The sequence below is a fragment of the Sungkyunkwania multivorans genome (genome assembly GCF_042675645.1).
Taxonomy (GTDB): domain Bacteria; phylum Bacteroidota; class Bacteroidia; order Flavobacteriales; family Flavobacteriaceae; genus Sungkyunkwania; species Sungkyunkwania multivorans.
Window position 1 is genome coordinate 680,013 of record NZ_JBHTJH010000004.1, and the last position, 57,671, is coordinate 737,683.

Sequence of the window (57,671 nt, forward strand, 5' to 3'; positions counted from 1 at the left end):
AATAAAAAAGGAGGTGAAGTTTCAGAGAATTTTATCTTTCCAGCCGTCCTATTCCCAGTAAACAAAGAAATGCGTGTCTATCATGAAGAGCAATTTGGTCCCGTTGTGCCGGTTTTATCCTTCAGCGATATCGAGGAGCCTATCAATGATATTGCCGATAGCAGTTACGGACAGCAGGTAAGCCTATTCGGGAAGGATGTTTACTCATTGGCACCTCTGATAGATAATCTTGTAAACTTGGTGTGCCGAGTTAATCTCAATAGTTCCTGCCAACGAGGCCCAGATGTCTATCCATTCACCGGAAGGAAGGATTCTGCTGTGAGTACCTTAAGCGTTCATGATGCGCTAAGATCCTTTTCTATCAGAACATTCGTGGCCTCCAAAGACAATGAGCATAATAACGAAATTTTAGCGAAGTTGTTAGCAACTAAGGTTTCCAACTTTGTTAGTACAGATTATATACTTTAGACAGTATATATGTTTAGTTAGTTTTAGTTAGCAGAAAGCCTCCTTAGTGGAGGCTTTCTCTATTTATGCACTTCATCTCAATGCTTGTTTTCAATATCTCTTTCTTCGAAATCGTTTTTTAATTTCTTATACTTCTTTATCAAGGTTATTTGTCGTACTAAAACAATGACAAGTAGGAAAAGAAAAACTACTATGGCAATAGAGATCCAAGGATTTATACTGCCTATATCTACCACACTTTCTGATTCCATTATCTGGTCGTTTTTATTTCGTTTGCGAAGGATACCAGTCCAATTGCACTACCTCGATATCCTGCTCATTTTCGCCCTTTTGAACGAGCGCTTTGAATTTTTGCACATCACTAAAATCGGGTTTACCGCGGTAATGATAGGGATATACTTTTTTGGGTTTGAATTCCAACACGGCATCAGCGGCGCGCTCTACAGTCATGGTATAGGGGAGATTCATGCAAACAAAGGCTTTGTCGATGTCCTTTAAATTGCGCATCTCTGGAATATCTTCTGTGTCGCCCGAAAAATAAAGACGTTGCCCTCCCATGTTCAGCACATAGCCATTGCCACGTCCCTTCTCATGGAATTTTAGAGCCTCTTCTCTTAAATTATACATCGGGATGGCCTCGATCAGGATCCCAAGACGCTCTTTGCTTTCGCCATTGTTCAGTACATCGATCTGAGCAGCAAAGGTCTGAGGCATTTTGTCGGCCACTGCTTGAGGGACAATAATTTTCGATTTTGAGGTATTCAAAGCTTGTAAGGTTTCCAGATTATAATGGTCCCCGTGGATATCGGTGATCAGAATGAGGTCTGGAGCATTACATCCTTGAAAGGCCTCGGCACCACCGGTTGGATCGATGTAGATCGAATAGCCGTTCCACTCTAGAACGGCGGTGGCATGTTGGATTGGTCGTATTTTGATCTCTGAAGTGTCTTTTTTGACTACCTCCTTGACTGCTGTCTCGGTCGCCGAACTATCTTCTTGTGATTCTTTCTTTTCTGTCTTGCAGCATACAAGCAAGATCATGCTAAAGACCCATGTCAATGTACTCGTTTTCATAGCGTTGATGGTTTTGTATAAAGATACTAACTTTTTAAAGCTTATGTCGCTAACTTACTAAGAAAAGCGTTGCATCAGGTCATCCACCACGGCGGCTGTTCTTTGGTGCGCTTCTTTTCGTATAAGATGTTTCGGTGCGGCCTTTCGTTCTTTACAATCTGCAACCGAACATCGTTCGCAAGTAACGCCAACAAGTCTTTTTTTGATGGTCTTGTCCTCCGTAAACAATACTTTTCTTTTAAGATGGGCCGAGATCAGAAAGCCTATACTGATGCTACGATAATAATGTTCCCTAAACGGATCTGCTGTTGCAGACGATAGTACTAGGTATTCGTTGTTGCTATCATCATATTGAGAGATCTGAATGTCAAAGACATGTGCATCTTTGGTCTTGGTGATTTCCTCCAACGTCTTTATCGATATCCACCTGCGGCAATAGTGCTCGTTCGTCTCATTGGCTTGGGGTGATTGCTGATGGGTGATATGCAGTTCTTTTTTTAGATGGAACTTTTCGTCTCCTGCACGATGCGTAAATCGCAAGAAGAACAAGTCCTGTAATTTGAAGTCCTTTGGTAAGATGTTAGTAAGCCTTTGATAGAAAGATTCAGGAGAGGCATTGTATTCCGACATCATTTTTATAAATGCCTTTGGTCTAAAGCTTTTATTCTTGAAGAAGGTTTCCAGCTGGGGGACCAAGGTCTTTCTTGGAATGATCAGGGCTCCGGCGAAATAGGATGCATAAAAGTTGTTCAAGACCTGGTCGAAGCTTTTAAATTTTATCCAGGAAAAAGTATATAATCGTTCGTCATAGGCCAAAAAATTGTAAGCGATCTCCTTAGCGTAGATAAAGGTGCGTTGTGGTTCATCCATAGAGCTGTCTAGAAGCAAGGTCTTTGTTTTGGGAACAAAGACCGAACGAAGGCTGTTCAATTCTTTATGTTTATCCAATTCATCATTGTTGATCACATAGCCATATTCTTCGATCAAGATCTCTTCGAGTTCTTTGCTAGATATAGGCTTGCTAAGGTCTATATGATAGGCCTCTGCAAAATCTTCTACCCGTTTCTCGATGTCTCCAAAAAAGTTGTTGTTCGCCTCTTGATAAGACCGCAGCGATGCCAGAAAGAAACTTTCTCGACTTAGATTGTAGTTCTGCGCGATTTCAATAATGGTACTGATAAACGCGTTGACCTTTGCTGGGGCCTCGGCAATGATATCGATGAGGTCACTTTCCTGAATGCCAAATAGGTCCAATGGGATCTCCTTTAGGATCTTGGACTGAAGGATCTCTCCAATAGGCGCCAAATTCTTATCCAATTTGATCGACACCAATTGGTCATAAGGGACGTCTAGTGCTTCCGAAAGGATCACGATCTTGTCGGTCTTTGGGTATTTTTTCCCTTTTTCTATTTCGTTGAGATATGATTTTGAAAGCCCACAAAGTTTAGAGAGCCCAAAAAGTGAAAGGTTTCTATCTGTGCGTATCTGCTTGAGTTTGAGCCCAAAAATAAGGCGTACATATTCTTCTTCTATCATGATAGAAACAAATATAACAACTTTGCGGAAATTAAAAAATTAAAGAATTTTAAATATTTAGCGAACGTTCGCTTGTTTTTTAAAATCCTTTGTTTTAATATTGTCCAATGAAAGGAAATAAATGCAGAACATGTTTAGTGGAAACACCTGCATTCTACATCTGAAAAACACAGACAATAAAACAATTTAACAGCAATAGATCAAAACCTTACAGTTATGGAGAACATCACAATGACCACACACAAGATCCAGTTCGCAAAGGGAGTACAGCAATACTTCCCTGAGGTTCTTACAGACGAGGCACTCGATTTTTTAGCGACGCTTCACGAGAGGTTCAATACACGTCGTCTGTCATTGCTTAGGCAACGCGAGTTACAGCAGTTCGAATTCGATAAAGGGAAATTGCCAACCTTTCCAGCGGAAACGGCGGATATACGAAATTCCGAGTGGACTGCTGGGAGCATTCCAACAGACCTTATTGACCGAAGAGTGGAGATCACCGGGCCGGTCGACCGTAAGATGGTGATCAATGCATTGAACTCTGGAGCCAAAACATTCATGGCCGATTTCGAAGACAGCAATGCACCTAGCTGGATAAACAATATCAAGGGGCAGCAGAACCTTTCAGATGCGATAGATGGAACTATTTATTATTACGACCCGGTCAAGGACAAACCATACAAACTTAAGGAGGAGACCGCTACATTGATAGTTCGTCCGAGAGGCTTGCATCTCCAAGAACGCCATCTGCTCATTGGAAATGAAGAGGCCGCTGGGAGTTTGGTGGACTTTGGATTATATGTATTTCACAATGCAAGAAAGTTGATTGCGCAAGGAAGTGGCCCTTACTTTTACCTCCCAAAGCTAGAGCATTATCTCGAGGCAAGATGGTGGAACGATGTGTTCATCTTTGCACAAGAATATCTTGGTGTTCCCAAGGGCACCATCAAAGCTACCGTGTTGATCGAGACGATCACGGCTAGTTTTCAATTGGACGAGATCATCTTTGAGTTAAAGGACCATATCGTCGGACTCAATTGTGGGAGATGGGATTATATATTTTCTTACATAAAGAAATTAAAGGGGCAGCCAAACTTTGTGGTCCCCATTCGAGACCAGGTGACCATGGAAACACCTTTTATGTCGGCTTATTCCAAGTTGGTGATACAACGCTGTCACAAACGTGGTATTCATGCTATGGGCGGAATGGCGGCACAAATTCCAATAAAGGGAAATCCTGAGGCTAATGAGGCTGCCATGGATAAGGTGAGAAAAGATAAGGAGCGGGAGGTGAAAAATGGCCACGATGGTACTTGGGTGGCACATCCGGGATTGGTGGCGCTAGCAAAAAAGGTCTTTGACGAGAACATGCCTACGGCCAATCAAATCCATGTGAAGCGTGCCGATCTTAAAATTACCGAGGCAGACCTGTTAGAGCGTCCATCCGGGACGATCACCGAGGAAGGTATCCGAAAGAATATCAATGTGGCCATACTTTATATCGAGGCTTGGCTGCGCGGAAATGGGGCAGTCGCACTTTACCATCTTATGGAGGATGCCGCAACGGCCGAGATATCTAGGACACAGGTTTGGCAATGGTTGCATTCACGTGCCTATTTGGCCGATGGCAGACAACTTGATATGGAGCTTTATGTTCAACTGTTTGAAGACGAAGTGAGAAAATTGAAGGTACAGGTGGGTAAGGAGCGTTTTGAGAATGGTCAGTTTGAAAACGCCATCGCACTTTTCGAAAAACTGGTCGTCCAAGAAGAATTCGAAGAATTTCTGACCTTACCAGCCTACAAGCTGCTTTAGAAATTCAACAAAGACAATAGTTATTCATTAATAAGAATCCCCATTTTTTAATGGGACAGGGATACTACATCCCAATCGAGAACAATAGTAGTACTAATTAACACTTTTAAAAATGACAACACAAGAGCGAATTCAGCAATTAGTAACCGATTGGACAACCGATCCACGTTGGAAAGGAATCGAACGCCCTTATACCGCCGAGGAGGTGGTTAAGCTACAAGGGTCTTATCGCATTGAACATAGCATAGCGAAAAGAGGTTCACAGATTCTTTGGAAGAAACTGAATACTCAAGATTGGGTGGCCGGACTCGGCGCCTTAACAGGAAACCAGGCTGTACAAGAAGTAGAGGCAGGCCTCGAAGCAATATATCTCAGTGGGTGGCAAGTGGCGGCCGATGCTAATTTGGCCGGTGAGATGTACCCCGATCAATCGCTTTATCCTGCCAATAGCGTACCGATGGTCGTAAAGCGCATCAACAACGCCTTATTGCGAGCAGATCAGATCCAGTCTGTAAATGGGGCCGAAGTGAAAAAAGACTATTTGGTGCCCATTGTTGCTGATGCTGAAGCTGGTTTTGGAGGTAATTTGAACGCTTTCGAATTGATGAAGGCAATGATCCAGGCCGGTGCTTCTGGGGTGCATTTTGAAGATCAATTGTCCTCGGCTAAAAAATGTGGGCATCTCGGAGGCAAAGTGCTTGTGCCTACGCAAGAGGCCATCAATAAATTGGTAGCTGCTCGTTTGGCTGCAGATGTGATGGATACACCTACGTTGATCATTGCCCGTACCGATGCTGAAGCGGCCAATCTTTTGACGAGCGATGTCGATGATAGAGACAAGAAATTTTGTACAGGCGAACGTTCTAATGAAGGTTTTTTCTACGTGAAGAATGGATTGGAGCAAGGGATCGATCGCGGTCTAAGCTATGCGCCATTTGCAGACCTCATTTGGTTGGAGACGTCCACCCCAGATCTACAGCAGGCTCGGAAATTTGCCGAAGCCATCCATGCCCAGTTTCCTGGTAAGATGTTGGCGTATAACTGTTCGCCTTCCTTCAATTGGGCGGCAAAATTGAGCGTCGAAGAGATGGAGACGTTTAGAGAAGAACTTGCCAAAATGGGATATAAATTTCAGTTCATCACCCTGGCTGGTTTCCACGCTCTAAATACAAGTATGTTCGAATTGTCCAAAGCATACAAGGAACGTGGTATGGCTGGATATTCAGAACTTCAGCAGCGCGAATTTGCCTTGCAAGAACAAGGTTTTAGAGCTGTAAAGCATCAGTCCTTTGTAGGGACCACCTATTTCGATGCAGTACAAAACACAGTTACCGCGGGCACTGCCTCTACGGTTGCGATGAAAGGTTCTACCGAGGTAGCACAATTTTAGTGATATAAAAGTAGTATCTGCTTTTATTTTTTGATGTGATTTTCTTTAAAAAGGCGCCTCGATTCATTGTGGCGCCTTATTTATTTTAAGGGCTTAATATATTTTGATTATGTATCTGTATTTCAGCCTTGTCCGATCGAGATATTTTGCTATTTTTGCATGCCCTCAAACTTAAAAGAATTGAAAAGTTACAAAAGCAGTTGTCCCGTTAACTTACTTACGTTTGTCTCTATATGTTTTCTCAATTTTCTTTCATTTGGTCAAGTTGCCAATGAAAGAGAAATGTTGGATTCATTGCTTCATAAGGCCAGCGACGAGTACTATGCCTACAACTACAAGGAATCCTTAAAATATAGCGCCAGACTGGTCCAATTGGCCAGGGAGTTAAACTATCCAGGCTATCAGGCAGAGGGCTATAATTTTATTGGCATCATTTACGAGAGCATCGACGATATAGAAAAGGCACAAAGAAATTATGAACGATGCCTTCTCTACGCCATGAAGTCCAAGAACGACACCCTCATTTGTTGGAGTTACAATAACTTGGGGAATATTTTTGGTCAGCATGAGGAGACCATGGACCAATCCATAGAATACTATAAGAAAGCATACGATATTGGCAAGCGTTTAAATATTCCTGCCGAAATGATGGGAGCCAAATTGAATATTGGTTGGAGTTATATCGACAGCGGTAAATTTGAGGAAGCATATCCTTATCTGAAAGATGCGGAGCGATATCTAAAAATGGATAGCAATACGGAGTCGTCTTCGCAATTAAATTTCCTATTCGGGAAGTATTATACATCAAAAGAACAATATTCTTTGGCCACCTCATATTTTCAATCTGCAATCTCCGATGCAGAGGCTGGCGGTCACGTCATTGAAGCTTCTAGCGCGTATCTGGGTTATTCAGAGCTCTTGAAGGCGCAAGGGAAAAAGGCTGAAGCGTATGACGCTTTGCTAAAGCACATGGAAAATGAAGATAGGATCTATGACAGCAAAAAAATAAAACATCTAGAAGCTGCGAATATAAAATTTGAGCTAGAGGAATATCAGAGTCAGTTGGATGCTTCCAAGAAAGAAAGAGACAGTCAACAACTTACATTGGAAAAATCAAAACATACCATATATGCGGTCTCTATAGGTGCGATCATTATGCTACTTTTCCTTTTGACGCTTTTTAAGACCAACAGATTTAAAAGGGTAGTGATCAAAGAGCTAAGTGTCAAAAATAAAGAGCTACGCGAGGCAAAGGAAAAGGCAGAGGCACTTTCTAGGTCCAAGACGGATTTCTTTTCTACCATAAGCCATGAATTGAGAACCCCACTGTATGGAGTCATAGGATTGACGACGCTTCTAATGGAAAGTAAAGATGTGGAAAAGAACAAGGAGTATTTGACATCCTTAAAGTTTTCGGGAGATTATTTGCTTTCGCTTATCAACGATGTTTTACAATTGAACAAGATCGATTCTAACGGGGTGGTGTTATCGCCACGCGAGTTTAACATATTTAAACTGGTAGAGAAGGTCATTGCCTCCTTTGAATATGCTGCGCAGGAGAACAAAAACGTGTTGCATGTTGCCTTGGATAAGAATATCCCAAAGAAATTACTTGGAGACTCTGTTAGAATCTCTCAAATATTGGTGAACTTAATTGGCAATGCGTTGAAGTTCACGCACAACGGGAATATTTGGCTTTCAATAACACATCAGTTAGATAAAGGAAAGCATCGCCTTCACTTTAGTATAAAGGATGATGGCGAGGGCATCCCAAAAGACAAGCAAGAGGATATCTTCAACGATTATCTTCAAGTGAATAGGAAAGAAAACGACATTTCAGGTTCTGGCCTGGGGCTGGCCATAGTAAAACGTCTCTTGCAACTTTTTGGAAGTGAAATAAAGTTGGAGAGCGATATAGGTGAAGGGGCCACATTTACGTTCGACCTCTTGTTGGACACACCCGCTAATTGTGTTTCAAAAGAAGAGCTCGAATATATAACAGGACGGCTCAAGAACAGGAAGGTACTGATCGTGGATGACAACAAGATCAATCAAGTAGTGACCAGGAAGGTGTTAGAACTTCAAGGCATGCATTGCGATGTTTGTGATAATGGATATGATGCTATAAGCAAGGTAGAGGAGAACGTTTATGATCTTGTTCTGATGGATATTAACATGCCCGACATCAATGGTATCGAGACCACACGCAGCATACGTAGGTTTGATACAAAAACACCGGTCATCGCCTTGACTGCCGTTGGAATTGAAGAATTGGGTCAGGATCTATTCGAGGCCGGCATGAACGATTTTGTGCTTAAGCCCTACGAAAAATCGTTATTGTTCAAGGTGGTCTATAAGAACATCACTATCGCGGATTACGAGAGTCACCGTCTTGTAACGTCAACTGCATCTTGATGTTACTTCTCATATAGGGAGCATTGTCTTCTAGTTCAATTTCCTCGAATCCAAACTTTCTATAGATATAAATGGCGTTTTCCAGCTTTGTATTCGAATAGAGCATAAGTGTTTCCCAGCCTTGTTGCTTGGAAAATTCGATACAGTGTTGCATAAGCTTTTGGCCAATTTTCTTTCCTTGAAATTCCGGGGATACGGCCATTTTTCCAAGTTCATACGCACGATGGCCTACCTTGATCAAAGAATAGCAACCGGCTATTGCTTGCCCTATCTTCGCAAAGAAGATATATCCCCCTTTTTTAACGATGGTCTCCTCACACTGTTCTAGCAAGACGACATCGTGGGGTTCTACGACAAAATATTTTTCCAGCCAAGCAACGTTCAAATCTCGAAAGTCTGCGGCATATTTTGGCTCGAAAGGAATGATATGTACCTTTTCTAATTGTGTCATATGGTGCATTTGAATAATCTGTTCGCTAAGCGTTTTTTTTTGAATAACCTGCTCAAAGTGTTCTAGATGTTCGATCAAATGATCTGAAGGGTGAGAGGTGCATTGTTTCACCACTATCTCGATACTGGCCCAGAGAGGACGCATCTCTGATACCAAAGCGGTTCCTTTTGGACTCAATGAAACCAATTTTTTTCGTTTGTCCAACTTATCTTCATGGATGTTCAGCAGTCCTTTTTTGTTCAATTTGTTGATGGCTTGGGTCGTCGCAGGTTGTGTCACGGCTAATTTTTTGGTGATTTCTGCCGTGGTCACGACCTCATGATCCAAGATGATCTTCATCACTGGAAACAAGAATGGGTCGAAATCAATATTGAAGTGGTCATAAACTTTCTGAATTTCTTTCATGACCCTATCGCTCAGCCTTCTCAATCTCGACCCTAAGACAAGCTCCCGACAGCTCTGTAAATAATCCATAAGTTATTTATATAAGTGCTTATGTAAATATATAAATAAAGGTTGAACATTTCGAACTGAAGGGTCAAATAAAGTCCGTGATCAAATAACTCAGCAGCTTGCCTATCAAGTGCTGTTCTTCAGGGGAATTGACATCTGGAGCCGCCTCACAAATATGTAAATAGGCAGCATTCTTTTGCTTTCCGAAGAACCGGACGTACTTTCTTGCCTGGGTTGAGGAGAAACCGCTAGGCGTTCTGGCACTGCTTGGAATATTTTCTATGGCATCCACATCCAGTTCTATACCAAAAGGAGATTTTTTTATAAAGTCCAACGCTTTATGTAGCTGGTGGTCAAAACTTTTCACTCCATCCACTTCCAATTCTTCAAAGGTATTGTATTGAATTTGATGGGCGGATGCTTCTAATTTTTCAAATAGCTTTTTAGAGGTATAATTCTCATGAATGCCAAAGACGAAATAGTTCTTAAGGAATCCCTCTGCCATGGCATAACTAAAACCATTGCCGCTATGCCTTCCGCTGGTGGCCCTCAAATCGGTATGGGCGTCAAAATTTATGACGTTTATCCTCTTATTATGGGCCAATGCCGCTCCCTTGATGATTCCGTAGGCATTATTATGACCACCTCCGACAAAGACGGGTGTTTTTTTGGCAGAAATGATCTCAAAACTGAGTTGAGTGACTTCCTTGTCGATGACAGCTACCGATTCATAAAGCCGCTCTAGCGATTCGGGTATGGAGGGACTGAGATCTTTAGCCTCTTTCTGTAATTCTGAAAAGTCCAAGCAACCCAACAAAAGCAAAGCACTTCCCTTGTTGTATTTGTTGTGCTGTGTATTCAAGAGTGCTGCTAACGTTGGTTCCCAAGCATTGGCTGCCCCAATGCGGCCAAGATTCGCTTTGACACCAATATCTTCCTTGATACCGACAAGTACGTATTTGGCGTCGCTTCGTATCAATTGCTCATGTAGGTTTTGATGACTTTCTAAAGTTAGCACGCGCTCACCAAATTTGGTTTCGCCTTTACGCTTCTTTACCACAGCATCTACCTGCGCCTTATTGTAAACCTTTAAGTATGGCATCAATTTTTGGGTTTGCTCAATGCTAAGATACATTTTTCCCTAATCTGCCAGAGTTGTTCTAACGAAAATCCCAGATTTTTTTCAGCGCTCCAATTATCCAAGAACTTCCTGTGTAAGTTCCTTTTATAATGGTTGATCTGATCAGCTGATATTTCCTCCTCATAATATAGGCTATCGAGAAACTTTGGCACTTTATTTTCTTTGAATGTTAGATCCACCAATGTTCCATCGATCTTCAAATACGTATGTGCCTCAGGTAACTCCGCTATACCTGCTTGTAGCAAAATGTCTCCTATCCTTGGAGTATTCGAACTATTCATTAGGTAGATACCTAGAAAGAGTTGCACGGCTTTCCAGTCATTTTCAATGGCCAATTGTTTTATTAATCCATGCTTGGAGCTGCAACTACCTTTCTTTTCGCTTAACACTAGACGTAGGTCGTTTCTTGAACTGGTCCTGCCATAAGGCAAATTCTTAATATAATCCAAAGCTGATTCAAGTTCGTATATATTAACCCTTGCAAAGGCTTGGGAGATAGATTTGTCCGAAATTATTTCGAATTTTGTTAACAAAATATTACTGTTAGATATAATAGTTTTCTAATTTAGGAGTTCTTAACCAGTTATAGAACCCATTTTTTAACAACCTTAAAAATTATTAATTTTAAATAACCTTACTTATGGAAAGTTCAAAGAGTAACAAAGGTTTTAAAGTAGCTTTAGGTGTCTTGGCCGCACTATTATTGGGTAGTGTTGTATTTGGTACCAAGTTGTATTCCGACCAGAAACAAGTAGCGATGAACCTTGAAGAGGATAAAAAGGAACTCATCAAGGAATATGAGGATATAAAGTTGGACATGGAGGAGATGGAGGCCGAGAATGATATCCTTAATCAAGATCTTGCCGATTTTAGAATGCGCATCGACAAATATGTAGATTCGCTTAAATCCGCCAAAGCCGATGTCGCTTATCTAAGACGATTCAGAAAACAAGTGCGTATTTTAAAAGATGAGCGCAAGCGACTCATGGCAGAGAATGATTCGTTACGTTCTTCAAACAGATTGCTCACCCTTGAGCGCGACAGCACTTTGCTCGCCTTAGATGCCGAGCGTCAATTCACAGACTCACTCGCGGTACAGAATCTCGAATTGGCCAAGATCGTGGCGGAAGGCTCAGCGATTACCTTATCAGGACTTAATGCCGAAGGTATCAAGGTACGTTCGTCAGGGAAGCTTGTCTCTACAGAGCGGGCCAAAAGAGCCGATAAAGTTAGAGTGTGTTTCTCTCTTTCTGAAAATAAGATCGCAAAATCTGGTGATAGAATGTTCTATCTTCAGGTACTCGACCCCAATAATAATGTGTTGGGCGAGAATGCCATACTTTCGGAAGGTGAGGAATCATTGAACTATAGCAAAAAGACCAAATTCTTCTATGAGAATCAGGTGTTAGACGTATGTGATTATATCGACCCTGCATCTGGAACGGAACTCGCCAAAGGAAGATACATAGTCAATATCTTTGAGGATTTTAAATTGGTATCTCAAACGGAGTTTACATTGAAATAAAAATTTGACCATAGCATCATTTGAAAAAGACCTCTTACTGAGGTCTTTTTTTATACTTCTTTTCCATTTAGCAATACTTTGTCGATGCAGTTGCTTCCAAAGGCATAAGGCAAAAAGCCGTAACTGGGAATTTCTTTGGTGATGATCAAATTTGCTTTTTTTCCTTTGGTGATACTGCCTAGTGTTTTAGAGAGCCCCATGGCGTACGCCCCGTTAATGGTTGCAGCATTGATGGCCTCTTCTGGAGTCATCTTCATCTTGATGCAAGCGGTGCTGACCACAAAATTCATATTTCCGCTGGGGGTGGAACCTGGATTATAATCGGTCGCCAACGCCAACGGAAGTCCTGCGTCGATCATCTTTCTGGCTGGGGTATATGGAATACCCAGAAAATAAGAGCAGGATGGAAGCGCTACTGGCATGGTGTCCGAACCCTTTAACGATTGGATATCCACTTCTCGCATTTGCTCTAAATGGTCAACCGAAAGGGCCTTGTGCTTTACGCCGACCTGAACGCCTCCTATCGCTGTGAACTGATTCACATGGATCTTTGGAGTCAGGCCTAATTTCTTCCCCGCTGTGAGCAGCCTGTCAGTATCTTCCACCGAAAAGTAGCCCGTTTCACAAAAGATATCGATATGATCGGCTAGTTTTTCCTCCGCAATTTTTGGAAGCATTTCCTCTATGATCAGATCTAAATAGCTGTCTTTATCATTCTTAAACTCTTGGGGAACAGCATGAGCGCCAAGGAATGTTGCTTTTATAGGTAGTTCATAATGCTGTTGTAGTCTTTTGATGACGCGTAACATCTTCAATTCGGCATCGACCGTTAGTCCATAGCCACTTTTGATCTCGATGGCGCCTGTTCCTAGCTCGATCACTTCTTCGAGGCGTTTGGCAGATTGATCAAAGATGTCTTCTTCTGAAGTCTGTTGTAATGTCTTTGCTGAATTTAAAATACCACCACCCCGGTTGGCGATCTCTTCATAACTAAGCCCGTTGATCCGGTCTACAAACTCTTGTTCTCTATTTCCTGAATATACGATGTGGGTATGGCTATCACACCAAGTGGGAAGCACCATTTTTCCTTTGACATCGATGGTGCTGTCTGCAGTCCTTAAAGATATGGCCGACATAGGTCCAAAATCAACGATGATTCCGTTTTCGATATATAGAAACGCATCTTTTATCGTTGGGAGTTCTTTCATTTCTGAACCTGCAACTCTTTGTACTCCAGAAGCTCTGACCTGAAGCAACTCCTTGATATTTGTAATAAGTGTGGTCAATTGCTTAGTTTTAGTTATTCAAAGGTGAATATTTTTTAACTTAAAAAATAATAAAATTTGAGAGAGCCAATATCGATAATGCTTTACTTGGTTCGACATCTCACTATCTTTAACTTCAAAACCAATCATATGCAGACCATAGGGCTTATCGGCGGGATCACCTGGCAATCGACCATCCTGTATTATCAAATATTGAACGAACTCGCCGCAAAACGCTTAGGAGGCAAACACTCGGCAAAATGTATCATTTATTCGGTTCAATTTGAAGAAGTGGCAAAGCTGCAGTCTGAAGGGAGATGGGATCTATTGAATGATATGATGGCAGAGACCGCAAAAAACCTGGAAGCGGCAGGAGCAGAGCAGCTAATCATCTGTGCCAATACAATGCATCTATGTATCGGTGCCATTCGTGAAGCTGTAGGTCTTCCAGTGATTCATATTGCCGAGGTCACCGCACGAGAAATAAAATCCAAAGGATTAAAAAAGGTGGCTTTGCTAGGTACGAAATACACGATGGAGAAGGAATTTTTCAAAGATGTTCTTAAGAATTTTGGGATAGCAGCGATCATTCCAGAAGAAAAAGACAGAGCAGAGATCCATAGGGTGATCTACGATGAACTCTCCAAAGGGAGGATATTGAAAAGTTCGAAAGACTTCTATATTAAAATCATAGAAAACCTAATCGACCAAGGTGCGGAGGGTGTGATCTTAGGATGTACCGAAATTCCATTATTGATACAAGATGATGATATTTCAAAACCTACCTTCAATACAACTTTGATTCATGCTACGGCTGCCTTTAAAGAAGCCATCAAAGGAAAAACGCTGACCTAGGTCAGCGTTTTTATCATCTGGTTTTTCATTTTTCATTATTTCAATCCGCCGGTCATATCCTCTGGCTTTACCCATTCGTCATATTCTTCGGCTGTGACATATCCTAGATTGATGGCCTCCTCTTTTAGGGTGGTGCCATTTTGATGGGCCGTATTGGCGATCTCGGCGGCTTTGTAGTAGCCAATTTTCGTATTCAATGCAGTGACCAACATCAGTGAATTATTCAGCAGTTCTTTGATGCGCGAATGATTCGGTTCGATGCCCGCAGCGCAGTGTGCTTCAAAAGAGAAACAAGCATCACCGAGTAATTGAGCCGATTGTAAAACGTTCGCCGCCATCATCGGTTTGAAAACGTTCAATTCATAATGGCCTTGTGTACCTCCTATGGTCACCGCAACATCATTACCCATAACTTGGGCACAGACCATCGTTAGCGCTTCGCATTGCGTTGGGTTTACCTTTCCAGGCATGATCGAACTGCCTGGCTCATTTGCCGGGATGATCAGCTCTCCAATCCCAGATCTTGGCCCAGAGGCCATCATTCGTATGTCGTTGGCGATCTTATTCAGCGAAACGGCCAATTGCTTCAACGCTGCGTGGGTTTCCACAAAGGCATCGTGAGCAGCCAATGCCTCAAACTTATTGTCAGCCGTCTTAAATGGAAGTTCTGTAAAAGTGGCAATGAACTCAGACACACGCTTTGCATAGCCTTTTGGGGTATTTAGTCCAGTACCGACGGCAGTTCCTCCGAGCGCTAGTTCCGATAAATGGTCCAAGCTGTTGTTCAAGGCCTTCAGGCCATGGTCCAATTGTGAGACATACCCGGAAAATTCTTGCCCCAGTGTCAAGGGTGTTGCATCCATAAGGTGTGTGCGACCAATTTTAACGCAGTCTTTGAACTCCTCTGATTTCTTCTTTAGGGTATTCCTGAGTTTTGTAACACCAGGGATGGTCACTTCCACGACCTTCTTATAAGCCGCGATATGCATTCCGGTAGGGAAGGTGTCGTTAGAAGACTGAGATTTGTTAACGTCGTCATTGGGTTGAATGGTCTTCTCCCCCTCTCCAATCGTATTACCCGCGATTTCGTGTGCGCGATTGGCAATCACTTCATTTACATTCATATTGCTCTGTGTACCAGAACCAGTCTGCCATATCACCAAAGGAAATTGGTCGTCGTGTTTTCCAGCTAGGATCTCGTCACATACTTGAGCGATCAGATCTCTTTTCTCTATAGGCAATACCCCCAACTCACAGTTGGTATAGGCGGCTGCTTTTTTAAGGTAAGCAAATCCATAGATCACTTCAATAGGCATGGAGGCCGGTGCCCCGATCTTAAAGTTGTTGCGAGAACGTTCTGTCTGCGCTCCCCAATATTTATTGGCGGGTACTTTTACCTCACCCATGGTATCTTTTTCAATGCGGTATTCCATGTTAGCTGACTTTTAGATGAAACAAAGTTACGTTTTCGTATTTGAGTTCAAAAAGGGATACAAGGATTTTTTCACAAAAGGGCATTACCTTAAAAATCCGTTCTCTTTTGGGATTCATTTTAAATAGATTTTACCAATTATTTATTTGCAAAATCATGCCTTATTGTGGTATCTTTGAACACGAATTCGAAAATTTCCGGAAATTATGTTTGAATTTGACCAATATCTAGGCTTCTTAGCATTCCTATCGATCCTTACCATAGGATTTTGGTTGATGATTTTTTTATTGACCTTCATGATCCCTTACTGGGTGGGTGGTTCTATAATAGAAATGCTCAAGGAAAAGCGTGAAGCTAGAAAGGCAAAAGCTCGACAAGAGTAAAAAAGAATCCCGCTAACAGCGGGATTTTTTATTGTGGCCAATTCAAATCCTAAAGGAAATTACCAGCTGCATCTGTCTTTACGCGAATGCGCTTATCACCATTTTCTAGTATAATTTTGTATTTCTTGTCAGTACCTTTTTTATTGTGGTAGCTAACACGATATACATCCTTTGCCACTTTCCAATTGGGAAACCTCTCCGTCAATGCCATCATGATGGTCTTGGGTAATCTTACATTCTCAAACTTTTCAATAGTACGTATGATCTTTCCATCTTTATCATATGCGGCAACGATCTTCCCTTCAGGTATGTAAAAAGAAACTTGGTATAGATCGTAGTCATCCTGATACAGCTCCGAACCCTTAAGATCATAAGTGGCTACTTTTTTCTCAAGCATCTTAACCGGTACCGCAGCGCTCTCCGATTGTACATTATCCAAATATTTATAATTGACGGCCATCACAGTGACCTCAGACAATGTCTCCTCTTTGATAATTTGTGCGATCATAGGCACGATCATACCAAAGGCCAGTAACGTTAAAATTAATTTTCTCATGGCTTTGTTGTTTTAGTTATTGATATTTCAGTAATATGAACTGCTCAGCTCAATAGTTATAAGGTACGTCGAAGACAAAGACAAGACAATGATTTTGCTCATGCGAACGCTTAAAAAGTGCAAATTTTTATATGTACTATTTATGGAGGTGTGATTTTATTCGAAAATAGGGGGTATATCATCCTAAATCATTGTGAATCAAGTAAAAAGAGATATATTTAAGTAATTCTCTCAAAATATTTTTCCTACCGCTATGCTAATGTTCAACTAAACCACTGACCATGAAAAAAATCATCCTTATTTTTTCGTTAGTGACCTTTGTCACTACCAATGCACAAACATTATCGGGAATGGTAAAAGACCGATCTGGAAATCCTATAAAGAATGCTCTGGTCTGTCATGCCAATACTCCAAGTACATGGGTAAAGACCGAAGCCAATGGAACATTTTCGATCCAAGGATCGGTAGGGACCAAATTGCGCATCGCTGCTTTGAAGTTTGACACCATCGACGCCTACAGGGCGAATTCTACAAACGGGAATACCATTACCATGTCTGATGACCCCTATTTAGCAACTGATGTTTATCACATCAGTTTCGATCATCTGCGACCAGGAGCCTCCTATAGCAAAGCAGAGCTCAAAAAGGATTTCCCTGTGGCCTATGGCAAGGGCTTCTACGAGCGCAATCGGGCGTCCACAGATCGGGCATATATCGATTATGATGAAAGCGTGGATCCCAATGGAGTTTCATTGAGGATCAAATTTCCAAAAGGGAAGCTCAAGACCTCAAATTCGGGAGTTGATACACGAATACCGCTTGCAGGCACCTTCAATTCAAACAACTTTAGATCGGAGGATCTCTATTTGTCCTATTGGATAAAGTTCAGTGATAATTTTGAATTTGATAAATGCGGCGGCAAGCTTCCCAGTTTGGGAGGGACCACCTACAATACGCGAGATGATTCTTGGAAAGGGAGGATCATGTGGCGAAAAGGGGGAAGCATACAATTTTATATGGAACTTCCCGATAACCGCTTTAGACCAACGAACGACGAGCGATTTTGGGGTGATCTGGTTAAGAGCGGCTCTGGGATCTGCAATTTTGAATATGAACCCTATCTATCTTCTGATGGGTGGCATAACATAGAGCTTCACTACAAGTTTGAGACTCCTGGCAGAAACGACGGTCTTTTTGAAGGCTGGGTCGACGGCGTGAATTACGATTTTATGAATGCCACTGTCTTTAACAATTATCGTCCGGCCGGTACCACTCGCGAGAATATCACTATCAACAGAATATTGATATCTGCATTCCTCGGTGGGTCCTCGGAAGATTATGAGCCATCCGAAGATATTTATGCATGGGTCGACGAGTTTAGGGTGTCGACACGGCGTATAAATGAATATGATACGTATCGTGAGAAATTTGCTAAGGGACCGATTGGAAATGATTTGTCAAACGCCTCGACCATTTACCCAAATCCAAATAGTGAAGGGGTGTTTTATTTAAAAACATCGACCAACTGGGAAGTGTATACCCTGCTTGGACAAAAGATATTGGCGGGAAAAGGGAAGAAGATCAATATCAAAAACCACTCGAAAGGCGTCTATTTTGTTAAGATTGGCGATTCCACCAAAAAAGTGATCATTCAATAGAAATTAGTAGTCATTTTTATGAATAAGAGGGTGATTCCCCTGGAGTATCCTCTTTTTTTTGAAAAATCATCAATGATTTATAAGTTCGGAAGAAAAACCAACATGTAAAGCGGTAAATGGTAAGGTGTCATTTCATACAGAAAAGGGGATAATTTTATCCAACCTTCTTGTTTTTAATAGGAAAAACCATAATTTAACCGCCTCAAATTGAAAGAATTGTCCAAAATTTTATTAAGAAAAACCTACTATGAAAAGAATTATTACGCTTCTACTAATCGGGATGCCCCACTTTTTTTATGCACAAACATTAAGCGGAACAGTTAGGGATGACTCGGGCACACCCATCGAAAATGCTCTAGTTTCTATTTCCGGTACGCCGACCACATGGGTAAAGACAGATGCCAACGGAATCTTCTCAATTTCAGGGAATGTTGGAGACAATCTACGTGTTGCCGCGTTAAAGTACGATACTTTAGATGCATTTACGACGACGGGTAGTACTGGAAATGAGATCACCTTAAATGACGATCCTTATTTATTGACAGATGAATATCATATAAGCTTCGACCATTTACGACCTGGTGCGTCTTATAGCAAGGTAGAACTACGCGAAGATTTCCCTGTGGCCTATGGTAAAGGATTTTACGAGGCCAACGATCCTTCTACCGACAGAGCTTATATCGATTATAACGAAAGTATCGACCCAGGAGGAACATCGCTTCGCATCAGATTTCCTCAAGGGAAACTTAAAACCGCGGACTCAGGGGTAGATACTCGGATTCCTTTAGCTGGTACCTTTAATACAAACAATTACCAGTCCGAAGACCTTTATTTATCATATTGGATAAAATTCAGTGATAACTTTGAATTTGACAAGTGTGGAGGTAAGCTTCCCAGTTTAGGAGGGACTACCTACAACACTAGAGATGATTCGTGGAAAGGGCGGATCATGTGGAGAAAAGGTGGAAGCATCCAATTTTATATGGAGCTCCCAGATAATAGCTTTACACCGACCAACGAAGAGCGATTTTGGGGACCACAAGTGACTCCAGGGTCCGATATCTGCGAATTTGAGTATCAGCCTTATTTATTTTCGCCAGGGTGGCACAATATAGAACTTCACTATAAATTTGAAACTCCGGGGATGAATGATGGCTATTTTGAAGGTTGGGTAGATGGTGTGAACTATGATTTTATGGACGCTACCGTTTTTAACAACTATCGCCCTGCAGGTACAACTCGCGAGAATATAACGATCAATCGCATTTTGATCTCTGCCTTTTTAGGTGGGTCTTCAACCGAATATGAGCCTACACAAGACATCTTTGCTTGGGTCGACGAATTTAGAGTGTCAACGACCCGTATCAATGAATACAGCACCTACATGGGAACACTTTCAACAAATGAGGTAGAAAACAGAGAAACTCTCAATGCCGTATATCCAAATCCAAGCGATGATGGGATGTTTTACCTAAAAAGAGATGCGACCTGGGAAGTGTATAGCTTACTTGGACAAAAATTATTCGCGGGTGAAGGCAAGGAAATTAACCTTCGCAACAGAAATAAAGGGATTTACTTTATAAAGATAGACGATACCACAAGAAAAGTGGTTATTAAATGATCTAACTTTTCATAATAGAAAGCCAAGAATTGTTCTTGGCTTTTTTTTTGCCTTCGAAGCTCGTCATCCTTCAAAATCTAAATCATCATCCCCACCATTGCGTTGACGATCGCGCTGATTTTTCTTCTGATTGAAACGATAGGTGAACGTAGCTATTATCGAACGCTCTCTCCATTGAAACTCGCTATAGGAGAACGTGTTTGGCGTAAAGCTTTCAGATTTGCGTTTTCGAATGTTAAAAACATCACTTACGTTGAGGTTTAAGGTGGCCTTCTCCTTAAAAAAGTCTTTGCTAAATCCCGTGTCTGCAGAGAATATCCCCTGGTTTTTGCTTTGTGCGGTCTCTGAAGGTCCACGATAAAAAAGGCGTGTTTGCCAAGTTATCTTTCCCGGTAAGGTATAGGTGTTGTTGAAGCGTAAGAACCAACTGATGTTTTCGGCATCAAAATTCTGACCGTTAAAGTCCCCTCTAGTGATCGATTCGAAGAAATTGAAATTTCCATTCATGCGCCATTTTCGGCTTGGGTTGTAAGCAAGCGTGAATTCAAAACCATAGCGGTCGTTCTTTGATAGGTTAACAGGAGTTCTGCGCAATACAGGAACACGGACTTCGGACGGTGTTCCAGACTCCCCGCTTACAACAACAGTTTCTCCGGTCTCTTCGGTAATAAAGGTGAATGACTGTGTTGCCCGTTGAAAATAGATGGAACTGTTAAAGGTAAATTTTTCCCAACGTTTCAGATACCCGAGGTCTAGTCCATTGGAGTAGCTGGGGTCGATATCGGGATTTCCTTGAAAAAGGTTGGTTGCGCTACTTCGAGACGGAAAGGGATTGATAAATCTTGATCGAGGCCGACGGATCCTACGATTATATCCAAGTGTGAGGCTTTCGGTTTCGCTAAACTCATAGGCCAAATTCACCGTTGGAAACAAATCGGTATATCGTTTGTTATTAAAGTCGGCAGTAGTGATCTGATTGATGTTGATATTCGATTCCTCCATACGAAGGCCAAGTAGGTACGAAAGTTTTCCAGTTTTGCTGCCAAATTGCGCGTAAAAGGCATTGACATATTCACGATAATTTAGAATGTTCGAAAGATCTGTATCATTCACAAAGAATCCATTTTCTTCGAAGGCAACTGTATAATCATTGGTCTGATCGGCAAAGGTCCCGCGATAGCCCGCCTCGAACTGGCTTTCTTTCCCAATAGGTAACACATAATCTGCTTGAAGCAATATTCGTTGCTGATCTTCAAGGGTCCTCACAAATTCTCGTTCAACACTACCATCACCGACGATTTCGGTATCGACAATGATGGATTTTTCGTCCTCAGTGCTGTCTTCATGCTGAAAATCGAAACTCAAAGTGTGTCCATCCTCTTTGAATTTCTTTTCATAATTCAAAGAGAACTGCAGTGTCTTGTCATCTTCCACCTCTGGATCAAAGCGCTGGGTTTGACTCAGAAGATTTCCATTTGGGTCAAAATTAAAGATGTCATTGATTGTATTTCTTTCATTATCGCTTTTTCGATATAACACGGTTCCTGTTAAAGACGAACTCTCATTGATGAAGTATTCGATACCAATATTTGTATTAAGCCCCTTTCTCACTCGATTAAAATCGCGCGTCTCTTGGCTTGAGCCGGTTATTTGTTCGCTAGCGTCAAAAAATGTATTGTCCGTAAAGGAGTTTCCAGGCACTTCTCTATAGGTATAACCGCTATTGGTGAATAGGTTCAGTTTCTCAGTTCTGTAGTTTATGTTGGCAGATGCTCCGGCCACCAATGGATAACCACTGCTTAAGGTGATGGACCCATTTAGACCTTGAATCTTACTTCGCTTAAGAATAATATTGAGGATTCCAGCGGTTCCTTCGGCATCATAACGTGCAGAGGGGGAGGTAATGACCTCTACTTTTTCAATGGCATCGGCCGGTAGCTGACGCAGCGCATCCGTACCACTCAATCCAACCAATGCCGAAGGCTTTCCATTGATCAGGATGCGCACATTGTCATTACCGCGTAGTGAGATGGTTCCTTCTACATCTACGGAGACCGAGGGTACATTATCTAGTACATCGGTGACCGTTCCGCCTTGGGCAATAAGATCTTTACCCACATTGTAGATCCGCTTGTCGAGTCTGATCTCGACCTGCGTTCTCTCGGCGACCACTTCGACCTCGTCCAAGCTCGCTACATCTAAGGAAAGTGATATGGTGCCAAGCGACTTATTTGTTCGGATGTTCTGTCCTTTCAGTTCATAACTTTTGAAAGAGATGTATTCTACCCTTATGTCATAGTTGCCAGCAGGGATCTCCACTTCAAAATCACCTTTTTCATCGGTGATTCCTCCAGTAAGCAACTGCGTCCTTTGCGTATTCTGCAAGATCACCGTAGCATATTCTAGAGGTTGTTTCGTTTCCTGATCAATGACCTTACCGGTCACTTTGATTTTTTCGATATTCGATCGTTGGGAGAATCCTAAGGTCATACTTAACAATGCGACGATCAGGAAGATGGTTCTTTTCATTCGTTTTTCTAGTTGATGGTAATTCTATTGAGGATCTCTTTTTTGAAAGCGGCTGCCGCGTCGTTTTTCTCTTTGGTTTTGTCTGATTTGGTCAAATAGCGTCATTTGCTCATCATCAAGAAATTCGGAAAGTTCTCGGTCTTGTGCTGCACGTAAATCTCGCAATGAGGCTCTTTTTTCTTCTCGTGTTCCTGTAGCTTGTAAGATGTCTAGCTGTTTCTGAGAAAATTCTTCAAGATTGGCCTTCAGCAATGCCTTTTGAAGGTCGTCCAGCTGTAATTTATCGCTATAATTCTCAACTTGTTTCTCAATGCGCTCTTGTTGTGCTTCTGGAGAAAGGGTTCGATTGAATCGTTGTTGCGCGAAAATGATATTCGTGCTTAGTAGCATGAATGATGCGATGGCTAGTTTTTCAAGTGATCTCATGATTTTTCAGCTTCTTTGAAGCTATGACCTCAAAATTAGCTGTTGGTTTAAAGCACAGAGGTTAAAATCCTGTTAAAAGAAAGAATTGTTTGTACGAGGATATTTTTGCCCCGCTAGGTATTCATGAATCAAATGATATCTGTAATAGCTTCGGGCGGTCTTCCAATGACGGCCTTATTTCCTTTGACGACAATTGGGCGTTCTATTAATTTTGGGTGATGGACCATCGCTTCGATGATGTCCTCTTCCGACAAAAGTCTACTACGATATTTTTCTTTCCAAACAGCCTCATTCTTACGCACCAATTGATCCGCGGTGATATTCAACAGGCTTAGAACTTCTCGAAGTTCTTCCGCAGTAGGAACGTCTTCCAAATATTTTCTAACCTCATAAGGCTGACCACTTTCTTCTAAGATGGACAAACCTTGGCGAGACTTCGAACAACGGGGATTATGGTATATTTTGATCATATTCGTTACTTAAATTTCAACTTTCAGCTTTTTGCCCCATCATCATCAGATAGGCCTTTAAAAATTGCTCGATCTCCCCGTCGAGCACTTTCTCTGGTTGGCGATATTCCAAATTGGTGCGATGGTCTTTAACACGTCGATCGTCCAAGACATAGGAACGTATTTGAGAACCCCATTCGATCTTCATCTTTCCAGCTTCAATCTCTTTTCGGGCTTCCATCCGTTTTCGAAGTTCGATCTCATAAAGTTGTGATTTCAACATTTGCATGGCAGTCGCTCTATTGTCGTGCTGTGATCGAGAATCTGAACACGATATTTGGATTCCTGTCGGTTTATGCCACAATTGCACTTTGGTCTCTACCTTGTTCACATTTTGTCCTCCAGCCCCGCTTGAACGTGCCGTAGTGATCTCAATGTCTGCGGGATTGACCTCTATTTCGATCGAATCATCGACCAAGGGATACACATAGACGGAGGCGAACGATGTATGGCGTTTTGCATTGCTATCAAATGGAGAGATGCGAACCAAGCGATGTACCCCATTTTCTCCTTTGAGCCAACCAAATCCGTAATCACCTTCAAATTGGAGGGTCACTGTTTTTATTCCGGCCACGTCCCCAGCTTGATAGTTCAGTTCTTTGATCTTGTACCCATGTCTTTCACCCCACATTAGGTACATCCGCATGAGCATACTTGCCCAGTCACAACTCTCTGTGCCACCAGCACCGGCGGTGATCTGTAAAACGGCACTCATGCTATCTCCTTCTTCAGAGAGCATGTTCTTAAATTCCATGTCCTCTATAAGGTTTAAAGCCTTTTCGTATTGTGCAGACACATCTTCTACCGTCGCTTCGCCTTCTTTATGAAATTCGTATAAGACCTCTAGATCGCTTATTAAGCTTTCTGCCTTATTATAATCCTCCACCCATTTTTTCAATCCCCGCAGATGCTGCATGATACTTTCAGCCTTCTTTGAGTCGTTCCAAAAATTGGGGTCAAAGGTTTTTTCCTCTTCGTTCGCTATTTCGATGAGTTTTGCATCGATGTCAAAGATACCTCCTTAACGCACCAAGGCGCTCCTGAAGGTCTTTAACCTGTTCGGTTGTAACCATAGTTTCAAAATAAGTTTTAACAAAAATAGGATTAAGTCATTTATTTAGACATATCAAAAGAAGCATTTTTTTAATGGTTTTGATTTTAACTAAGAGAGGCATCATGCCAGAAGACTTATGTGATGGTGCTTACATGGTTTTTAAGTGAGTCACTATCGGCTAGACCGATTTTTTTCTTGACGCGCTTTCTCGCCATTTTCACAGCATGGGTAGAAACATTCAGGGATTGAGCTGTTTCCTTGACAGATAAGTTTAGCTTTATGAGGATACAGTGCTTTACATCGTTGGATGTCAAGTTTGGATATGCGGTCTTGATCTTCGATATGGTACCGTCATGTTTCGACTCTAGCCGTTGTTTTAAGGCTTTCATATCAGAAGACATCGCGACGGCCTCTTTTTTGATTGATAAATGAATGTTAGCCCATTTAGAATTTAATGCCTTCTTAGATATTTAGTATTTTTAACTTTCCAATTATCAACTATCATTGCAATTCATTAAGGATGAACAAAATTATTTTATTTCTGGTCGTAACGCTCTCCTTTCAAACGGCGTTCTCACAATTTTTAGCGAATAAAAAGAATCTCAAAAAGTACCAAGGATATTTTGATTTCTATTATGACGAGAATGAAGATCGTATTTACTTGGAAGTTGACAAATTAGACGCCGAGTTTTTGTATGTAAACTCCCTGAGTAGTGGTGTGGGTAGCAACGATATTGGTTTGGACCGCGGACAACTTGGAAATGAGCAAGTGGTCTTCTTCCGTAAAGCTGGGAATAAACTCTTATTGATCCAACCCAATCTGAAGTTCAGAGCACTTACCAATAATGAACTTGAAAAAAGGTCCGTGGCGCAAGCTTTTGCAAAATCGGTGTTGTTCGGGTTTCCGATCAAGGAACAGCGAAAAGGATCATACATCATAGACCTCACTCAATTTTTAATGCAAGATGCCCATGGTGTTGCCAACAGACTCAAAAGTAGGGGGCAAGGGTCATACAGCCTCAGTGAAGATAGGAGTGCGCTGGCAATGGAAAGGACCAAAGCGTTCCCTAGAAATATAGAATTTGAGGCGATGCTTACCTTCAAAGGTGAAGCAAAAGGTGACGAAATTAAGTCAGTAGCACCTAATGCTTCCTTTGTAACGGTGATACAACATCATTCATTTATAGAGTTGCCCGACGCTAACTACGAAACTAGGAAATATGATCCGCGATGTGGCTCTTGGCAAACGACCTATATGGATTATGCAACGCCAGTGCATCAACCCATAGTAAAACGTTTTATTACAAGACATCGCCTAAAAAAGAAGGATCCAAATGCAGCTGTCAGCGAAGCCATTGAGCCTATCGTCTATTATTTGGACAACGGAACACCCGAACCAGTGCGCTCGGCACTTTTGGATGGTGGAAGATGGTGGAATCAAGCTTTTGAGGCCATTGGTTACAAGAATGCCTTCCAGGTTAAGATGTTACCAGAAGATGCCGATCCTATGGACGTCCGTTACAACGTTATTCAATGGGTACATCGCTCTACCCGCGGTTGGAGCTATGGAGGCAGCGTTACAGATCCCAGAACGGGAGAGATCATCAAGGGACATGTGAGTTTGGGGAGCCTTAGAATCCGTCAGGACTTCTTGATCGCACAGGCATTGATGAATAAGCCCTTTGCCGAGCGTGATGACAATTATCAGCCGATGCTGGAATTGGCATTGGCAAGGATCCGACAACTGTCTGCCCATGAAATTGGACATACGCTTGGTTTCGCACATAATTTTGCTGCTAGTACAGATGGTAGAGCGTCTGTAATGGACTATCCACACCCGAAAGTTGATGTGAAAGAAGGGGAGCTCGATTTTAGCAATGCCTATGATAATAAGATAGGGGCTTGGGACAAGATGACCGTCGCCTATGCATATTCAGATTTTGCTGAGGGTACCGATGAGACTGATGCCTTGTTACAAATTATGGAAAGAGCCCAAAAGAACGGCTTGCGATTTATCACAGATGCAGACGCTAGACCTCAAGGAGGAGCACATGCAAAAGCGCATCTATGGGACAATGGAAAGAATGCTGCCATTGAACTCGAGCGAGTGCTCGAGATTAGAAAGCTGGCGATCAACAATTTTTCAAAGGATAATATAAGAAGTAACGAACCGTATTCGGTTTTGGAAGATGTGTTTGTACCGCTCTATTTCTTTCATCGGTATCAAACCGAGGCTGCCGTAAAATTGGTCGGTGGCCTGGAATATAATTATGCGATCAAGAATGATGGACAAGTAGTCGTTGAGATGTTGAATAAACAACAGCAAACAAAGGCGCTGGACGCAATCTTAAAGACGATTTCTCCTGAAGCATTGGCTATTCCCGAAGACAAATTGAAGTTGTTTCCTCCAAGGGCCTATGGATATTCAAGGACAAGGGAATCCTTTAAAGGAAAGACGGGAGTGGCGTTTGATGCATTGGGCGCCGCCGAAACGGCCAGTGAAATGAGCTTAGCTCTATTGTTACACCCACAGCGTGCCAACAGATTGGTACAGCAAAAGGCCTTGGATGAGAGGCAATTTGGATTGCAAGAACTTGTTCAGGAGATTCTAGAACAGACCGTAAGAAAGAAAGCCATAAAAGGATATCATGGAGAGATTCAAAAGGTGATCAATTGGAAAGTACTGCATCATCTGATGCAACTTGCAAGCGATAATAATAGTTATCCTCAGGTTACAGAAGTCATCTTATTCGAGATGATGAAATTAAAGACCTTCTTAGGTGAAAAACGAATTGACCCCACAGCAATTTTGATGAAAAAGGCCGTCGAAGGCTTCGTTGGTAATCCAACCGGCTATAAGAAGAAAGATGAAGCCCCAAAGATTCCAGATGGGTCTCCAATTGGGAGTGACGCATGTAATTTTGCCACCTATCAACAATAAAAATATCCTATGACCATCAATTTAATAAGTGATACCGTTACCAAGCCGACCAAAGGAATGCTAGAGGCCATGATGTGTGCAGAAGTTGGAGATGATGTATTCAAGGCAGATCCAACTGTCAATGCACTTGAACAAAAAGTGGCAGATCTCTTTGGCATGGAACGGGCATTGTTTTTCCCATCGGGAACCATGGCCAATCAGGCAGGGATCAAGGCACATACGCAACCAGGCGATCAATTGATATGTGATAAATACGCACATGTGTACAACTATGAGGGTGGCGGTGCCGCCTTTAACAGTGGTGTCACCTCGGCTTTGGCAGATGGACATAGAGGGATGATGACCGCGGCGCAGGTGGAGGCCTTGGTAAATCCTTATGATTTCTATCATAGCCCCAAAACGGCTCTGGTCTGTGTAGAGAATACCACCAACAAAGGCGGTGGTGCTTGCTGGGATTTTGAAGAGCTAAAGAAGATTCGTGCCGTTTGTGACGATCATCATCTGGGGTATCATTTAGATGGGGCACGACTTTGGAATGCATTGGCAAATAAGAAGGAATCCCCTGAACAATATGGGGCAATTTTCGACACCATATCGGTCTGCTTGAGCAAAGGATTGGGCTGTCCCGTAGGATCGGTCTTGGTAGGGTCCGATGAATTGATAGAGAAGGCCTTTAGAGTGCGAAAGGTCTTTGGCGGTGGAATGCGACAAGCAGGTTATCTTGCTGCCGCTGGCATCTATGCATTGGACCATCACAGGGAAAGGCTTGTTGAAGACCATGATAAGGCCCAAGAAATAGGCGGACTGCTTAGATCGTTACCTTTTATAAAGAACGTTGAGCCTATTGAGACGAATATCATTATTTTCAATCTAGCTGATAATGTCGATGAACAGGCCTTTCTTCAGCAATTGAAGGAGCATGATGTGCATATCATTGGAATGGGCCAAGGAAAGCTTAGGATTGTCACGCATTTGGATTATACAACAGTGATGCACCATGCGTTTCTATCACTCCTCAAGGAGATGAGTATAAAAAAAGCATTCGTCTAGAACGAATGCTTTTTCAGTTTTGGTTGGTTAATCACTTATAATTAAAATTATTCAGCTTCTTTTACTTCTGCGTCTGGAGCATTATTCCTCACAGACTCGATGCCATTTTCCATACCCGCTTCAGAAGCGTACATTTGACTGTTCCCAATAACCTGCCCGTTTCCAGCCTTTAGATTGAAATGGAATTTACCATTGGCAGCAGTTTTGCGCTCGAACTTGCTGTCATCGTTACAATTTTTTCTAACAGAGTCAACACCATTCATCGCTCCGCTTTTATCAGAATACCCTTGGCTCGAAAGAATCACTTGTCCATTTTTAGCCTTTAGGTTAAAGTAAAATTTTTTGTTTTTCTCGCTTTGGAAAATTTCAAACATTTTATATAAGTTTTAGTTACTACTGTAAATATATCAAAAAAATATAATGAATATTTAATGTTTTAGGACCAAATCTGAAAAGAATATGTTTTTTATCGAAGTTTTTTGCATTATAACTAGATTTAAAAAAAAGTAAGGCCTCATAGTGAAATGTTAAAAATGTTAATTTAAATTTGTAATTACTTAGTTTTTAACCAAATACATCATTATCATTATGAAAAGATTAATTGCACTTTCTTTGGCATTTGCTACATTTTCATTTGTTTTTGCCCAAGATCTACCCACAAATCCCGAACCCGGTAAATGCTACGTGCGTTGTACCACCCCTGACATTTATGAAAATCAAACTGTACAAGTGGAGGTCAAGCCTGCATACAAAGTATTGCGAACAGTTCCTGCTGAGTATGAGACCGTTACCGAACGAGTATTGGTGAAAGAGGCAGGAAAGCGACTTAGAGTCATTCCTGAAAAATGGGGGACCGAGACCGTATCTTATGTTTCAAAACAAGCGGCCTCTACCTTAAGAGTGATACCCGCCTCGTTTTCGCCAGATTCTGAGACAATAGAGGTCAAGCCTGCATATGCCCAATGGGAAATGAGCTCTGCCGCACCATCCGAGTGCCAGTCTAGTAATCCAGATGACTGTCGTTACTGGTGTTATAGAGGATATCCTGCGGAGTATACTACGATTGCCACTGAGGCGTTGGCTAATGATGCTTCGACGACCAGCACTCCTATCCCGCAAGCTACAGCCACCTATGTGAAGAAAGTCGTTACAGAGCCAGCTAAAGTTGTTGAAGAGGAGATCCCTGCAGAGTACGCAACGATCAGAAAAACGGTTCTTGTCAAAGACGCTACCGTAGTTGAAGAGACCATCCCTGCAGTCTATAAAACAGTTTCTAAGGAAGTCCTTAAGCAAAAAGGAGGTTTGACAACTTGGAAAGAGGTAGACTGTAAGCTGGTGGAATATAACGCACTTCCTATCAATTGGAATCTTGGAAGCGCCACATTGACTCCTGCTGCAAAACGCTTGATCGATCAAAACCTGTTGAAAGTACTTCAAGATACACCAGGTTCTAAAGTGGAGATCGCTTCCCATACAGATGCAAGAGGATCCAAAACATCCAATCAGGCACTCTCCGAAAGAAGAGCACAATCTGTAGCAAACTACTTGATATCTAAAGGGATCAACGCGAGTAGATTAGTTGCAAATGGATATGGAGAGTCTAGATTAAAGAACAGATGTGCAGATGGTGTTTCTTGTACAGAAAGAGAACATTCAGCCAACAGACGTACTGAATTTAGATTGATAAACAACTAAGTCCTCACGTCCTTATAAAATAAGAAGCCGCCTAGAATCTCTAGGCGGTTTTTCATTTGAAAAGGTCCATGCCTGGTATACTTGGCATCCCTTCTTTGGCAACGGCCGCCAACTCGGTCTCATGAACCTCAGTGGCCTTTTTGATGGCCTTGTTGAGGGTGACGATCAGATAGTCCTCTAACTGATCCTTGTCTTTAAGTAACTCGCCATTGATGTTTATGGCCTTTATTTCTCTATTGGCCGAAATGGTGACATCGAGAAGCCCATCGCTGCTTTTCTCGTCTATAAAGACCGTATTGAGACGTTCTTTGGTAGCTTCAACTTTCTTTTGGGTCTCTTTCAATTTGCCCATCATTCCCATCATGTCTCCAAACATTGTTTTTCGAATTTTAAGTTAACTAATACAAATTTACTAAATTGGTCACTTAAACCAATTCAACCTACTTCTAATGAGAAAAAGCATAGCTGTATTGGTTCTAAGTACTATTTTTGCCACCGCTTGTAAAGAAAAGGAAATGGAACCGCAACATGAAACTATGAAAGCACCTATTGCTGAAAAAATTCCAACAAACTTAGAAAAGCACGGGGATGTTCGTATCGATAATTATTATTGGCTCAAGGACCGTGACAATCCAGAGGTCATAGACTATCTGGAACGCGAGAATGCCTATAATGATGAAATGACAAAGCACACCACGGCGTTTCAAAAAGCGCTCTTCGAAGAGATGAAATCTCGTATCAAAGAAGATGACGCTTCGGTGCCTTACTTCTATAATGGCTATTGGTACATCACACGTTACGAGGAAGGTAAGGATTATCCGGTCTACACTCGTAAAAAGGGTTCTTTGGAAGCGAAAGAGGAGATCCTTTTTGACTGCAACGAAATGGCAGAAGGCCACTCGTTTTTTAGATTGGTGGGGATAAATATAAGTCCTGATAACAAATTGGCAGCTTTTGGGTTGGATACAGTTTCTCGCAGACAATATACCATTCAGGTAAAAAACTTGGAAACAGGCGAGATCTTTCCTGAAAAGATAAATAATACGACTGGTGGGTCTACTTGGGCGAGCGATAACAAAACTCTTTTCTATACCAACAAAGATCCTGAAACACTGCGGTCCAATAAAATAATGAAACACAAACTTGGTCATAACGTAGCGGATGATGAGCTGATATTTGAAGAAGAGGATGAGACCTTCTATACATTTGTGTATAAGACCAAATCTAGGGAGTGGTTGGTCATAGGTTCTACCAGCACGCTCACCTCAGAATATCAGATATTAAAAGCGAATGACCCTGACGGGGAATTTAAAGTATTTCAGCCAAGAGAACGAGGGCACGAATACGGCATCTCACATTTTGGAGACGAGTTTTATATTACTACGAATATGGATGGGGCTTCAAACTTTAAATTGATGAAGACCTCTGAAGAAAATACGACCAAAGAAAATTGGACAGAGGTAATTCCGCATAGAAAAGATGTTCTGCTAGAAGATATCGATATCTTTAAGGAGTATCTTGTGGTAAGTGAGCGTGAGAATGGACTTAATAAGATCAACATCAAACGTTGGGATGGTTCTGAGGAATATACACTTCCGTTCGACAATGAGACCTACACGGCCTATACTACGACCAACATCGATTTTGATACCGACATATTGCGCTATTCATACAATGCCATGACCACTCCTAATTCGGTCATTGATTTCAACATGAAGACGCGAGAAAGGGTTGTTAAGAAGGAACAGGAAGTATTGGGAGGCAAATTTGACAAGAACAACTACACCTCCGAGCGTGTTTGGGCCACCGCTTCCGACGGTACGAAGATCCCAATCTCTATGGTGTACAGAAAAGGAATCACCAAAGATGGTACAAACCCTTTGTTGCTCTATGCGTATGGTTCTTATGGCTCTACGATCGACCCTTATTTTTCTACGGTTAGACTTAGTCTTTTAGACCGAGGTTTTATTTATGCCATCGCCCACATCAGAGGTGGACAGTACTTGGGACGACAATGGTATGAGGACGGTAAAATGTTCAACAAAAAAAATACGTTCACAGATTTTATAGATTGTTCAAAATATTTGATTGCCGAGGGATATACTTCCCCAGACCATCATTATGCCATGGGAGGCTCTGCGGGCGGCTTGTTGATGGGGGCCGTTGTGAATATGGCACCCGAGCTTTATAACGGTGTCGTTGCAGCTGTACCTTTTGTAGACGTGGTCACCACCATGTTAGATGATAGCATCCCGTTGACCACAGGTGAATATGATGAATGGGGCAACCCAAATGATAAAGAATCTTACCAATACATGCTTTCGTACTCTCCTTACGATCAGGTACGATCACAGGAATATCCAAATTTGTTGGTGACCACCGGTTTGCATGACAGTCAAGTACAGTATTGGGAACCAGCAAAATGGGTGGCGAAATTGAGGGAAATGAAGACCGACGACCATCTGTTGCTTTTACATACCAATATGGATGCTGGTCATGGTGGGGCTTCAGGACGTTTTGAAGCATTGAAGGAAGTAGCAGAAGAATATGCCTTTATCATGGACCTAGAGGGCATTACGGACTAATAAATATATTTTGACTAAATTTGCACGGTTTGTTAAATTATCGGGTGAATTAAAAAGCACCTAAGCATTAAACAACTTTATGAAACAAGAGATAGACGCTTACAACAATGTCTTGGAGCTTGTTGGTCAAACACCAATAATAAAGCTCAATAGAATCGCCAACGATTTTCAAGGTGAATTCTACGCAAAGTTCGAAGCATTTAATCCAGGCCACTCTACCAAAGACCGAATTGCTCTTTACATTATAGAACAGGCCGAGAAAAAAGGCATTCTCAAACCTGGTGATACCATCGTTGAAACAACTTCGGGAAATACCGGATTTAGTATTGCCATGGTAAGTATCATCAAGGGATACGAGTGCATTTTGGCAGTGAGCTCCAAATCTTCTAAAGACAAGATCGATATGTTACGCGCCATGGGCGCTAAGGTCTATGTGTGCCCAGCCCACGTAAGTGCCGATGACCCAAGATCGTACTATCAAGTCGCGAGACGAATTCACGAAGAGACCAAAGGCTCTGTCTACATCAACCAATATTTTAATGAGTTGAATATCGATGCCCACTATACAAGCACCGGACCAGAAATTTGGAAGCAGACCAATGGCCAACTCACGCATTTCATAGCCTGTAGCGGTACTGGTGGTACCATATCTGGAACGGCACGGTTTTTAAAAGAACAGAATCCCAATATCAAAGTGATAGGCGTTGACGCCTACGGTTCAGTTTTGAAAAAATATCACGAAACCGGAGAGCTGGATAAAGATGAGATCTACCCATATCGTATCGAGGGGCTTGGAAAGAATCTCATTCCTACCGCTACGGATTTTGACGTTATCGACAAGTTTGTGAAGGTGACCGACGAAGAGAGTGCGCATACCGCAAGGGAGGTTTCTAAGACCGAAGGTTTATTCGTTGGCTACACAAGCGGTGCTGTGATGCAAGCAATAAAGCAGCTAGCAGCGGATGGGGAATTTGATGAGAATAGTAAGGTCGTCATGATATTTCCCGACCACGGGTCTCGCTATATGAGCAAGATATACAGCGATGAATGGATGCGCGACCAAGGCTTCTTTGATAGTGTGAATATCGAAGAGGAGATCCAGATCGAATATGTGAAATAATAGTTGAAAACATATATTATAAAGGGAAGTTTCTGCTTCCCTTTTTTTTGTGATATTTTTGAAGGATGAGAAGGCATGACTTCAAACATCAAATAAATAACCAATGAAAAACGTACTTGTAACTGGCGTTTCCTCTGGAATAGGGAAGGCCGTAGCACAATCATTTCTCAATAGAAATTATAGGGTTTTTGGGAGTGTGAGGAATGAAAAGGATGCTGAGCGTTTACAGAATGAATTCGGAGAGAATTTTGTACCGCTATTATTCGACATCACCGACCAGCAAGCCATAGATGAAGCCAAGAAGAAACTAGAGACTCATCTCGATGGGGCAGGATTGGATTGCCTGGTAAACAACGCGGGTGTCTCTGTCAATGGCCCCTTGGCCTATATCGACCTAGAGCAGGTAGATTTTCAGATGAAGGTCAATGTGCTCGGTCTATTGAGGGTTACACAGGCATTTCTACCGCTTCTAGGGTTCAATAGCGATCATAGGCCTGGAAGAATTGTGAATATCAGTTCCGCCGCCGGAAAGTCGACACGACCGTTTATGGCACCCTATTCTGCATCTAAGCATGCTGTAGAAGCTCTGTCCGATGGGCTGCGAAGAGAATTGATGGATTTTGGGATCGAGGTGATCGTCATCGAGCCTGGACCGATACAATCCGAGATATGGTCAAAAGCAAGGGAGACTGAGAACGTATATAGAAATACGCCTTATGAAAAGATATATGACAACATGAACAAAGCTGTTGATGGAATGGAAGGAGTGGCAATTCCAGCAGAAAAGGTGGGTGAGTTGGTCGTAAATGCTGTAGAAAAGAAAAAACCAAGAACACGCTATTTGATCGCTCCAAAAAAATGGCTGTTCTGGCTGGCTATCAATGTATTTCCCGATAGATTTTTAGATAAGATGCTCCATAAACAGATTCAGGAATTGAATAAATAAGGAATAATTTCGTTATGTTTTTGTATCTATAATTGAATATTTGACAGTATTCGAAAGTTTTTTTTGCAAAAAATTCAATACTAATGGCACATTATGATAGATAGGCAAAATTGGTTACTTTTGCCTGCTAGTAGACCCGACTAGATTAACGCTATGTTAGCATAACCTGAAATTACCCTAAATGAGAGATTTATTTGATAGGATTATTGAAAATAAAGGACCGCTTGGTAAGTGGGCCTCACAGGCCGAAGGATATTTTGTGTTTCCAAAGTTAGAGGGAGAGATCGCCAACCGAATGATATTTAACGGTAAGGAGATCATCACGTGGAGTATCAATGATTATTTAGGGCTTGCCAATCATCCGGAAATAAGAAAGGTAGATGCAGAAGCTGCTGCACAGAATGGTGCCGCTTATCCTATGGGAGCGCGGATGATGTCTGGACACACTGACCTTCACGAGCAACTTCAAAATGAACTGGCAGATTTCGTTAAGAAAGAGTCTGCATATCTATTGAATTTTGGCTATCAAGGCATCATGTCTGCAATCGATGCGCTGGTAAGCAAAGATGATATTATCGTCTATGATGTAGATTCGCATGCATGTATCATCGACGGAGTGCGTCTTCACCTTGGAAAACGTTTCACCTATAAACACAATGATGTAGATAGCTTGGAAAAGAACCTGGAGCGTGCCACCAAAATGGCCGAGCAGACCGGAGGAGGTATTCTGGTCATCTCTGAGGGTGTTTTTGGAATGCGAGGAGAACAAGGAAAACTGAAGGAGATCGTTGCGCTAAAAGATAAGTTCAACTTTAGATTGTTGGTGGATGATGCTCACGGCTTTGGTACCCTTGGTAAAACTGGTGCTGGAGCAGGAGAGGAGCAAGGCGTTCAAGATGGTATCGACGTATATTTTGCGACCTTCGCAAAGTCGATGGCCAGCATCGGAGCATTTTTAGCTGGGGACAAGGAGATCATGGATTATCTTAAGTATAACATGCGTTCGCAAATGTTTGCAAAGTCATTACCTATGATCTTTGTAAAAGGAGCTTTAAAACGCCTTGAAATGCTGAAGACCATGCCAGAGCTTAAGGCTAAGCTTTGGGAAAATGTAAACGCGTTGCAAAATGGTTTGCGCCAACGAGGATTTGATATCGGTACCACACAAAGTTGTGTGACCCCAGTATATTTAAAGGGAAGTATTCCTGAAGCGATGGCGTTGGTAAAAGACCTTCGTGAAAATTTTGGGATCTTCTGTTCGATCGTCGTTTACCCAGTGATTCCTAAAGGACTCATCCTATTACGAATGATCCCAACGGCCTCACATACGATGGAGGACATTCAGCTTACCTTGGAAGCGTTTTCATCGATCAGAGAGCGATTGGAGAACGGAACCTATAAAAGACTATCTAAATCAGTGGCCGAGGCCATGGGAGAATAGTATCCGAGTAAAAACTTATATTAAAAAAGCAGCCGAGTTGGCTGCTTTTTTATTGAGGAACATATCATTTTTAGTCTGGTGTAGAACGTGTGTAAGAGAGCGCTCCTCCGCTACCTCCGCTTCCCCACTCGGTAAATTTGAAGGAAAGATAGATATCCTCTTCTACAAGCCAGATGCCAAGATTCTTTCCGACCAATTCGGTCATAATGGTTCCGTCAGCTGTAAAAGACTCCGTTTCTACGTCAAAATCATTAGGAATGCTCACTATAGTGTTTCCTGCATTCAATTGAGCGATCATGGTAGCCACGTTATGAAAGCTATAAAAATGAGTGGGATCGCCGAGAGTACCATAGAACGCAAAGTTCTCATCCCATGGATTGTCGGCGCCAATACTGTCCAAAATGGCCCATTTAACGCCCTTGGTACCACCTGTGGCGGTAAAGTCTTTGGTACTAGGTGGGGCTACGTCATCCCAAAAATCTGCAAAAAGATCATCACCTGTGGCATCCTCGCCAAAGTTGTTTTGCCACCATTGGTAATTGTAGATCTGTCTGTTGTCTTGTCTTGTAAATGTTACGCTATCGCTAATTCGATCCTGGTTCTCAGGGAGGGTCCAATCGGCATTGGCCGCTTTCGTGAAGGTCATTTCGGGGCCTGTCCAGATATTATCCTTCGGTGGAGTGTCATCATCCCCACAAGAAATGGTCGTCAATAAAAGCGAAAATAAGATCGCCCCAGCATAAGTTAATCTCTTCATGTTAATTTGTTTTAGATTGAAATAAATACTACAAGAAATAAAAAAAAATATATAAATGAAAGAATTTTCTTTATATAACAAGAAAAGCAGTCATGTCGACCGCTTTTTGTATTTGAAAAAGGCATTGCTTTTTTAGTCTGGCGTAGAACGTGTGTAAGAAAGCGCTCCTCCGCTACCTCCGCTTCCCCACTCGGTAAATTTGAAGGAAAGATAGATATCCTCTTCTACAAGCCAGATACCAAGATTTTTTCCGACCAACTCGGTCATGCTAGTACCACTATTAGTACTACTACTGCCGTTCTCTACATTAAAATCGTCTGGTACGCTTACAACGCTCTGCCCGTCGTTTAGTTGTGTGATCATGGTAGCCACGTTATGGAAGCTATAAAAATGAGTGGGGTCCCCTAATGTGCCATAGAGGGCAAAGTTCTCATCCCATGGATTGTCTGCGCCAATACTGTCCAAGATGGCCCATTTAACACCCTTGGTACCACCTGTAGCGGTAAAGTCTTTGGTGTTCGGTACATCGACATCATCCCAAAAATCTGCTTCTAGATCATCCCCTGTGGCATCCTCACCAAAGTTGTTTTGCCACCATTGGTAATTGTAGATCTGTCTGTTGTCTTGTCTTGTAAATCTTACGCTATCGCTAATTCGATCCTGGTTCTCAGGGAGGGTCCAATCGGCATTGGCCGCTTTCGTGAAGGTCATGTCAGGGCCGGTCCAGATATTATCTTTTGGAGGAGTATCATCATCCCCACACGAGATAGTCGTAAATAAAAGTGAAAGTAAAATTACACTAGCATAAGTTAATTTCTTCATATCATATTTGTTTTAGATTGAAATAAAAGATGACAATAAAAGATAAAAAATCTTAGAGATGAAAGAAATTTCTTTATATAACAGAAAAAACAGTCAAATGACTGTTTTTTAAATGTTTATCGATTTTTATTGCTGATACATTGGGTTCGAACCCTTTTTGTTCGAGCCTTTGTATAAAGGGTTTCCTGAAGGAGCAACGCTGTTGCTCGAAGTCTTATTGCTGCGACTAGAGTTGTGATCGGTAGCTTTGGTCTGCTTATCGTCATTCTCATCGTTTGAAATATCAATACCGTAGGATTTGTTACTTCTGCTAGAATTATAGTCGGTAGCCTTGGTTCCATCGGCCTTATTGCTTCTGCTAGAGTTGTAATCCGTAGCTTGGCTCGTTTTAACAGGGTTATGCTGTCTTTTTCCAGTTGCCATTCCAGAGCCTTTCTCTCTTTTATAATGGGCTCTTTTTCCTGTAGACATACCAGAGGCGGCATCCCGTTTTATCTTGGTCTGCTCCTTTTGTTGGGTGACATGGGAAGTTTCATGGCTGCTGTCTTGTGCAAATATAAAGGTGGCAAATAATAGGGCGGTTAAAGTTGATAATAGCGTTTTCATTTTTCTAAGTTTTTAAAGGTTTACATCTATATATCAACCTACTTAGAAATTTGTTACCCTATTCTTTGAAAAATTTTTTTGAAATGTTCCAGAACCACTCGCTTTCGGCACTCCTGCCATGCCGGCAGACAGGCCTCCTTCTCAACGAGGGACTCTATACAGTTCTCCCCTTTTAAAGGGGAGATGTCCATAGGACAGAGGGGTTACATATTCAGTTGGCGATAATGTCCTATATTTAATTAATGAACAACGAACTGCATAACAGAAAATATCTAAAAGCTTTTAGAAAAGAATTAAGAAATAATTCAACAAAAGCGGAATCGCAACTATGGAAAGCCCTTCAAAAGAAACAATTGGAGGGTAGAAAATTTCGACGTCAGCATAGCATTGGTAATTATATTGTTGATTTTTTCTGTTCTTCTGAAAATTTAATTGTGGAGTTGGACGGACAAGGACATTTTAATGCTTTCGTTGAAGAAAGAGATGATAAAAGAACAATTGACTTGATCGCGTTGGGCTATAGGGTTATTCGTTTCGAAAATAAACAGGTCTTTGATCAATTGGACATGGTCTTGGAGGCCATAAAGGAGGAGTTCAAAGAATAACCACCCCGCCTTCGGCACCCCTCCTTGAAAAGGAGGGGACTTTGTTTGGTTCCTCCATTATGATGAAGGCTATATTATTTGTAATGAAACAGTCCTAAATGTGTAAAGATTCTAAATACCGAGGGATCAACGCTGTTTTTATAATAGCGATGTACTTTGTAACCACTTCGGCAGTGCTACTTCTATGAACAAGCATGGTACAAGCGCTCTTCTAGTAAAAGGGACCCTGTTTGTTTCTCCCCTTTTAAAGGGGAGATGTCCATAGGACAGAGGGGTTATCTATTGAGAGTTCAACTAGATCTCGAAACCACTTGTTTGGAATCATATCAATGGTCAGATTTACCCTTTCGGTATCACCACTATTGATCACCTTATGCGGGTCGGTGAGTTTCAAATACCAGCATTCCCCTGGTTTCATCGGTACTTTGGTGTCGTTCAGATAAAAAGATACACCTTCGCCATTTATGATTGGAATGGTCAATCTAATGACGGACCGTTCAACTTCCAGTCCCAAAGTGGGGTCGGTATGTTCTTTTACTACCGAGTTTGGGGCTAAGCGTAGCAATCGTACTAGCGTTACTTTGGTGTGTTGGCGAAAGGTGTCTACCACGCTTGTCAAGTAAGGAGACCGCTGTAATTCTTTGGTGTTCAACCACTCCGTCCATGACCCATCTGCATAATCTTCTGCTGGAGGAGGAAAAGGGATGCTAGGGTCTACCATATGCGCAGGTGCTCTTAGCTGCACGGCATTGTAGTATTCGAAATCGTTCAATTTTAAGGCCTCATATTCTGAGACCAGTTTTTCAGCATCAAAGGTGAACGGGAGTATGATACGATCTTCTATTTGCTTAGAAATTGTGACAGACATTTTTATATGATTTTTACTTTCTGATAAAGCTACACCATCTATGATGAATGGGTATGCGTAGTTTCACGGGTTTTGAAAGATTTTCAAAAGGAAGAGAATGGGAAGAGAAGATAGAAGATAGAAGATAGAAGAGAAAGGTCTTTTAGCCACTCGCGAAGACTTCTTTTATCATTTGAGGTCTAGAAAAAATCGAATTACCTGAAAACGCTGAAATTTTGGCGAATCAAAAAAGGGCCACTCTTTTTACAGAGATGGCCCTTCTTTCCAAAATTGATTATTTTTTTTAGCCGTTAACCGTCAACAATTAACTAACAACGGCATCTGCTTGATTTCTAAATACCAACTCATCATCAAAGGCATCTAAAAGGATAACACTTTCTGTAGTGACCTTTCCTGCCAAGATTTCCTTCGACAGCTTATTCAGTACCTCCCGTTGAATCACTCTTTTCACAGGTCGTGCACCATATTGTGGGTCAAAGCCTCTTTCGGCCAAGAAGGTAATGGCTTCGTCTGTGGCGTCCATCGTGATATTCTGAGCCGCGAGCATTTTCGACGTTCTTTTCAGCTGCAACTTCACGATGGCTTCGATATCGGTACGTGTCAGTGGGCTGAACATCACAATATCATCGATACGATTTAGAAACTCTGGTCTAACCGCTTGCTTTAACAATCCAAGGACTTCGACTTTGGCTGTTTCCATGGCCGTTTGCATATCAGGGATATTCTCATACTTCTCCTGAATGATATGACTGCCCATATTGCTGGTCATAATGATGATCGTGTTCTTAAAATCTGCAACACGTCCTTTATTATCCGTCAATCGGCCTTCATCCAAAACCTGTAACAAAATATTGAAGGTATCTGGATGCGCCTTTTCAATTTCATCTAATAGCACTACGGAATATGGTTTTCTTCGTACCGCTTCCGTCAATTGGCCGCCTTCATCATAACCAACATATCCCGGAGGTGCTCCCACCAATCGGCTTACGGCATGTCGCTCTTGGTATTCGCTCATATCGATACGGGTCATGGCGTTCTCGTCATCGAAAAGGAATTCTGCCAACGCCTTTGCCAATTCGGTCTTACCGACACCGGTGGTTCCTAAAAAGAGGAAGGATCCTATTGGTTTTTTCTGGTCTTGTAATCCTGCTCTCGATCTGCGTACGGCATCTGCCACCGCTCGAATTCCTTCTTCCTGTCCAACGACGCGTTTCCCTAGCTCATCTTCGAGTTTTAGCAGTTTCTCACGTTCGGATTGCAACATCTTGGTCACAGGAATTCCGGTCCACTTGGCAACTACCTCTGCGATATCGTCATAGGTGACCTCTTCTTTGATCAAGGCATTCTCCTTATGTGATTTCAATTGCTCTTGAAGGGCTTCTAGCTGTTCTTGTGCTTCTTTGATCTTGCCATAGCGTATCTCCGCAACTTTTCCATAGTCACCTTCACGTTCGGCGCGTTCTGCCTCTAGTTTATATTCTTCGATATTTGCCTTTACTGCTTGAACGTTATCTACAACCTCCTTTTCACGCTGCCATTTGGCATTGAGCTCGTTACGTTCTTCTTTTAGATTGGCCAGATCGGCATTCAATGACTTTAGCTTCACTTCATCCTTTTCCCGTTTAATTGCTTCGATCTCGATCTCCAACTGCATGATCTTTCTATCCAGCACATCCAATTCTTCGGGTTTGGAATTGATCTCCATTCGTAGTTTTGATGCCGCCTCATCCATCAAGTCGATCGCTTTGTCTGGTAGAAATCGATTGGTGATGTAACGGTTAGAGAGTTCTACAGCGCCGATGATGGCTTCATCCTTGATGCGCACCTTGTGATGAGTTTCGTACTTCTCTTTGATACCACGAAGGATGGAAATAGCACTTTCGGTATCGGGTTCATCGACCATTACCTTTTGAAAACGACGCTCTAATGCCTTGTCCTTTTCAAAATACTTCTGGTATTCATCGAGAGTGGTAGCACCGATGGCACGTAGTTCTCCTCGGGCTAGTGCGGGTTTTAAGATGTTTGCAGCGTCCATAGCACCTTGGCCACCGCCAGCACCTACTAGGGTGTGAATCTCATCGATGAATAGGACGATATCGCCATCGGAAGTAGTCACTTCTTTGATGACCGATTTCAAGCGTTCTTCGAACTCTCCTTTAAATTTGGCACCGGCTATCAAGGCACCCATATCTAGAGCAAAGATCTGCTTATCCTTCAAGTTCTCGGGAATGTCGCCATCGACAATACGATGTGCCAATCCTTCGGCGATCGCGGTTTTACCGGTGCCGGGTTCCCCAACGAGAATTGGATTGTTCTTGGTTCTTCTCGATAAGATCTGTAAGATTCTTCGTATCTCTTCATCTCTTCCGATCACGGGATCTAATTTGCCATCGCGCGCCAATTGATTCAAATTCTTGGCATACTTGTTAAGTGCATTATAGGTATCCTCGGCACTTTGCGAGGTTACTTTACCGCCTTTGCGCAGTTCTTCGATGGCTGCTTGAAGGCCTTTTTCTGTCACCCCTTGATCCTTGAGCATCTGTGCGATCTTGCTTTTGGATTTGAAGATGCCCAATATCAAATGCTCGATCGACATAAACTCGTCTTTCATCTTCTTAGCGATGATGTTGGCTTCATTAAGTGAAGTGCCTGCCTCTCGAGAAAGCATGATGTCCCCACCCGACACCTTTGGAAAACTTTCAAGCTCTTTGTCGAGCATTTGCTGTATCAATGGGGTATTCACATTTAATTTGTTCAAGAGAAAGGGAAGGACATTCTCATCTACGTTGAAGATGCCCTTAACGATATGCTCGTTCTCTATTTGTTGATGGCCAAATTCTTGCGCGATCTGTTGCGCCTGTTGGATGGCCTCCTGTGATTTTATAGTAAAATTATTTAAGTTCATCTGTAATGGTTTTTGCTTACAGCTGGTATAGGTCAAAGGTCATTCCACGATGCGTTTACCGACAAAATGACTTGTTTTGTACTGAGTTTGAATGACTTTTTGGCAAGCTCCCCAATGTCACTTCGAGTGAAATTCGCAAATTAATGAGTGAATTTAGTATCGAGAAGTCGTTAGTCCGCGAAATGTTCTCGATACAATCCTCTCCCAAAGTTTCGGGTTCGAATCACTCGAACTGACAAAGTCTTTCAAAAATTTTAACTAGTGCAATGAACAACATCTTTTAACGACAGACTTCCTATATTTGAACATATTTAGAATTTTAATGGGAATATTTGATAAGCTTTTCGGAAGCGATTCCGAAGGAAAAGAAAAAGTTGAGAAAAAAGCACTGCCTTGGCGAAGACTTACAGAGATCGATCAGTTGAACGAATTGGCCGACGCTTCTCATCAGCGCCCGCAGGTCATATTCAAGCATAGCACACGCTGCGGTATTAGCAGTATGGTGATGAATCAGTTTGAGGGTTCTTTTGATATTGAGGAAGATGCAATAGACCTCTATTATTTGGACCTGCTAAGCTATCGTGAAGTCTCTAATGAGGTAGCGGCTAAATTTCAAACATGGCATGAAAGTCCACAAATGCTCATCATTAAGAATGGTGAGACCGTGCATCATGCTAGTCATAGCGCCATTCAGGCTTCGGACATTCTTCCATTTGTATAAAAAAACCTTCCAAGGTGTAAAATTTCATCTTTGGAAGGCTTATTTATTTTGTAAGGAAGCGTGTTAATATCCTTTTCTCCCATCTATAGAATACTTCCCTGGACCACTTAGGCCAATGACAACGAAGGCGATAAGATAGAGCAAGGCTTTTTCTTTGGTGGCAATAGGATCAGCAGCATGAACTACAAAAGCAGCGACTGCCATCACGATGATCACGGGAATGGTGGATAGGCGTGTTTTAACACCAAGGATGATCAAGATCGGTGCGATAAATTCTCCGATAACTGCCAGAATACAAGCCACGATCGCCGGCAAACCAAGAACCTGCCCAAATTGATCGCCATTTCCTTGGATGAGCATCATAAATTTCCCGTAGCCATGGGTGAGCATCAAAGCCGAAAAGCCTACTCTTAGGATAAGTAGGCCTAAATCTGAATGTCTAGATTTCATATATCATACGTTAGTTAGTTATCCTAAAACTAACAAAAGATTTCTAATTTCTAGCATACTCATATTTATTTCTAACAAAGCGATCTTCGGTACCGTCATATTTAACTTCCTTTTTATAGCTCAACGAGTCTTTGCCGATCCTATAGGTCATGTAGAATGTGCTAGGTTTGCCATTGTCTTTACCTGTGGATCTTGTTGTAAATTCCAAACTTCCGTCTTCGGCATATTTCTTACTGATCACTACACCCTTGTTAAAGAAGGTTCCGTCTTTTTGTAATTTCCATTTTCCACTAGAATTCGCCTTAGGTTCATAAGGGTATTTTTGAATGTACTTTACACTGGCATCAGTGTCCTTTTCCAATCGCAACGTACAGTCGATATTTACCATTCTTCCATCGGAATAGTTCTTATACGTCAATTTCCCTTTCCATTCAACTCCAAGGACATCCTTAAAGTCGTTGATGTCTAATTTTTCTTGAGCGTTAATAGCTCCTAAGATCGTCAATGTAATAATTGTTAATATGGTTTTCATAATAATTTGTTTTTTTACTTAATGATTTTTCCCTCTGCCTTATCAAAGACGGCCTCGTAAGTGATCGTTTCGGGCTTGTATTCAAATTGAATGCTTCGGTTATCTTGACCATTTAATTCGAACTGATCATTTTGGTTTACAAATTTGAAACTGATGTTGTCGGCAGCCGCTTTCTTGGAAAACGTGCCCTCGTAGATACCGTCGCCATCCGGGTCCTCTAACGGAATGGTCCTGCCCCACGTTGGGTTGGTGAAGTTCCCTCGAACTCCGACATTCTTCACATTTTCAACAGCATTCATATCCACACGGAAGGTCACCGTCTTTTGATGTATATCTTGTACGCAGCTAGTGAATGAGATCAGTAATAGTATTGTGATGATGTTTATCGTTTTCATAGTTCTTTTTTAAAGTTGAGCAATTGGAATTTCGAGCTTTGAAGCTTCCATCTTTTTAGAGATCAGATAATCGATACCGAAACGTCCCGATCCTAGAACAAGGTTGTAGATAGCAACCCAGAGAAAGCCCATGGCCGGAAGCATTCCCCAAACACCACCTCCCATCTTTTGCATAAAGATGGCGACAAGCATGGTACACATGATCAGAAAGGATGCGATCCTTGTCTTGAGCCCAAAGGCCAAAAACAATCCCCCAACAGCTTCGCTAAAAGCACCCATCCAAGCAAAGAATACAGGGAACATAGCGAAGATGCCTCCATAGGTGGCAACGTCCTGTGGAAACCAATAGGCGACTTCAAAGAGGTCAAGATTGCGATGGTCGGCTGTCCAGGGCATCCCAAATTTATCGGCTCCAAAGCTTGTTGTCAATAGCATACCACACACAAATCTTGGGATGGCAAATAAGAGGTCGGCGTACCACTTGGATTGGGTAACGGGTTTGATAATTGATTTCAATAATTTTTTCATGATTCAATAATTTTTATTCGACTTGTTTGTTGAACCAAAATTCTGAATCTTGCTTGATCTAAAGGTTTCAAATCGTCTTGAGACGTCTCAAATGATGATTTAAGACGTCTTAAGTTTCTGATCCGTCAAGTATTGTGAAGGTGAGGTGTTGGTGAATTTCTTGAAGACACGATTAAAGGTGGCTTTGCTATTAAAGCCCGAGTCATAGGCGATGGCCAGCAGCGAGAGGTGACCATTCTTGGGGTCTAACATGCTTTCTTTTACTTCGGCAATACGGTACTTGTTAATGAAATCGTTGAAATTCATTTTAAAGCCGGCATTGATCACCTGTGATAGTTCATTGGTGCCCATTTTTAATGCTTTCGCTAATTCAGGCAAGGTGATATCGGGATTTAAATAAGGTTTCTCTTCATTGAAGAAGTTGGCTATCTTCTTTTTTTCTCGTGTAAAATCTTGTTCTGGGGTATTTTCTACCACCGTATCGGGACTAAAGTTAAAGGTTAGACCGTAGAGTTTTGATAGGTCGGTGAAATAAGCTTTTATCCCCAAATAAACTACGGCGATCGCCGAGAAAAGATTAACCCACCACCGATCTTTATAATCAAGATCGGTGAAGATCTCTACTATTTGTTGCCCATAGCCATAAGCGATCAGAAAAATATAAACGGCTAGAAAATTACGTATCCAATTGAGCTCTACTTTGTAAGTGTTGGAAAAGAACTGCTCGATCTTCTTCTTATAATTATAGAACAATTGAATGGTAAAGGCAAAATAGAGCAAATAGGAGGTATATTGAATGGCCTCGAATAGCATAGGGAACAATTGCATGTTATATTTCAGATACCATTCGCCATTTTGAACATCGTCAAATCCAGGTTGTTGCATATCATGAATAAGGATGACCGCATCGAAGATGACCAGCAAAAGGGTAGGAAAGAAATGCCAAAGATGAACTCTTTTGAATTTAAAGTTTGGTTGCACCAGACTTCTTGTGTAAAAGTAGATCAACGGTCCGATGGTGATACCAAAATTCACCAAATAATAATTGATCTTCGTATTCCTGAAAGTATCATACCAACCCATAAAACCAACGGTATAGGTCGTTCTATGATAGGCCGTGATGACCAAGAGCAGGACAATAAATAGATCTGCGATATATCGCTCCTTCAGATATCTTCTAAATAACAAAAATGCAAAGATGAGCCCTTGTATCACCAGTATCAACAAGGGAGTACTGTATATATTAAAATCCGGGAAAGCGAGAAACATGTAGTTTAGTCGATTTTCGATTTTAAAGATATCAAAAAAATCTTACGCAATTAATAGCGAAGATGCTGTAGCATGGTTTTTTTTAAAGTATCCTTATCTATGGGTTTGGAGATAAAATCGTCACAGCCGGCCTTGATCGCCTTTTCTCTGTCTTCAAAATTGGAATAGGCAGTTTGCATGATCACAGGAATCTCGGGTTTCAGATGCTTAATTCTTTTAGTGGCCTCATAGCCGTTCATAATAGGCATCATAATATCCATGAGTACTAGGTCAATATCTGCATTCTTTTGAAAGATATCGATTGCTTCCTCTCCATTCTTCGCACGGTATATTTTTGTTGAAAGCTCAGGAATCCTTTTTAGGGTAGTGCTTAAAAAGAGAAAGTTGACCTCTCCATCCTCGGCAATTAAAATATGACGCTCCTTATGGCTATCCAAAGCGGTTGTTCCATTTTGATGAAGCTCTAGATCATTTTCGATATCAGCGGAAGTTTCCTCAAAAGGAATGGTGACCGTGAAAGTGGCACCGTATCCTTTTTTGGATTCCACCGAGATACTTCCCCCAAGGAGCTCCGCATTTTCTTTAGCAATGGTAAGCCCTAACCCCAAGCCACTTTGGGATTGGAATTTTTCATCCTTACGCTTTTTGAATTTTTGAAAGATGAGGCGCTGCTCTTCTTCAGAGATGCCCTTACCTGTATCACTTACCTCAATCACCAGTCGATACTCTTTGGACAAACGGTAGGTGACGACGATCTCACCTTCGTCCGTATTCTTTATGGCATTATCTAATAAAATACTAATGATCTTCCGGACTTTGCTCTTGTCGACAACTATTGGTGCCATATCCATATCGACAAGTTTTAGTTCTACCTCGCTGTCTAATACTTGAAGTTCATAGATGGCAACCAGCTCTTGCATCAAATAGTTTATGTTGGTCACTTCGGGCTGAATGCTCACTTGATTTGTGTCCAATCTAGAAATCTCCAAAATGTCATCTATGATCCGCATGAGTTGCTTGCTACTATTCTTAATGATCTCGGCATAATGTTCTTTTTCACTCTTGCTTATATCGTCTTGAGCGATGAGGTCGGCAAAGCCTGTGATTCCATTTAAAGGGGTTCGAATTTCATGGGAAATATTTTGAATGAAAGCGGTCTTAAGTCGGTTTCCATCCTCAGCCTTTTTCTTCGCTACCTCTAATTCGTTCGTCTTATTCTTGATACAATACCTCAAATAACGGTTAAATAAGGAGGCTAAGAGGAGCAAACCCAGAATAACGGCTGCCACAGCTGTCCAAAAACCAGCTTTCTTATAAGTTGGTTTTACAATGGTATAGGACCAATTGTCAAAGATCTCTTTTTTTTCTTCATCACTAATGCTATTCACAGCCTTGTTGAGAATGCTGCTTAAGACAGTGAGGTCCTTTCTAGAGGCCACGCCAAGCTTGTTCAAATGGTCGATCTCTATAGTGTTCTTTAATTGGTCATATCCCTTTCTGTTGATAAAGTAATTAGAGATAGCTTTGGTCGAGACATAGGCCTCGACCGTGCCTGAAGCTACCAGTTCAAATCCGTGCTCATCGTTGATCACTGGAAATAACAGAAGTTGAGGGTATGTTTTTTTTAAGTGCTCAGCGATCGCGTAGCCTTGTATGACTGCTACTTTCTTTCCAAAAAAAGAAGATAGGTCAGTGTTTTCATTATCTTTCTTAGTGACTAGGACATGAGGTTGCGATACCAAAGGCTCAGTGAAATTCAAGTATTCTTTTCTAGATGCCGTTTTCTCTATTTCTATGATCATATCGATCTTCTCTGCCTTCGCCTCATCGAGTATTTCTTGCCAATTGTTATAGAGTACCTTTCTAAATTTGTAATCGAGCCTTTCTTCGATGATATTTACAAATCCAATAAAGATACCATCCAGCTGGTCCTGTTCATTGATAAACTGATAAGGTGGATAGGTGGGATTGATGGCCGCGATCAATTCTGGATGTTCATCGAGCCATAGTCGTTCTTCTGGTGAGAGAATTTCTGGTTTTTGTTCGCACGACAAAAAAAGAAAGACACCAAAAAGAAATGACATCTTTTTAGCAAGGAGGTTCATGGTATGTTAGCTAGTCTTGGTACAACAATAAGAGCAATAATTAAAAATGTGGGGATATGAAACCGTAAGATACACCAAAAAGAGCGAATTTACCACCAAACTATGAAGAAACGCTCCAGAGTTCCGTCGGGCAATTGGCTCCAGCAAAGCGGAGCGTACCTATTTTGGATGTAGTGATCGATCTTTGGCAATACCTCTTCTAAAGTTTGAAAAGGATAGGCTAAAGAGGGGGCGCTTACCCAGTCATATTTCTTGGGGAGATAGAACCTGCATTTTTTATAAAATGGAGCATTTAAGTGCTTTTGGTTCAAATAGAAACCCGCAATACATTCTTTATTGATCTCTTCGAATGAACGATGTAGATCCTCTTTTGGAACAAATAATTGCGCTTTAAAACAAATACTTTGCTCAAAATTCTCTAGTTGAATCGCCTTCGATGCCTTCTTCTCTCTAAAGGTAACAAGATCCAGCCCTTGTAAATGTTGCTGGGTTTCTGGAGCATAGAGCAGGGGTAATTGCTTCTTTTTGAGTTTGTCCACCTTTTCAATGAGCAGGTCCTTCCGATTAGGACCTATCCAACATTTCAGTTCTTCATTGGAAAACGTTGGATCGAAGAGATAGAACTTGCAGATCAGTTCTATATGAAGGTTGACCCTTCGCTCTAGATCCTTGATCAAAAAATCCAACTCACCGATGGTCGCTTTCTTACGCTTAATTTGAATATTCTTTGCCAAAAGCGAGTATCGCTCGGATCGATCGATATATTCTGAAAAGAAATACTCAACGCGTTGTCCAAGACGGAGTCTTTCGGGAATTTCAATAGTCTTATTGAGATGAAATGAGGCCTTTGTTTCAAAAGGTGGCACCCCTACGACCCAATCGTCATCAAATAGGGAAGGGGTAGCGAGAAAACCTTGATATTGGCGCAGAATATCATTCATAGTTTGGGATATTCTTTCCCAAGATAATATCTCTCTCCACAATTTGAATACCATTCTCGGTCCTCGGAGTCATGATACCCGACCCTCCTCTGGGATTTGCAATATTGTTGTTTTCAGTACTCAGATAAGGGTCATCATCAAACCGGTAATCTGCGATATAGTAGGCATTCTTGTCGGGTTCTTTTATCGTGGCATGAATGTGCTGTGGAATGCGGGTATTGGGATAAGAAGCTGGTCGAAAGGTATAAAAAGTGTATTTACCGTCGGCACCGGTCTTTACCCAACCGCGGATATACCCATGGCGTTTGGCCCAACCTTGTTCATCACCTTTCTTGGGATATATTCCTTTATTATCGGTTTGGTAGATATAAATGATCACGTCTTTTGCGGGCGTTCTCCCATCTTTTTGATACACCCTACCAACAATCTTCAATTTAGAATCATTGACAGCAAAATCAGGTAAGGTATCGATGGATTTCAACGTCTGGTCACCATATTCAAAAAGTGCCTTGCAGCCTTCACACGGGCCACCGACATTGATCTTTTGTTCAAAGTCCTTAGTTTGAGATTGACATGAGCAACACAAGCAGATGGCCATAAGTATGTTCCAGACATATTTCATTATTACTAAAGGTATATGTTAGCGTACGAATCACCTCGTATTTTGTTCAAACTTTAACAGTAAGTGATTGACTTGTGCCTGAAGCTTTTTTTTGAAGAATGGGGTCCAGCCTATTAAAAGGCCGGTGGGCCCCATCGCTTGTCTGGCCCATCGGTAAAGATCGAAGCTGTCTATATGTTCTATGATCTTTCCATCTTTGAATTTGAACTCGGCATGGATAATATTATGCACCTTCCGACCCGTCTTGCTAAAAGTATAGAACGCTTCCCAAGTGGCCTTGCCAGCGTTCTGATCGGCTTCAATACGCGAGACTCGGACCTTAAAGTCTTTACCTTGCTGACTCTCGCAGAGCATTCGCCACATGTTTTTGGCATGCTCCCCATTCAATTCTCCAAAGGCAGGGTCTTCAAATCGTATATCGGGATGGTAATTAGCAACCATCTTTTCTGCATCCAATTGCGTAAAAGCGTCGTAGAATTGTTCAATTGTTTGTTTCATGTAATTCTTGGATTAGGTCTTTTTCGGATCTGGTCATCGATTCCTTATTTGCCAAGATGAAGTTGGCCATATCTCCGCCCCAAGTCTGATAGGTCAACTTTGACGGATGAACACCATCGCTAAAGAATGCCGCGGGTTCAGCTTTGATATCGAGTCGGTCGATCCAATCTTCCAAGGTGATCTTATTGGTATAATAGAAGACCCCATCATAATCAGATACCAACTCAGCCAATTCTTTTCCGAGTATCTCCACTAGGTTGCCCAAGGTAAACTTGATGATTGGAGTAAATGCGGGAAACGCTTTGATGGGCGGCATATTTGTAAAAAAGATAGGGGTGTCGGTAAATTTAACTTTGATCGCCGCTATCAATTCTCCAATGTGTCGTTTCCATCTCATTGGGGTATTTAATTCAAAGGCATCGTTACCACCGAGGCCGATCACGATGAGATCAACTCTTTTCTCTTTTATCTGAGGAATGATCGTTTCTGTAACTTTTTTTGTATTGTGTCCACTTCTTGCATACACCTTCCACTTGACGGTCGTCGCTAGTTTTTCTGACAACACCTTTGCCAAGGTGCCAGTAAAGCCTTCATCGTGTGTCTTTACACCAACACCAGCTATCGTACTTTCGCCAATGGTCAAAAGTTGTAATGATTCTTGAGTATTCTTGAGCACAACGCCTTCGACACCTTGGGCTTCGGGTAATTTAGGGATACGCGCTTTGATGCGCTTCCCTTGAAAGTACATGATGGGTAATAAGGGAATTGAGAATAGCGTACCAAAGAGATACTTGAAATTCATTTGATAAAAGACTTAGATTTGGCCACATTAATTACTTCCAATTGGCGGCGGACCTTCTGGTATCATGGGTTCGTATTTGGTGTCTCCCTTTCGTTCCTTATATTCCTTCTTTACTTTCTGCACCAATTTTGGACCCTCAAAAAGATCGACCATGGTCATGGCCATTGCCTTGCTAGCATAGATCATTCCCTTGTGACCAATGGACATACCTCCACAGGCCACCACAGCCCATGAATGCCAAGGCGTGTCTTTCGGAGCAGTGGTCACTCCAAGGTTGATATTGGCAACATTCCAACTAACATCTCCCACGTCGGTAGAGCCGCCTCCTGGATGCTCTTTGGTCGCTTCGAGCGGGGTGATACTGCTGTCCATACCTACTTGCGGTTTCCCCGTCACTTCTTGTATCTTTTGGCCGAATGCCGTTTCTTCTGCAGTATATTCGATGGGACCCAACAACTCAAGGTTTTGCTGCATTATTTCACCGCCTGTTCGGTTGACCAGCACCTCGTAAATTCCTGATATCAAAGAAATCTTATAATCCACATTCGCCATGATCGCGGCACCTTCAGCCATCGCCTTGACGCGTTCATACACTGGTGTCATTCCTTCTCGTTTGGTGTCACGCACACGGACCCATAGTCTGGAGTAATCTGGGACCACATTCACTACTTGTCCACCATCTTGAATATGATAATGAATACGCACCGTGGGTTTCACATGTTCTCGATAATAATTGATACCAGTGGTATAGAGCTCTAATGCGTCCGAAGCACTGCGGCCGTTCCACGGATCGGCAGAAGCGTGCGCTGCCTGGCCAAAGAATTCTACCTTAAAATCGATCAACGCCAAGGAACTTTGCACATCTGCTTTTGTTGTCGCAGATGGATGCCAACTGATATTTACATCCACGTCATCCCAAAGGCCGTCGGCGACCATCCAGATCTTCCCAAAGAACTTCTCTTCGGCCGGAGTACCAAAGAATTTTACCGTACCCTTTATTTTGCCAGCTGCTATTAATTCTTTGATGGCGATGGCCGCACCCAAACTCCCAGCTCCAAAAAGGTTATGGCCACATCCATGGCCGTTTGCCCCGTCGTTCAACGCCTCTTTTGTAGGTTGCGCCTTTTGAGAGATCCCAGGAAGCGCATCAAATTCACCTAAGACACTGATCACAGGTTTACCCGAACCATAAGATGCTACGAAGGCTGTTGGCATCCCTGCAACACCGCGTTCTACTTGAAAGCCATTTTTCTCGGCATAGTTGGCAAGGATCTCTGAAGATCTTGATTCCTGAAAGGCTTCCTCGGCCAAACCCCAGATCTCGTCGCTGATCTTTATAAGCTCGGTTTTGTGCTTCTCTACCGAAGCGATGATCGCCTTTTTGTTTTTTGAGAGTTTTTGTGCATTCAGCGCTCCTGTAGTACATACGAGGAACGCTAAAACTATAATATGTTTCATGCTGATGGTTTGGTTAATGAGTTCGATAATTAATTTTTCTTGAAGATACGAAAAGACGATCAATTAAGGAGTTCGTGGATACTTGCATATTGCAAGAGCATGATGGTTTTGGCATCTTTTATCTCACCCGTATTCATCATTTCAACAGCCTTGCTGAAAGGCAATTCCAACACGGCGATATTCTCATGTTCGTGCGCCACACCACCACCATCACTTACTTTCATTTCATCGGTATAAGCTCCTATAAAGAAATGTAGGATCTCTGTCACCGATCCTGGCGACATATATGATTCAAAGACCTTTTTTACTTCTTCGATCCTAAAGCCTGTTTCTTCTTCGGTCTCTCGCTTGATACATGTCACCGGATCGTCCTCGTCCAGCAGGCCAGCACAGGCTTCGATCATCATGCCATCGGCGTTGCCATTGACATAGGTGGGCATTCGAAATTGTTTGGTGAGGATGACTGTCCCTTTTTTCTTATTGTAGAGTAATATGGTTGCACCATTTCCTCGGTCGTATGCCTCGCGCTGCTGAGTTTCCCAGGTACCATCATCCTTTTTATAATCAAAGGTATACTTGTTAAGTACGTACCAATTATCCGATAGCACTTCTTTCTTGATATTTTTAATGTTGAGATCCATAGAATTTATTTAGAGACCCTTTCAATAAATTCGTCCATACGACTCAATAATCGCCACCATTCCGAGCCATCATCGCGAAACACGCGAATGGCGCCAGCTCGCACTAAGATCTTTCGCAGTTCATCGTCTTCGAAACCCCCCAGATGGTTTTTTAGGGTTTCAAACGAGCGATCGGTAAAACTTTTATGACTTAAGAAATGCTTGGCTGTATCCTCTGCCATGAATTCGGTTTTGTTTTCTTGCCTCATAAGTGACAATTCTTGTTTAAAGCGTTGCCGTTGTAGAAAATAGGAGAGGAGTCCACCGATTATTGCACCTAAGAGTGCTGATAGAGCAGAAATAATGCTATCGTCCATGGTCGATCGTTTTTGGTTGGTCTAAAATGTATTTGATAAAGATAAAAAATGAAAGGATGCGTTTTCAATTAATCTCCATTGATGACTTTTTCCCAGACGTTATTGGCATTGAGCTTAAAAGATCCGAGATGATCAAAGTTGCATTCTGCTGGAGCGATCATCGACAAGAAGACATGCTCTTTCCCCTGATAGAGATGATATGTTTCTCCCAAAACGGGTTCAAAGTTAAAATGTGCATTGAAGATGAGATTGTTATACTCGAACTCGCCCATCAATTCTTCGTAGGCCTTTTTCAATTCTGAATATCTTGATTCAAAAAGATGGTTGGCCTTGGTGACATGATAGTTCTTCCAAGAAGAGATGTCCTCGATTTGAATGGCGGGGGCACCAACATTACTTGCATAGGGAAGAATGTTAGCCTCGTACCGTTCTGTTTCTTCGTTAAAAACTACATTATCAGGTTTCTTAGTTTTTTTATCAGTCATAGGGCAAATTTAGCGTTTAGAGATCTTATTTCCAGAAATATGACGTTGGCGTGAACATTTAAAGCGTTTTATATCGCCCATTTTGGCGCGATGTTTTGTTTTTCGACCTTGCACGCGCGCACGCCACATCCTAAAGCTGCTGGGCTTCATCTCTCTTCGCATCAGATCGATCACCTGCTGTTCTTTCAATCCAAATTGTAATAGGATCGCATCGAAGGGCGTGCGGTCTTCCCATGCCATCTCGATGACCCTATCGATCGCTCTCTCATTTAATTCTATATCCAATTTCTTACGCATTCAATCAAAATTATTTCTATCTGGCATGGTATGCACTGCCAAGATACGTTTACTTTCTTTTTTTACCAGGCTATTCTTCTTCATGTTCCAAAGTATATAACTAGCATATTTTCGCGTTTTATCGAGTTCTATGATCGGTTTGGGATAGTCGATTCCTAGCTTGAAACCATAGAACTGTTGTTCTAGCGGAGTGATCTTCCATGGCTCGTGAATGAATTCTGTTGGTATATTGGCCAATTCAGGCAGCCATTTCCTTATAAAGGTTCCCTCGGGGTCATGCTCGTAGCTATTCTTCACCGGATTATATATTCTTAAGGTATTGGTACCAGTTTCGCCGGCCTGCATTTGTAATTGTGGATAATGTATTCCCGGATCGAAGTCCAACCACATTTGTGCCAAAAAATGTGCGCATTCCTGCCAAGGCTGCCATAGGAGGTGAGTGAAAAAGGAAACGACGAGTGCTCGCATCCTAAAATTGAGATATCCTGTTTGCACCACGCATCGCATGGATGCATCGACCAGTGGGAAGCCGGTTCTGCCTTCTTGCCATGCTTTGATGTAAGTATCGTTAATCGGCTTTTTCAATAGATGGAATCCCCGATTGACGCTTTTGAATTCCATGCTGCATTCCATCTCAAATTTCTGAATGAAATGGGCTTGCCAGCGCAGTCTGGAAGTAAATGCATTAAGTTGGAATAGATCTTTACCTGCCTCCTTTTCTTTGATCGCTTCGTGGAGTACTTGTCGCGTTGAAAGATTCCCCCATGCGAGATATGGTGATAGACGGCTACAGCTGATCGCTGCCAACGCTGGTTTTGACATGTGCTTTTGGTAGTTTTTATAGCGATCTCCAAAAAATGTGGTCAGATATTTTTTTGCCTGTGCTGTACCTCCTAGCTGGAAGTGTTCGCTCGGGGTCGTTTTTAGGGTGACCTCTTTCCAAAAGATACTTTCCAAGTTTTCAATGTTGTCTTTCGAGACAAAGCGATTCGCCTCGGCTTCAAATGATAGCAGCGGTTGTTGCATGTAGGCCGTCCAATCGTTTCGCCATGTTTCTCGGTCCTTAATACCTCTAAAAACACCATTATTTACATTCTCTGTCCATTGAACGCCATAATTTCTACAGAAACGCGCAACTTCTTTATCCCTGTCAAAAGTAGCATTGATGCCAGTTTCTTGATGTGAGAATAGCATGGTGAATCTGAAGTGTTCTTGCAGTATTTTGAAAGTGGAAACAACTTCGCCGTCGCTGACCAATATTTTAGTGTTGTAGGCCTCTAGGGAATTATTAAGGTCTTGTAATGATTGTTTGATAAAATCGATATGCCGCTCGCTGTGATGTGGGTCTTGTATCCAGCTAGGTTCAAATACATAGACCAGCAAGACCTTTTTGCCCGAATTTAGGGCATTGAAGACAGCCTCATTATCCTCTAAGCGAAGATCGCGTTTGAGCCACACCAAGGCGATATGTTGCTCGCTAGCGATCAATAGTTATCGGGATTTTGAATGATATCTGCTGCGCGCTCCTTTAATGCGCTTAACTCTTCAGAAGGTTTCTTGTCCAACATACTAAGCATCATGGCCATCCGATTGTTATTTTCGAAATGTGCTCTCTTGGAGTCTATAAAATTCCAGTAGAGGCTGTTGAAGGGACAGGCATCGTCGCCTGTTTTCTTCTTTACGTTGTAATGACAGTCCGAACAGTAATTACTCATTTTATTGATGTAGCTCCCGCTGGAAACATAGGGCTTGGTCGCAACAATACCGCCATCTGCAAACTGGCTCATCCCTCTGGTGTTGGGCATCTCTACCCATTCGATGGCGTCGATATAGATTCCGAGATACCATTGGTCTACTTCGTCTGGATGAACGTCCGCCAATAATGCGAAATTTCCTGTGACCATCAGCCTTTGTATATGATGTGCATAGGCATTGTCCAAACTGTTATTGATGGCGTGTTTCAGACAGCTCATTTTGGTCTTTCCGCTCCAGTAGAAATCGGGGAGTGGTTGATGATTTTCAAGCTCATTCTTTTTGGCATATTCTGGCATTTCCTTCCAATATATACCGCGCATGTATTCTCTCCATCCGATGATCTGACGAACGAAGCCCTCGACCTGTGAAATATGGATATCCTCTTCGTGCTTCCGATAATAAGAGATCACCGTTTTTACTACATCTAAGGGAGAAATAAGTTTGCTATTCATGGCAAATGAGAGCCTCGAATGAAACAAATTTACCTGTTCTGTATGCATGGCGTCTTGATAATCACCAAAATGCACCAATAATTCCTCACAAAAATATTTAAGTTGCTCAAGACACTCTTTTCTATTGGTGGGGAACTCAAAATGGTCAGCATCGATCTTGCCGATGGTCTTAATACCCGCCTTTTCGATGTCAGAGACAATTTCGGATACGTCTTTCTTCGATTCGTAGTGTGCAGGTATCTTGTGTTCTCCCTTCCATTTATTGCGATTGCTATGGTCAAAGTTCCATTTGCCTCCCTCGGGTTCGTCTTTGTCCATGAGCAGATCGTATTTCTTTCGCATGTCCCGATAAAAATATTCCATGACCATCTGTTTCTTCCCCTCATAAAACTTTTGAAGATCCTCGCGTGTGGTCAAAAAGTGTTCAGTGTCGACTACCTCCGTCTCAATGGAAAGCTCCTCACAAA

Annotated in this window: 56 protein-coding genes (2 of these 56 cut by a window edge); 18 read left to right on the forward strand and 38 right to left on the reverse strand. The window is 42.0% G+C overall.

Annotated features, from left to right (window positions below; genetic code table 11):
• Positions 1-468, forward strand: partial view of an NADP-dependent glyceraldehyde-3-phosphate dehydrogenase gene (locus ACFQ1M_RS05890; protein WP_386405292.1) — the 3' portion only. 1,134 nt of this gene lie to the left of the window's left edge; 468 of the gene's 1,602 nt are visible here — the last part of the coding sequence; the start codon falls outside the window, past its left edge; the stop codon is at positions 466-468.
• A 77-nt stretch (positions 469-545) separates the two neighbouring features.
• Here the strand turns inward: ACFQ1M_RS05890 and ACFQ1M_RS05895 are convergent, their stop codons facing one another.
• From ACFQ1M_RS05895 to ACFQ1M_RS05905, 3 genes are read right to left on the reverse strand one after another with little or no spacing between them, the layout of a single operon-like run.
• Entirely contained in the window at positions 546-719 is a 174-nt protein-coding gene (locus tag ACFQ1M_RS05895; RefSeq protein WP_386405295.1) for a hypothetical protein, read from the reverse strand.
• Positions 720-732: 13 nt separating this feature from the next.
• Entirely contained in the window at positions 733-1,542 is an 810-nt protein-coding gene (locus tag ACFQ1M_RS05900; protein WP_386405297.1) for an MBL fold metallo-hydrolase, read from the reverse strand.
• A 57-nt stretch (positions 1,543-1,599) separates the two neighbouring features.
• Entirely contained in the window at positions 1,600-3,075 is a 1,476-nt protein-coding gene (locus ACFQ1M_RS05905; RefSeq protein ID WP_386407070.1) for a helix-turn-helix domain-containing protein, read from the reverse strand.
• A 219-nt stretch (positions 3,076-3,294) separates the two neighbouring features.
• Here ACFQ1M_RS05905 and aceB point away from each other — a divergent pair, with 219 nt between their 5' ends.
• The 3 genes from aceB (at position 3,295) to ACFQ1M_RS05920 (ending at position 8,698) form a co-directional block, all read left to right on the forward strand.
• A complete protein-coding gene (gene aceB / locus ACFQ1M_RS05910) occupies positions 3,295-4,893 on the forward strand; it encodes a malate synthase A (protein WP_386405300.1) in 1,599 nt (532 codons plus the stop codon).
• Between the two features lie 112 nt (positions 4,894-5,005).
• Entirely contained in the window at positions 5,006-6,283 is a 1,278-nt protein-coding gene (gene aceA / locus ACFQ1M_RS05915; protein WP_386405303.1) for an isocitrate lyase, read from the forward strand.
• A 180-nt stretch (positions 6,284-6,463) separates the two neighbouring features.
• Positions 6,464-8,698 (forward strand): response regulator, encoded by a 2,235-nt coding sequence (locus ACFQ1M_RS05920; RefSeq protein ID WP_386405306.1) that lies wholly within the window; start codon positions 6,464-6,466, stop codon positions 8,696-8,698.
• Here the strand turns inward: ACFQ1M_RS05920 and ACFQ1M_RS05925 are convergent.
• The 3 genes from ACFQ1M_RS05925 to ACFQ1M_RS05935 form a co-directional block, all read right to left on the reverse strand.
• Positions 8,649-9,623 carry a bifunctional helix-turn-helix transcriptional regulator/GNAT family N-acetyltransferase gene (locus tag ACFQ1M_RS05925; protein WP_386405309.1) on the reverse strand — a complete coding sequence of 325 codons (975 nt, stop codon included), beginning with the start codon at positions 9,621-9,623 and terminating at the stop codon, positions 8,649-8,651. The genes ACFQ1M_RS05920 and ACFQ1M_RS05925 overlap by 50 nt on opposite strands.
• 64 nt (positions 9,624-9,687) lie before the next feature.
• Entirely contained in the window at positions 9,688-10,704 is a 1,017-nt protein-coding gene (locus tag ACFQ1M_RS05930; protein ID WP_386405312.1) for a formimidoylglutamase, read from the reverse strand.
• The gene (locus ACFQ1M_RS05935) at positions 10,704-11,276 is read right to left on the reverse strand and encodes a hypothetical protein (RefSeq protein WP_386405315.1); all 573 of its coding nucleotides are present in this window, start codon (positions 11,274-11,276) and stop codon (positions 10,704-10,706) included. The genes ACFQ1M_RS05930 and ACFQ1M_RS05935 overlap by 1 nt, the downstream gene beginning before the upstream one ends.
• Before the next feature lie 107 nt (positions 11,277-11,383).
• Here ACFQ1M_RS05935 and ACFQ1M_RS05940 point away from each other — a divergent pair, with 107 nt between their 5' ends.
• A complete protein-coding gene (locus ACFQ1M_RS05940; RefSeq protein ID WP_386405318.1) occupies positions 11,384-12,268 on the forward strand; it encodes a hypothetical protein in 885 nt (294 codons plus the stop codon).
• Positions 12,269-12,318: 50 nt separating this feature from the next.
• Here ACFQ1M_RS05940 and hutI read toward each other — a convergent pair whose 3' ends face one another.
• Positions 12,319-13,554, reverse strand: a complete 1,236-nt coding sequence (gene hutI, locus ACFQ1M_RS05945) for an imidazolonepropionase (protein ID WP_386405321.1) — start codon at positions 13,552-13,554, stop codon at positions 12,319-12,321.
• A gap of 129 nt (positions 13,555-13,683) precedes the next feature.
• Here hutI and ACFQ1M_RS05950 point away from each other — a divergent pair, with 129 nt between their 5' ends.
• Positions 13,684-14,388, forward strand: a complete 705-nt coding sequence (locus tag ACFQ1M_RS05950) for an aspartate/glutamate racemase family protein (protein WP_386405324.1) — start codon at positions 13,684-13,686, stop codon at positions 14,386-14,388.
• 35 nt (positions 14,389-14,423) lie between these two features.
• Here ACFQ1M_RS05950 and fumC read toward each other — a convergent pair whose 3' ends face one another.
• Positions 14,424-15,821: a class II fumarate hydratase gene (gene fumC / locus ACFQ1M_RS05955; protein WP_386405327.1), complete on the reverse strand. Its 1,398-nt coding sequence runs from the start codon at positions 15,819-15,821 to the stop codon at positions 14,424-14,426.
• A 205-nt stretch (positions 15,822-16,026) separates the two neighbouring features.
• On the opposite strand from fumC, the gene ACFQ1M_RS05960 reads away from it, so the two are divergent.
• Positions 16,027-16,203, forward strand: a complete 177-nt coding sequence (locus ACFQ1M_RS05960; protein WP_386405330.1) for a hypothetical protein — start codon at positions 16,027-16,029, stop codon at positions 16,201-16,203.
• A 49-nt stretch (positions 16,204-16,252) separates the two neighbouring features.
• On the opposite strand, the gene ACFQ1M_RS05965 is transcribed toward ACFQ1M_RS05960, so the two are convergent.
• The gene (locus tag ACFQ1M_RS05965) at positions 16,253-16,759 is read right to left on the reverse strand and encodes a nicotinate-nucleotide adenylyltransferase (protein ID WP_386405333.1); all 507 of its coding nucleotides are present in this window, start codon (positions 16,757-16,759) and stop codon (positions 16,253-16,255) included.
• A 281-nt stretch (positions 16,760-17,040) separates the two neighbouring features.
• On the opposite strand from ACFQ1M_RS05965, the gene ACFQ1M_RS05970 reads away from it, so the two are divergent.
• Both ACFQ1M_RS05970 and ACFQ1M_RS05975 read left to right on the forward strand, forming a co-directional pair.
• A complete protein-coding gene (locus ACFQ1M_RS05970; protein ID WP_386405336.1) occupies positions 17,041-18,417 on the forward strand; it encodes a polysaccharide lyase in 1,377 nt (458 codons plus the stop codon).
• 247 nt (positions 18,418-18,664) lie between these two features.
• Entirely contained in the window at positions 18,665-20,038 is a 1,374-nt protein-coding gene (locus ACFQ1M_RS05975) for a polysaccharide lyase (RefSeq protein WP_386405339.1), read from the forward strand.
• Positions 20,039-20,101: 63 nt separating this feature from the next.
• On the opposite strand, the gene ACFQ1M_RS05980 is transcribed toward ACFQ1M_RS05975, so the two are convergent.
• The 5 genes from ACFQ1M_RS05980 to ACFQ1M_RS06000 all read right to left on the reverse strand — a co-directional run bounded on the left by ACFQ1M_RS05980 (position 20,102) and on the right by ACFQ1M_RS06000 (position 24,945).
• Positions 20,102-22,567, reverse strand: coding sequence for an outer membrane beta-barrel protein (locus ACFQ1M_RS05980; protein ID WP_386405342.1), 2,466 nt, complete (start codon positions 22,565-22,567; stop codon positions 20,102-20,104).
• 24 nt (positions 22,568-22,591) lie between these two features.
• Entirely contained in the window at positions 22,592-22,993 is a 402-nt protein-coding gene (locus ACFQ1M_RS05985; protein ID WP_386405345.1) for a hypothetical protein, read from the reverse strand.
• 128 nt (positions 22,994-23,121) lie between these two features.
• Positions 23,122-23,463, reverse strand: a complete 342-nt coding sequence (gene arsC, locus ACFQ1M_RS05990; protein WP_386405348.1) for an arsenate reductase (glutaredoxin) — start codon at positions 23,461-23,463, stop codon at positions 23,122-23,124.
• A 16-nt stretch (positions 23,464-23,479) separates the two neighbouring features.
• Positions 23,480-24,575, reverse strand: a protein-coding gene (gene prfB, locus ACFQ1M_RS05995; protein ID WP_386405351.1) for a peptide chain release factor 2 whose coding sequence is annotated in 2 segments (ribosomal slippage) — positions 23,480-24,511 and positions 24,513-24,575 — 1,095 coding nt in all. Because the reading frame shifts where the segments join, the coding sequence is not laid out codon by codon here.
• A 115-nt stretch (positions 24,576-24,690) separates the two neighbouring features.
• The gene (locus ACFQ1M_RS06000) at positions 24,691-24,945 is read right to left on the reverse strand and encodes a helix-turn-helix transcriptional regulator (RefSeq protein WP_386405354.1); all 255 of its coding nucleotides are present in this window, start codon (positions 24,943-24,945) and stop codon (positions 24,691-24,693) included.
• A 131-nt stretch (positions 24,946-25,076) separates the two neighbouring features.
• Between ACFQ1M_RS06000 and ACFQ1M_RS06005 the strand changes: the two genes are divergently transcribed.
• A complete protein-coding gene (locus ACFQ1M_RS06005; protein WP_386405357.1) occupies positions 25,077-27,497 on the forward strand; it encodes a zinc-dependent metalloprotease in 2,421 nt (806 codons plus the stop codon).
• A 9-nt stretch (positions 27,498-27,506) separates the two neighbouring features.
• A complete protein-coding gene (locus tag ACFQ1M_RS06010; protein ID WP_386405360.1) occupies positions 27,507-28,547 on the forward strand; it encodes a threonine aldolase family protein in 1,041 nt (346 codons plus the stop codon).
• 47 nt (positions 28,548-28,594) lie between these two features.
• Here ACFQ1M_RS06010 and ACFQ1M_RS06015 read toward each other — a convergent pair whose 3' ends face one another.
• A complete protein-coding gene (locus tag ACFQ1M_RS06015) occupies positions 28,595-28,921 on the reverse strand; it encodes a YegP family protein (protein WP_386405363.1) in 327 nt (108 codons plus the stop codon).
• Between the two features lie 214 nt (positions 28,922-29,135).
• Here ACFQ1M_RS06015 and ACFQ1M_RS06020 point away from each other — a divergent pair, with 214 nt between their 5' ends.
• Entirely contained in the window at positions 29,136-30,242 is a 1,107-nt protein-coding gene (locus tag ACFQ1M_RS06020) for an OmpA family protein (RefSeq protein WP_386405366.1), read from the forward strand.
• A 52-nt stretch (positions 30,243-30,294) separates the two neighbouring features.
• Here the strand turns inward: ACFQ1M_RS06020 and ACFQ1M_RS06025 are convergent, their stop codons facing one another.
• Positions 30,295-30,618, reverse strand: coding sequence for a YbaB/EbfC family nucleoid-associated protein (locus tag ACFQ1M_RS06025; RefSeq protein ID WP_386405369.1), 324 nt, complete (start codon positions 30,616-30,618; stop codon positions 30,295-30,297).
• A 73-nt stretch (positions 30,619-30,691) separates the two neighbouring features.
• Here ACFQ1M_RS06025 and ACFQ1M_RS06030 point away from each other — a divergent pair, with 73 nt between their 5' ends.
• The 4 genes from ACFQ1M_RS06030 (at position 30,692) to ACFQ1M_RS06045 (ending at position 36,334) form a co-directional block, all read left to right on the forward strand.
• Positions 30,692-32,827: a S9 family peptidase gene (locus ACFQ1M_RS06030; protein ID WP_386405372.1), complete on the forward strand. Its 2,136-nt coding sequence runs from the start codon at positions 30,692-30,694 to the stop codon at positions 32,825-32,827.
• Positions 32,828-32,906: 79 nt separating this feature from the next.
• Entirely contained in the window at positions 32,907-33,947 is a 1,041-nt protein-coding gene (locus tag ACFQ1M_RS06035) for a PLP-dependent cysteine synthase family protein (protein ID WP_386405375.1), read from the forward strand.
• A 103-nt stretch (positions 33,948-34,050) separates the two neighbouring features.
• A complete protein-coding gene (locus ACFQ1M_RS06040) occupies positions 34,051-34,893 on the forward strand; it encodes an SDR family oxidoreductase (protein WP_386405378.1) in 843 nt (280 codons plus the stop codon).
• Between the two features lie 181 nt (positions 34,894-35,074).
• Positions 35,075-36,334, forward strand: coding sequence for an aminotransferase class I/II-fold pyridoxal phosphate-dependent enzyme (locus tag ACFQ1M_RS06045; protein ID WP_386405381.1), 1,260 nt, complete (start codon positions 35,075-35,077; stop codon positions 36,332-36,334).
• A gap of 70 nt (positions 36,335-36,404) precedes the next feature.
• On the opposite strand, the gene ACFQ1M_RS06050 is transcribed toward ACFQ1M_RS06045, so the two are convergent.
• The 3 genes from ACFQ1M_RS06050 to ACFQ1M_RS06060 all read right to left on the reverse strand — a co-directional run bounded on the left by ACFQ1M_RS06050 (position 36,405) and on the right by ACFQ1M_RS06060 (position 38,519).
• Positions 36,405-37,091 carry a hypothetical protein gene (locus tag ACFQ1M_RS06050; protein WP_386405384.1) on the reverse strand — a complete coding sequence of 229 codons (687 nt, stop codon included), beginning with the start codon at positions 37,089-37,091 and terminating at the stop codon, positions 36,405-36,407.
• Positions 37,092-37,223: 132 nt separating this feature from the next.
• Positions 37,224-37,913 (reverse strand): hypothetical protein, encoded by a 690-nt coding sequence (locus ACFQ1M_RS06055; protein ID WP_386405387.1) that lies wholly within the window; start codon positions 37,911-37,913, stop codon positions 37,224-37,226.
• A gap of 126 nt (positions 37,914-38,039) precedes the next feature.
• Positions 38,040-38,519, reverse strand: coding sequence for a hypothetical protein (locus ACFQ1M_RS06060; RefSeq protein ID WP_386405390.1), 480 nt, complete (start codon positions 38,517-38,519; stop codon positions 38,040-38,042).
• A 242-nt stretch (positions 38,520-38,761) separates the two neighbouring features.
• Here ACFQ1M_RS06060 and ACFQ1M_RS06065 point away from each other — a divergent pair, with 242 nt between their 5' ends.
• Positions 38,762-39,124, forward strand: coding sequence for an endonuclease domain-containing protein (locus ACFQ1M_RS06065; RefSeq protein ID WP_386405393.1), 363 nt, complete (start codon positions 38,762-38,764; stop codon positions 39,122-39,124).
• A 244-nt stretch (positions 39,125-39,368) separates the two neighbouring features.
• Here ACFQ1M_RS06065 and ACFQ1M_RS06070 read toward each other — a convergent pair whose 3' ends face one another.
• Both ACFQ1M_RS06070 and clpB read right to left on the reverse strand, forming a co-directional pair.
• Positions 39,369-39,992 carry an aspartyl/asparaginyl beta-hydroxylase domain-containing protein gene (locus ACFQ1M_RS06070; protein WP_386405396.1) on the reverse strand — a complete coding sequence of 208 codons (624 nt, stop codon included), beginning with the start codon at positions 39,990-39,992 and terminating at the stop codon, positions 39,369-39,371.
• 304 nt (positions 39,993-40,296) lie between these two features.
• Complete coding sequence (gene clpB, locus ACFQ1M_RS06075; RefSeq protein ID WP_386405399.1) at positions 40,297-42,897, reverse strand: ATP-dependent chaperone ClpB; 2,601 nt, start codon at positions 42,895-42,897, stop codon at positions 40,297-40,299.
• 301 nt (positions 42,898-43,198) lie between these two features.
• On the opposite strand from clpB, the gene ytxJ reads away from it, so the two are divergent.
• A complete protein-coding gene (gene ytxJ, locus ACFQ1M_RS06080; RefSeq protein WP_386405402.1) occupies positions 43,199-43,618 on the forward strand; it encodes a bacillithiol system redox-active protein YtxJ in 420 nt (139 codons plus the stop codon).
• Between the two features lie 63 nt (positions 43,619-43,681).
• Here the strand turns inward: ytxJ and ACFQ1M_RS06085 are convergent, their stop codons facing one another.
• The 17 genes from ACFQ1M_RS06085 to ACFQ1M_RS06165 all read right to left on the reverse strand — a co-directional run.
• On the reverse strand, positions 43,682-44,068 hold the full coding sequence (locus ACFQ1M_RS06085) for a DoxX family protein (protein WP_386405405.1): 387 nt from the start codon (positions 44,066-44,068) through the stop codon (positions 43,682-43,684).
• 43 nt (positions 44,069-44,111) lie between these two features.
• A complete protein-coding gene (locus ACFQ1M_RS06090; RefSeq protein WP_386405408.1) occupies positions 44,112-44,600 on the reverse strand; it encodes a hypothetical protein in 489 nt (162 codons plus the stop codon).
• Positions 44,601-44,614: 14 nt separating this feature from the next.
• Positions 44,615-44,995, reverse strand: coding sequence for a hypothetical protein (locus ACFQ1M_RS06095; RefSeq protein ID WP_386405411.1), 381 nt, complete (start codon positions 44,993-44,995; stop codon positions 44,615-44,617).
• 9 nt (positions 44,996-45,004) lie between these two features.
• A complete protein-coding gene (locus ACFQ1M_RS06100) occupies positions 45,005-45,523 on the reverse strand; it encodes a DoxX family protein (protein ID WP_386405414.1) in 519 nt (172 codons plus the stop codon).
• 99 nt (positions 45,524-45,622) lie between these two features.
• On the reverse strand, positions 45,623-46,792 hold the full coding sequence (locus ACFQ1M_RS06105; protein ID WP_386405417.1) for a helix-turn-helix domain-containing protein: 1,170 nt from the start codon (positions 46,790-46,792) through the stop codon (positions 45,623-45,625).
• Positions 46,793-46,842: 50 nt separating this feature from the next.
• Positions 46,843-48,876 (reverse strand): hybrid sensor histidine kinase/response regulator, encoded by a 2,034-nt coding sequence (locus ACFQ1M_RS06110; RefSeq protein WP_386405420.1) that lies wholly within the window; start codon positions 48,874-48,876, stop codon positions 46,843-46,845.
• A 110-nt stretch (positions 48,877-48,986) separates the two neighbouring features.
• On the reverse strand, positions 48,987-49,838 hold the full coding sequence (locus tag ACFQ1M_RS06115; protein ID WP_386405423.1) for a DUF1853 family protein: 852 nt from the start codon (positions 49,836-49,838) through the stop codon (positions 48,987-48,989).
• Entirely contained in the window at positions 49,831-50,436 is a 606-nt protein-coding gene (locus ACFQ1M_RS06120) for a dioxygenase family protein (RefSeq protein WP_386405426.1), read from the reverse strand. Before ACFQ1M_RS06120 ends, ACFQ1M_RS06115 begins: the two co-directional genes overlap by 8 nt.
• Positions 50,437-50,490: 54 nt before the next feature.
• Entirely contained in the window at positions 50,491-50,958 is a 468-nt protein-coding gene (locus ACFQ1M_RS06125; protein ID WP_386405429.1) for a nuclear transport factor 2 family protein, read from the reverse strand.
• Positions 50,942-51,760: an SGNH/GDSL hydrolase family protein gene (locus ACFQ1M_RS06130; protein ID WP_386405432.1), complete on the reverse strand. Its 819-nt coding sequence runs from the start codon at positions 51,758-51,760 to the stop codon at positions 50,942-50,944. Before ACFQ1M_RS06130 ends, ACFQ1M_RS06125 begins: the two co-directional genes overlap by 17 nt.
• A 27-nt stretch (positions 51,761-51,787) precedes the next feature.
• A complete protein-coding gene (locus tag ACFQ1M_RS06135; protein WP_386405435.1) occupies positions 51,788-53,218 on the reverse strand; it encodes an amidohydrolase in 1,431 nt (476 codons plus the stop codon).
• A gap of 59 nt (positions 53,219-53,277) precedes the next feature.
• Entirely contained in the window at positions 53,278-53,859 is a 582-nt protein-coding gene (gene nudK / locus ACFQ1M_RS06140; RefSeq protein WP_386405438.1) for a GDP-mannose pyrophosphatase NudK, read from the reverse strand.
• A gap of 5 nt (positions 53,860-53,864) precedes the next feature.
• Complete coding sequence (locus ACFQ1M_RS06145) at positions 53,865-54,215, reverse strand: hypothetical protein (RefSeq protein ID WP_386405441.1); 351 nt, start codon at positions 54,213-54,215, stop codon at positions 53,865-53,867.
• A 68-nt stretch (positions 54,216-54,283) separates the two neighbouring features.
• Positions 54,284-54,700, reverse strand: coding sequence for a DUF2452 domain-containing protein (locus tag ACFQ1M_RS06150; RefSeq protein ID WP_386405444.1), 417 nt, complete (start codon positions 54,698-54,700; stop codon positions 54,284-54,286).
• A 9-nt stretch (positions 54,701-54,709) separates the two neighbouring features.
• Positions 54,710-54,997 carry a TIGR03643 family protein gene (locus tag ACFQ1M_RS06155; RefSeq protein WP_386405447.1) on the reverse strand — a complete coding sequence of 96 codons (288 nt, stop codon included), beginning with the start codon at positions 54,995-54,997 and terminating at the stop codon, positions 54,710-54,712.
• Positions 54,998-56,485, reverse strand: a complete 1,488-nt coding sequence (locus ACFQ1M_RS06160; RefSeq protein ID WP_386405450.1) for a cryptochrome/deoxyribodipyrimidine photo-lyase family protein — start codon at positions 56,483-56,485, stop codon at positions 54,998-55,000.
• A protein-coding gene (locus ACFQ1M_RS06165; protein WP_386405453.1) for a cryptochrome/photolyase family protein crosses the window boundary here: on the reverse strand, positions 56,482-57,671 show its 3' portion. The gene runs 343 nt beyond the window's last position; the window shows 1,190 of its 1,533 coding nt (coding positions 344-1,533); the start codon falls outside the window, past its right edge — the gene reads right to left on this strand; the stop codon is at positions 56,482-56,484. Before ACFQ1M_RS06165 ends, ACFQ1M_RS06160 begins: the two co-directional genes overlap by 4 nt.

Excerpts from the sequence above, each read along its gene's own strand:
- ACFQ1M_RS05895 (WP_386405295.1), bottom strand. The coding sequence starts at position 719 with ATGGAATCAGAAAGTGTGGTAGATATAGGCAGTATAAATCCTTGGATC.
- ACFQ1M_RS05900 (WP_386405297.1), bottom strand. The coding sequence starts at position 1,542 with ATGAAAACGAGTACATTGACATGGGTCTTTAGCATGATCTTGCTTGTA.
- aceB (WP_386405300.1), top strand. The coding sequence starts at position 3,295 with ATGGAGAACATCACAATGACCACACACAAGATCCAGTTCGCAAAGGGA.
- aceA (WP_386405303.1), top strand. The coding sequence starts at position 5,006 with ATGACAACACAAGAGCGAATTCAGCAATTAGTAACCGATTGGACAACC.
- ACFQ1M_RS05925 (WP_386405309.1), bottom strand. The coding sequence starts at position 9,623 with ATGGATTATTTACAGAGCTGTCGGGAGCTTGTCTTAGGGTCGAGATTG.
- ACFQ1M_RS05930 (WP_386405312.1), bottom strand. The coding sequence starts at position 10,704 with ATGCCATACTTAAAGGTTTACAATAAGGCGCAGGTAGATGCTGTGGTA.
- ACFQ1M_RS05940 (WP_386405318.1), top strand. The coding sequence starts at position 11,384 with ATGGAAAGTTCAAAGAGTAACAAAGGTTTTAAAGTAGCTTTAGGTGTC.
- ACFQ1M_RS05950 (WP_386405324.1), top strand. The coding sequence starts at position 13,684 with ATGCAGACCATAGGGCTTATCGGCGGGATCACCTGGCAATCGACCATC.
- fumC (WP_386405327.1), bottom strand. The coding sequence starts at position 15,821 with ATGGAATACCGCATTGAAAAAGATACCATGGGTGAGGTAAAAGTACCC.
- ACFQ1M_RS05960 (WP_386405330.1), top strand. The coding sequence starts at position 16,027 with ATGTTTGAATTTGACCAATATCTAGGCTTCTTAGCATTCCTATCGATC.
- ACFQ1M_RS05965 (WP_386405333.1), bottom strand. The coding sequence starts at position 16,759 with ATGAGAAAATTAATTTTAACGTTACTGGCCTTTGGTATGATCGTGCCT.
- ACFQ1M_RS05970 (WP_386405336.1), top strand. The coding sequence starts at position 17,041 with ATGAAAAAAATCATCCTTATTTTTTCGTTAGTGACCTTTGTCACTACC.
- ACFQ1M_RS05975 (WP_386405339.1), top strand. The coding sequence starts at position 18,665 with ATGAAAAGAATTATTACGCTTCTACTAATCGGGATGCCCCACTTTTTT.
- ACFQ1M_RS05980 (WP_386405342.1), bottom strand. The coding sequence starts at position 22,567 with ATGAAAAGAACCATCTTCCTGATCGTCGCATTGTTAAGTATGACCTTA.
- ACFQ1M_RS05985 (WP_386405345.1), bottom strand. The coding sequence starts at position 22,993 with ATGAGATCACTTGAAAAACTAGCCATCGCATCATTCATGCTACTAAGC.
- arsC (WP_386405348.1), bottom strand. The coding sequence starts at position 23,463 with ATGATCAAAATATACCATAATCCCCGTTGTTCGAAGTCTCGCCAAGGT.
- ACFQ1M_RS06000 (WP_386405354.1), bottom strand. The coding sequence starts at position 24,945 with ATGAAAGCCTTAAAACAACGGCTAGAGTCGAAACATGACGGTACCATA.
- ACFQ1M_RS06005 (WP_386405357.1), top strand. The coding sequence starts at position 25,077 with ATGAACAAAATTATTTTATTTCTGGTCGTAACGCTCTCCTTTCAAACG.
- ACFQ1M_RS06010 (WP_386405360.1), top strand. The coding sequence starts at position 27,507 with ATGACCATCAATTTAATAAGTGATACCGTTACCAAGCCGACCAAAGGA.
- ACFQ1M_RS06015 (WP_386405363.1), bottom strand. The coding sequence starts at position 28,921 with ATGTTTGAAATTTTCCAAAGCGAGAAAAACAAAAAATTTTACTTTAAC.
- ACFQ1M_RS06020 (WP_386405366.1), top strand. The coding sequence starts at position 29,136 with ATGAAAAGATTAATTGCACTTTCTTTGGCATTTGCTACATTTTCATTT.
- ACFQ1M_RS06025 (WP_386405369.1), bottom strand. The coding sequence starts at position 30,618 with ATGTTTGGAGACATGATGGGAATGATGGGCAAATTGAAAGAGACCCAA.
- ACFQ1M_RS06030 (WP_386405372.1), top strand. The coding sequence starts at position 30,692 with ATGAGAAAAAGCATAGCTGTATTGGTTCTAAGTACTATTTTTGCCACC.
- ACFQ1M_RS06035 (WP_386405375.1), top strand. The coding sequence starts at position 32,907 with ATGAAACAAGAGATAGACGCTTACAACAATGTCTTGGAGCTTGTTGGT.
- ACFQ1M_RS06040 (WP_386405378.1), top strand. The coding sequence starts at position 34,051 with ATGAAAAACGTACTTGTAACTGGCGTTTCCTCTGGAATAGGGAAGGCC.
- ACFQ1M_RS06045 (WP_386405381.1), top strand. The coding sequence starts at position 35,075 with ATGAGAGATTTATTTGATAGGATTATTGAAAATAAAGGACCGCTTGGT.
- ACFQ1M_RS06050 (WP_386405384.1), bottom strand. The coding sequence starts at position 37,091 with ATGAAGAGATTAACTTATGCTGGGGCGATCTTATTTTCGCTTTTATTG.
- ACFQ1M_RS06055 (WP_386405387.1), bottom strand. The coding sequence starts at position 37,913 with ATGAAGAAATTAACTTATGCTAGTGTAATTTTACTTTCACTTTTATTT.
- ACFQ1M_RS06060 (WP_386405390.1), bottom strand. The coding sequence starts at position 38,519 with ATGAAAACGCTATTATCAACTTTAACCGCCCTATTATTTGCCACCTTT.
- ACFQ1M_RS06065 (WP_386405393.1), top strand. The coding sequence starts at position 38,762 with ATGAACAACGAACTGCATAACAGAAAATATCTAAAAGCTTTTAGAAAA.
- ACFQ1M_RS06070 (WP_386405396.1), bottom strand. The coding sequence starts at position 39,992 with ATGTCTGTCACAATTTCTAAGCAAATAGAAGATCGTATCATACTCCCG.
- clpB (WP_386405399.1), bottom strand. The coding sequence starts at position 42,897 with ATGAACTTAAATAATTTTACTATAAAATCACAGGAGGCCATCCAACAG.
- ACFQ1M_RS06085 (WP_386405405.1), bottom strand. The coding sequence starts at position 44,068 with ATGAAATCTAGACATTCAGATTTAGGCCTACTTATCCTAAGAGTAGGC.
- ACFQ1M_RS06090 (WP_386405408.1), bottom strand. The coding sequence starts at position 44,600 with ATGAAAACCATATTAACAATTATTACATTGACGATCTTAGGAGCTATT.
- ACFQ1M_RS06095 (WP_386405411.1), bottom strand. The coding sequence starts at position 44,995 with ATGAAAACGATAAACATCATCACAATACTATTACTGATCTCATTCACT.
- ACFQ1M_RS06100 (WP_386405414.1), bottom strand. The coding sequence starts at position 45,523 with ATGAAAAAATTATTGAAATCAATTATCAAACCCGTTACCCAATCCAAG.
- ACFQ1M_RS06105 (WP_386405417.1), bottom strand. The coding sequence starts at position 46,792 with ATGTTTCTCGCTTTCCCGGATTTTAATATATACAGTACTCCCTTGTTG.
- ACFQ1M_RS06110 (WP_386405420.1), bottom strand. The coding sequence starts at position 48,876 with ATGTCATTTCTTTTTGGTGTCTTTCTTTTTTTGTCGTGCGAACAAAAA.
- ACFQ1M_RS06115 (WP_386405423.1), bottom strand. The coding sequence starts at position 49,838 with ATGAATGATATTCTGCGCCAATATCAAGGTTTTCTCGCTACCCCTTCC.
- ACFQ1M_RS06120 (WP_386405426.1), bottom strand. The coding sequence starts at position 50,436 with ATGGCCATCTGCTTGTGTTGCTCATGTCAATCTCAAACTAAGGACTTT.
- ACFQ1M_RS06125 (WP_386405429.1), bottom strand. The coding sequence starts at position 50,958 with ATGAAACAAACAATTGAACAATTCTACGACGCTTTTACGCAATTGGAT.
- ACFQ1M_RS06130 (WP_386405432.1), bottom strand. The coding sequence starts at position 51,760 with ATGAATTTCAAGTATCTCTTTGGTACGCTATTCTCAATTCCCTTATTA.
- ACFQ1M_RS06135 (WP_386405435.1), bottom strand. The coding sequence starts at position 53,218 with ATGAAACATATTATAGTTTTAGCGTTCCTCGTATGTACTACAGGAGCG.
- nudK (WP_386405438.1), bottom strand. The coding sequence starts at position 53,859 with ATGGATCTCAACATTAAAAATATCAAGAAAGAAGTGCTATCGGATAAT.
- ACFQ1M_RS06145 (WP_386405441.1), bottom strand. The coding sequence starts at position 54,215 with ATGGACGATAGCATTATTTCTGCTCTATCAGCACTCTTAGGTGCAATA.
- ACFQ1M_RS06150 (WP_386405444.1), bottom strand. The coding sequence starts at position 54,700 with ATGACTGATAAAAAAACTAAGAAACCTGATAATGTAGTTTTTAACGAA.
- ACFQ1M_RS06155 (WP_386405447.1), bottom strand. The coding sequence starts at position 54,997 with ATGCGTAAGAAATTGGATATAGAATTAAATGAGAGAGCGATCGATAGG.